This is a genomic window from Arthrobacter sp. T2-23, from assembly GCF_055398325.1.
In genome coordinates, this window is sequence record NZ_AP027917.1 from 1,245,430 (window position 1) to 1,302,054 (window position 56,625).

Sequence of the window (56,625 nt, forward strand, 5' to 3'; positions counted from 1 at the left end):
ACGGACCGTGCTCGTTCCGGTAGGCCACGATGTTCTCGCTCAGCAGCGGCCCGACGCCGGCCACCCGGCTCAGCAGCGCGGGCGAGGCGGTGTTGACGTCCACCCCGACGGCGTTGACGCAGTCCTCGACGACGGCGTCGAGGCTCCGGTCCAACTTCGCCGCCGTCACGTCGTGCTGGTACTGCCCGACGCCGATCGACTTCGGCTCGATCTTGACCAGTTCCGCGAGCGGATCCTGCAGCCGACGGGCGATCGACACCGCGCCGCGCAAGGAGACGTCCATGCCGGGCAACTCGGCGGCGGCGAGCGCCGACGCCGAGTACACTGACGCGCCCGCCTCGGAGACCACCAGCTTCTGCGGTGCAATTTTTTGCGGCCCACGGCCGGCTTCCGAGCCGAGCTGTTTGATCAGCTCGGCCGCGAGCTTGTCCGTCTCCCTCGAAGCCGTACCGTTGCCAATCGCGACAAGCTCAACGCCATGCTTGCGCGCCAGTCCCTGCAACGTTCGCAGCGCCTCATCCCACTTCCGGGCCGGGGCGTGCGGGTAGACCGTGTCGGTCGCGACCACCTTGCCCGTGCCGTCCACCACGGCCACCTTCACCCCGGTCCGCAGCCCCGGGTCCAGGCCCAGGGTGGCCCGGTTGCCTGCCGGCGCCGCGAGCAGCACGTCACGAAGGTTGGCGGCGAACACCCGGACGGCCTCGTCCTCGGCCGCCGCGAACATCCGGCTGCGCAGGTCGCCGCTGAGCCGACTGAGCAGCCGGGAGCGCCACGCCTGCTGCGCGGTCTGCAGCAGCCACGCGTCGGCGGGCCGGCCGCGGTCGGAGACCCCAAGGAACCTGGCCACGGCGGCTTCATACCGTCCGCGCGCGGCCGCCAGGGCGGCGTCGTCGTCCGGTTCCGCCTCGCTGAGATCCAGCTCCAGCACGCCGTCCTTTTCGCCGCGCAGCAGCGCAAGGACCCGGTGCGAGGGCATCCCGGACGGCGCCTGGGAGAACTCGAAGTAGTCCTTGAACTTCTGCCCCTCGGCTTCCTTGCCCTTCTTGACGCGAGAGACCATCCGGCCCTGGGTCCAGAGCCGCTCCCGCAATGTGGCAGCCAGGTCGGCGTCTTGGGCTACCCGCTCGACCAGGATGGAGCGCGCTCCGGTCAGCGCCGCGGCGGCGTCCCCGATCGAGTGCTCGGGGTTCAGGTATTTGGCGGCTTCACGCTCCGGATCCAATTCGGGCCGCTTGAGCAGGGCGTCGGCGAGCGGCTCCAGGCCGGCCTCGCGCGCGATCTGCGCCTTGGTGCGTCGCTTGGTCTTGAACGGGAGGTAGATGTCTTCCAACCGCGACTTCGTGTCGGCAGCCATGATGGCCGCCTGCAGCTCCGGGGTCAGTGCACCCTGGGCGGTAATCGCCTCCAGCACGGTCCGACGCCGGTCTTCCAGCTCGCGCAGGTAGCGCAGCCGTTCCTCCAGTTCGCGGAGCTGGGTGTCGTCCAGGGTACCGGTGGCTTCCTTGCGGTAGCGGGCGATGAACGGCACCGTGGACCCGGCGTCGAGCAGATCCACGGCGGCCTTCACCTGCCAGGGCTGCACCCCGAGCTCTGCGGCGATCTGGGTCTCAATGGGGGCTGTTTTGGCGGGGTGCTGCGGGAGTTGGCTCACCCAGCCCATTTTGCCTTACCCGGCTTCTGCCCCCGGATTTCGCATGGCGGTCTCGGGTTCCAGCACGTCCTGGACCACCTCGTTGTGGCGCAGGAACCACGGCTTGAACGGCGGGTCAAAGCGGGCGAACCGTGGCGGCCCGACGGCGGTCAGCCCCGCGAGGGCGAGCGCCGCCTGCAGCCCGTCGTTCCGCTGTTTGAAGGCAGATTTCGAGCCGCTGCCCGAAAAGCGAACGGCCGCGGCCAGGGACCCCGGGACCGCCCGGATTTTCACGTCGGGGTTGGAGGGGACCGGAGCGGTGTCTGCGGTCAGGCCCGCGGGCAGCACAAAGGCCACCGCAAAGTCAGCGGGAGCGTCGTTTCCCGGCAGCGATCCGCTTTGAAGTACCGGGGCGGTCATCGCGATTTTCTGCGCGGATCCGCCCTGGGTTCCGCTCCCCTGGATGACCGGAGCGGTCATCGCCAGCTTCTGTCGTGCGGTGTTGCTGCCGGCGATGTAGTTGAAGAGGTGCCGGAAGGCGGCGTTTCCGGCACGGTCAAAGGTCGCGTGGACGCGTACCTCGGCCACCACGTGCGCGGGATAGCGGCGCAGCTCGAAGTGCGGGTAGCGCCGGACCAGCTCGTAGGGTTGCTGTTCAGTCATAGTCTTATCGACCATACGCCGGTCCGGTGACAGCGGCCAGAGTCTTCAGTGTCGGGGGGCTTTGATAGCTTGGCAGAAGAAGCACCAACGGCAGCGGACTCACCCAGCGGGACCTCCCGCTGTACGAATCACCAGAGTCAATCACACGGGGGCACAGTGTTTTTTCTCGAACCGGAAGTACCGGGCGCGGCCCCGGACCTGGTCTACTCCGCGAGCGACCTCGTGGTGGCCGTTGACTGCGAGTACCAGCTGCTCCGAAAGCTCGATGAGAAGCTCGGCCGCGCCCCCAAGGCTGACTTCGGCACCGACGAGATGCTCAAGCACGCTGCGGACCTGGGCGACCTTCACGAGCGCAAGGTCCTGAACGGGTTCATCCGCGACTTCGGAACGTGGGATCCGGACCGCCGGCGCGGCGTGTACGACGTCATTCCAGCCAAGGCCATGGACCGCGCCACCCTGCTGGCCAAGCACCACGAATCGATCGAGGCACTGCGCGCCGGCGCCGACGTCGTCTTCCAGGCCGCCTTCTTCGACGGGCAGTTCCACGGCCGTTCCGACTTCCTAGTGCGGCAGCCCGACGGCGGCTACGCCGTGTTCGACACCAAACTCGCCCGCCACGCCAAGGTGACCGCCCTGCTCCAGCTCGCAGCGTACGGTGACCAGCTCCTGAAGGCCGGCATCCCGGTGGACCCTGCAGTGACTCTGGTACTGGGCGCCACCGTACAGCTGGCCGACGGCGGCTTTGACTACGTCCGGAGCCACCACAAACTCGCCGAGATCCTGCCGGTGTTCCGGGAACGGCGCGAACGCTTCCTGGCCTTGACCTCCGCCCACATTGCCGGGGCCGGCACTGTCCGCTGGGGCGCGGAGGGCCTCACCGCCTCCGGCCGCTGCGACTACTGCCAGGAGCAGGTCAAAGCCACCGACGACCTGCTCCTCGTGGCCCGGATGAACTCGGTGCAGCGCAAGAACCTGCACGAACTCGGCATCCACACCGTGAAGGCACTCGCGCAGGCCAAACTCGCCAACCCCACCCCCGTGCTCCTGCGGCTACAGGAACAGGCCCGGATCCAGAGCGGTGTCGGCCCGGCCGACGGGGAGGTGCAGTACGTCAAGGACGGCGAGCAGCACACCCTGCGCTACGCGGTTCTGCCGCACAACACCCTGGCGGAGCTGCCCCCGCCGAGTCCCGGCGACATCTTCTTCGACTTCGAAGGCGATCCGCTGTGGCAGGAGGGCGCCACCGGGGTGTGGGGGCTCGAGTATCTGTTCGGTGTCATCGAGGCGCCGGCCGGCCCGGGCGTTCCGGGGGTCTTCCGGCCGTTCTGGGCACACAGCCGGGCGGCGGAAAAGCAGGCCTTCCTGGACTTCCTGGACTACGTGGAGAAGCGCCGGCGGGACTACCCGGACATGCACGTCTACCACTACGCCGCGTACGAGAAGACGGCGCTGCGCAAGCTCTCGGTGCTGCACGTCGCGGGTGAAGACACCGTGGATGCGTGGCTCCGCGAGGGACTGCTGGTGGACCTCTACCAGACGGTCCGCAACAGCATCCGCATCTCGGAGAACTCCTACAGCATCAAGAAGCTCGAGCCGCTGTACATGGGGACCAACCTCCGCTCCGGCGAGGTGAAGGACGCCGGCGCCTCGGTGGTGGCATACGCCCACTACTGCGAGGCTCGCGATGCCGGCCGGGCCGAGGATGCCGCGGAGATCCTCGCGGGCATCTCGGACTACAACGAATATGATTGTCTCTCCACCCTGGAGCTGCGGGACTGGCTCCTGCGACGTGCCGGGGAACGCGCGATCGAGCCGCGCGGCGGAGGGTCCGGGCCGCTGGGTTCCGTCGGCACCGGCGCATCGGAAGCAGCCGACGACGGCGGTCCCTCCGACGCGGCGGCTGCGGTGGGCCCGGCGGAACTGGCGCTCATGGCGTTTGCCGAGCCCGGAAGCGGCCTGCCCGAGGAGGACCGCAAGGCCGTCGCGATGCTGGCTGCAGCCGTGAGCTACCACCGCCGGGAGCGCAAGTCCTTCTGGTGGGCCCACTTCGACCGATGCGAGCAGGGGCCTGACACGCATCTCCGGGATCGGAACGTCTTCCTCGTCGAGTCCGCCGAGGCCCTGGACGACTGGCAGCAGGACGGCAGGAAGCTCCCGGAGCGTCGGGTCAAGCTGACCGGAACGGTGACCCCGGGCTCGGACCTGCGCGAAGGCAGCAAATGGTTCCGCATGTACGACGTTCCGCTTCCGGCCGGGCTGGAGGGCACCGGCAAGAACGGGATCGGCCGAAACGGTTGGTTCGGCACGGAGGTCCTGGAACTCGGGCACGAGGACGGCAAGGACACCGTCATCATCCGGGACCGCCTGCATCGGAAAATCCCGCCCCACAATGATCTGCCCATCGCGCTGACCGAGGACCAACCGCTCGCCACCAAGAGCCTGGAGCAGGCCCTGGAGTCCTTTGCCGCTACGGTAGCCGACGGTTTGCGGTCCGGGTCCATCCCCCGCCACCCGGCGCTTGACCTGGTCCGGCGGCTGCCGCCTCGGCTGGCCGGAGGCACGGCCCTGCCCCAGCCCGGCGACGGAAAGGACCGTTTCATCGACGCCATCACGGCGGCGGTGCTGGACCTCGATCACTCCTACCTGGCCGTGCAGGGTCCCCCGGGAACGGGCAAGACACACGTGGGCTCCCACGTCATCGCCCGGCTGGTAGACCGCGGCTGGAAGGTCGGCGTCGTAGGCCAGTCCCACGCCGTGGTCGAGAACCTGCTGACCACTGCCGTCGCGAAGGCTGGAGTTGATCCGGCCCTGGTTGCCAAAGACGTCAAGCACAGCAATCCGCTGCCGTGGGCGTCGCGGACCGCCAATGATGTGTCGGCATTGTTGGCAACACCGGGCGGCGCGCTGATCGGCGGCACGGCCTGGACCATGACCGGCGCCGGAGTCCCTGCCGGTTCGTTGGACCTGCTGGTGATCGACGAGGCTGGCCAGTTCTCTTTGGCCAACACGCTCGCGGTGGCCCAGTCCAGCAACCGGTTGCTCCTGCTCGGCGATCCGCAGCAGCTGCCGCAGGTGAGCCAGGGCAGGCACCCGGAGCCGGTCGACGAGTCGGCCCTGGGCTGGATTTCCGCCGGGCACGCCACCCTCCCGCCGGAGATTGGCTACTTCCTGGCCGACTCCTGGCGAATGAATTCCGAGCTGTGCCTGGCCGTCTCCGAGCTTTCCTACGAGGGCCGGTTGCATTCCGCCCCATCCGCGGACCTGCGGCGCCTGGACGGAGTCTCCGCCGGAATCGAGACGGTGATGGTGCCACACAGCGGCAACACGACGTCGTCCCCCGAGGAGGCGGCCGAGGTCGTCCGGCAGGTGCGGCGCCACCTAGGACTGGCGTGGCACACCCCGGAGGGATCGCGGCCGCTGGAGGCGGGTGACGTCCTTGTGGTGGCTGCCTACAACGCCCAGGTGAACCTCATTCGCGAGGCGCTGGACCGGGCCGGCCTGTCCGGGGTCCGGGTGGGCACCGTGGACAAGTTCCAAGGCCAGGAAGCTGCGGTGGTGATCGTCTCGATGGCGTGTTCCGCCGTGGCCGAGGCGCCTCGGGGCATGGAATTCCTGCTCTCGCGCAACCGGATCAACGTTGCGGTCTCGCGCGGGCAGTGGCGCGCCGTCATCGTCAGGGCACCCGAGCTGACGAACTATCTGCCGCTTCACCCGGATGGCCTGGAGCAGCTGGGCGGTTTCATCGGCCTCTGCCAGCGGTCGGTGTCAGTCGCCCGCTAGGGACATGCCCATTCTTAAACGCGAACAGTGGACAGAATGGGATCCTGTCCACTGTTCGCGGCCAACGCTGGGCATGTCCCGGCCAGCACCGGGCCGAGACGACGTTGCTAGTTTTGGTAGGCCGGGTAGTCGGTGTAGCCCTCGGCGCCGTCGGTGTAGAAGGTGGCCTGGTCGGGCTCGTTGACGGGGAGTCCTTCGCGCCAGCGTCGCACCAGATCCGGGTTGGCGATGGCGGGGCGTCCGACGACCACACCGTCGGTGTGGCCGTCCGAGACGAGCGACTTGGCCTCCTCCGCGGTGGTGATGACGCCGAACCCGGTGTTCACGAGAAAGGTGCCAGCGAAACGCGTGCGCAGGTCCTGAACCAGTGCGCTCGTCGGCTCCTTGTGAAGGACGCTGAGGTACGCCAGCTTGAGCGGCGCCAGGGCATCCACCAGGTAACCGTACGTTTCGCGGACGTCGGCGGCGTCCAGTTCCAGGGCCCCCTGGACGTTGTGCTCGGGCGAGATGCGAATGCCGACGCGGTCCGCGCCAATGGCATCGACGACGGCCTGAGCAACTTCGATGACAAAACGCGCACGGTTTTCGGGTGAGCCGCCGTAGTTGTCGTCGCGCTGGTTCGCAGCCGGCGTCAAGAACTCGTGCAGCAGGTAGCCGTTCGCAGAGTGGAGTTCGACGCCGTCGAACCCGGCCTCGATCGCGTTGCGGGAGGCCCGTACGAACTCCTCACGGATGCCGGGCAGCTCGTCTGCCTTAAGGGCGCGCGGAACGGGGAACGCCTGCTTGCCTTTGTAGGTGCGGGTCACGCCGTCGATGGCGATGGCGCTAGGGGCGACAACCTCATGGCCACCGGTGGTGTCCTCGTGCGTGACGCGGCCTGCGTGCATCACTTGGGCGAAGATCCGGCCGCCCTCTTCGTGCACCGCGGCGGTGACGTCGGCCCAGCCCTTGAGCTGCTCTTCGGTGACCAGGCCGGGCTGGCCCGGGAAACCGCGTCCGGCAGGGCTGGGGTAGGTGCCTTCGCTGACAATCAGGCCGAGCGAGGCGCGCTGCCGGTAATGCTCCACTACCAGCGGCCCCGGGATCCCTTCCCTGCCCGAGCGGAGGCGGGTCAGTGGCGCCATGACGAGTCGGTTCGGTGCTTCCAGTTGTCCGATGGTCAAGGGGGAAAACAGCATGCGCAGTTCCTTTCACAGTGGATTGTGTCCAGTAGCGGAAACTTCGCGGCGCCTGCAACTATTCCGATTGAGACTCGGATCACGCCTCGATCAGCGTGTCGGTTGCGGCACGCCCGGGCACCCTTGGCCCTGCGGATTCTTGAGGCAGTCGTCGGCGTAATTACGGGTGATGGACCGCCAGACGCTGACAGTCTGGGGCGGCGAATTGAACTGGCCTTGGCCCGGGATGGGCAGCGGCGGGCCACCGTTGACGGAGTACGTTCCCTGGAAATGGGTGGTCAGCACCACGGAGAAGTCGCCGGTTTGCGAATAGATATGGCTGGTTGCCGTCTTCTCGCCCCACCGGTCCTGCGGCAGCGGACCACCCGGCGTTGTCGTTGGTCCCAGCGAGGTACCGTCGCCGTAGTTCCAGGTGTACTGGACGGGTTTAGCGACGATTGCCACCCGTTGGCCCAGCATGTCGACATTGAACGACTGCTCCACCGCCGCGGCATAGAAATTGGTCTCGGCCCCCTTGAGTGTGTGAGGGCTGGGCTGGATCGCCGAGATCCCGGCATCGATCGGGAGTTGCTCGAATTTGGTCTGGATTTGCCCGGCGATCTTGCCCAAGACGTCATCAGGTTTCTCAAGGTAGACGCAACGATCGGGCGACATCCGAGTCCAATCGTTGGGGCCAGCCACAACGAGCTTCCACCACCATCGAACTGGTCGGCCGTTTTCGCCTTCATCGCATTGAATCGCTCCGCCGAGGCAGGCGATGTCGAAATCGTTGCTATCGACCAGGCACAGGTATTCGAATTTAAACTCAAAGGGGCTCTGCGGAACTGCCGCGGGCGCGTCCACCCATACCCGGTTAACGGAGTCGAAGCGCCACACTCCCAAACCATCAGTATTCCAGAACACATCGGAGGAATCAGCGGCGGCGGTGGAAACCGACGAGATCAAGACAAAGATCAGTGCCACGAGGCTCCCGAGGCGCCTCCCGAGTCGTACGGGAAGACTCTTGGGAGGTTTCATGTGTTGATCCGGTCGACGTCAACAGCGATCCATTGGCCCTCCGTGAAACGAATCGTCATGACATCGGCAAGTACTTGGGCTGCCGGAACCGATTTCTCAACACTCGAGTCGGCTCGATAGAGAAAGCCCGGTGACTGTTCGAGTTGAGTCGTAACTTGGTAGTTGCCTTCGCCCGTCCGGACAAATTCGGTAAAAGCTCCTTTAGCCGTGACGAGACCTCCTGCTATCCAGCGACCGTCCAGATTCCATTTCTGAATTCCTGGGCGGACTTTTTGGCACAATCTACAAGTCGCTTCGGTAACGGCATCCATAGGCCGAAAATCACCGGTCTCGTAGGCGTAGTTAAGAAGCGTGTACCAGTGCTTTGCGAAAGCGATGGCGCCTTCCTTCGTTTCTGCTTTCGCCGCCTCCGGGAGCACGGGGACGGGGACGTTCTGCGCCCTGCCCGAGGCATCGGCCGGCTTGTAGCTCGCGGTCGACGTCGGCATCGGCATCGGCATCGGGGTGGCGGAAGTCGAGGAGGCTGGCGGTCCGTTACTGGGTGTTGCGGCCGGCGAAGCCTGGCCGCTTGTGCAGGCCGTTCCGGTCAGAACGGCGGCGGTGAGCAGGGCGGCAGCGGCAATATGCCTGCGGCTGGAGATTGGAGTGCGAGATGTCATGTTCAGCTAATCCCCCGATAGAAATCAAGACGCCTGAATCCAAACAATGCCTAAGGGTAACTGAGATCACATTCCGGCCGTAAGAGTTATCCACAGTCGGCCTTGTCCGGCACCGTGTTTCCAGCTATCCGGTCCTGGGGCCGGTGCTCAAGCTCCTAGCGCCGCCGGGGACCTTGGAGGCAGCGATATTCCAGTTCCCCTCGCCTCTGGCATTTCTCTACGCCGGATAGAACAATGAGCCCATGATGTTCGAACACGCAGACGGCAGCCCGATCCTGAACCTGACCGAGGATCAAACCTGGAAACTCATCGAAGGGACAAAACACGGCCGCCTCGTGGTCACCGTGGCCGGCGAGCCGGACATTTTTCCGGTGAATTACGTGGTCAACAACCGGAAGCTCTACCTGCGTACGGCGCCCGGCAACAAGCTGGCCGAATTGACCATCAATTCCAAGGTGCTGTTCGAAACTGACGGCATCCTCTCCGAGGAAGCATGGTCCGTGGTGCTCCGTGGCACCGCCCGAGCCCTCGAGCAGTCGTCCGAGATTGCGGCGGCGGAGGCCCTGGGGCTCAAGCCGTGGGTGCCGACACTCAAGGACTTCTACGTCGAAATCGAGCCGACGTCGGTCAGCGGCCGCCACTTCCAGTTCGGCGAACACCCCGAGCGGGAGATCTAGGCAAAAAGCTGCCAGACCGCGGCCCGGATCCGCCGCCGAACCAGCGCCAAACCGCCGCCTAGACTTTAACCATGGCGGACAGTCTGACCCCGGAGCGGCGCAGCTGGAACATGTCCCGCATCCGGGGGAAGAACACCAAGCCCGAACTGCTGGTCCGCCGGATGCTGCACGCCAAGGGCTACCGCTACCGGCTGCACGGAACGGCCGGCGGCGGCAGGCTCCCCGGGAACCCCGACCTGGTGTTCGCTTCCCGTCACAAGGTCATCTTCGTCAACGGCTGTTTTTGGCACTTCCACGGCTGCAGGGTCGGACAGCACGCACCCAAATCCAACGCCGAGTTCTGGGAAACCAAGCGGACCCGCACCCGGAACCGCGACGCCGAACAGCGCCGACTGCTCGAGGGCTCGGGTTGGGAGGTACTCACCGTCTGGGAGTGTGAACTCAAAGACCTCTCGGCCCTTGAGCAGCAGCTCGATACGTTCCTTCGCCGCTAAGCCCGGCGCTGGTCCCGTCAGTTCCGCCACGAGGCGCACATCCCGCACCCCGTCCCGTCCGCAGCGCCGCGCGACGCGACGCGAAAATAATTCCGTCGCGACATCCAAACTGTGATCAGGTCATCCCGGTAATCTCAGCACCGGCGAGACAGCTGAGAATTGGTTGAAACAGTCATCAAAATTGCCTTGCCGCTGACCCGAGACAGAGTGGTCCACCTGGGCTAAACTCGAAACTCGGGGACTAGGACTCTATTGGTCAGTACGTGGGGATACTACGAACTCCGCAGGAGAAGCACGATGCCACACTTGTTGTTGTCCACCGAGACCCGCACACGGCACGCCGTCCGGAGCCCCGAGCCATCAGAGGATCTGGAGCCCCTGCGCAGGCAGGTGTCCGCCATCATCGACGCAATTCTGTCGGAGACCAAGCCGGAGGAGGCCCCTGTCCGGGAACAGCTCCGCTGGCACGTTGCCAGCAATCCCGGCCAGCCGGAGAAGGCGCTGCTGAACCACCTGCTGTCCGTCTCCACGAGCGTGCAGGACGACACCGCCTAGACTCTCCCGCAGGAAGACCGCCGCACTCAGCGGCTGATCGAAGCCTGCCGCACGACTTCGCCCCACGACTGCTGCGCCAGATCCGCCACGGACGCCAGGATCTCCGCTGGCGGCAGGGACAGATCCAGCGGGAATTCCACCACGTCGATGTCCGTGTTGAGGATCCGTCGGAGCTTGATCTCCCCCGCTCCCGCGTAGACCAGCCACGCCGTCGGAACCCGCAGCGAGGTGCAGTACGCCAGCATCCGGTAGTGGTCGCCCGAGAGTGAGGCGCCGACGTCGGACGCCGCCTTGTACTTCGCGTCGTACACCATCACGGGCCGGCCGCCGAGCAGGTGCACCGCGCCCGGCTGCACCATGATCCGGTCGGAATCCCGCACCGCCTCGTTGAGCATCGAGTTGTAGCGCAGCCGCATCTCCCCCGGATAGGCGGCCATGGCCTCCCGCAGTGCGGTGCCGACGAAGTCCTCGAACACCTTGGACATGTCCACCACAAACGACGCCGAGTGCTGCTTGCCGTCCCCGGCCTCGGCCGAGGCGTTGCGCAGGATCACCTCGGACAGGCGCAGGGCCGCGTGGTAGCGGGTATTCATCCGGCCGGCACGCCACTGCGGCAGCGGGGCGCCGGACTGCAGGCGCGTCACGGCGTCGAGCTTTCCCTTCAACCGCCGCAGCCTGCTGAGCACATCGGCCCGCACCCCCGGCACCTGCGACATCCGCTCGAGGGCCGCGCGCAGGATGCGGTTCTCCGGGATATCCTCGGTGAACTCGTCGTAGGAGACCTCCAGCGGCACCAGCATGCCGGGGCGGCGCGAGATCTGGTCCGAAATCCGGATCCGGCCCTTGACGGTGCGGAGCGACTCATCAACGTTCAGGTACCCCTGCAGCACCCCGCGGCTGAGGGCACGGTCCGCGAGCTGGGCCAGCGACTCGGCCAAGGCGCTCCAGAGATCAGTGTCCTCGACGGCGGCAACGGCGTCATCCCGGAAGCCCTGGTTCTCCGTATAGCCCAGCAGGAACAGCAGACGGCCGAGGCCCAGCCGCTCCTTGGGCCGGACCTCCAGCTGTACCGAGGGGGTCCGCACGGAGCCGACCTTGCCGACCGGTTCGATCCGGAACAAGCCCATGCCCAACGGCGAGGCCTTGGCCAGGCCGCTGCCGTTGATGTAGGCGGCGCTGCCGGCGTCGATCCGTTCCACCACTCCCCCGGACAGCTCGTCCAGGACGATGTGCCGGACGGCGCGGTCCAGGGCGGGACTAGACGCGCGCAAGGCGGCCCAACAGCTGCTCCAGACCGAACCGCTCCTCCAGCTGCGCCCGGTTGAGCTGGCCGTGGTAGTGCTCCTCCAGCAGCGGCATCAACTCGTACTTCCAGATCCGGCGCAGCCCGGTGGGGGTCTGGGCCGCCTTCTTCATGAAGTACGACGGCCCGATCATGAGGTCGCGGTCCCACTCGTCGATGGCGTTGTTGAGCTCATCGAGCAGCAACGCCGGGGTGGTGTCCAGGTCGCGGGCCTGCAGGAAGCGCAGCAGCGTTCCCTTGACGGGCTCGGTCTTGGGGTGGAGCTCGATGAACGAGAACCGGCGGCGGATGGCCGCGTCCATCATCGCGATGGAGCGGTCGGCGGTGTTCATGGTGCCGATGATGTACAGGTTGTCCGGCAGCGAGAACGGCTCGGTGGGGCTGTACTGCAGATAGATCCTGTCGTCGCGGTATTCCAGCAGGAAGTACAGCTCGCCGAAGACCTTCGCCAGGTTGGCCCGGTTCATCTCGTCGATGATCAGAAAGTACGGTTTGCTCTCGTTGCCCGGTTTCGCGGCCTCCTCGGCGAGCCGGCGCAACGGTCCGGCGACCAGTTTGAAGGAGACCTGGCCTTCGTCGGTCTTGTCCGGACGGTACCCCTCGAAGAAGTCCTCGTAGGCGTAGGAGGGGTGGAACTGCACCAGCTTCACCCGTTCGTCGCCGGTGTCGCCGGCCAGCTCGGCCGCGAGGTGCTTGGCCAGGTAGGTCTTTCCGGTGCCGGGAGGACCGTAGAGGACCAGCTGGCGGTTTTCCTCCAGGAGTTCGGCGATCTCCTGCAAAGGCTCGAGGTCCATATGCAGCGACGCGGCGAATTCGGCCGTCAGCGGGCGGAATCCTTCACACGGAGGTTCGACGACGGCGTCCGGCTCGGCGCCGTCGTCCGGCTCCGCCTCGGCTTCGGCCGGGAGCAGCGTGTCGAGCGCCTGGATCACCCGGGTGACGTCGACGATCAGGCCGGAGCTGGCTAGCTGGCGCTGCACGTGGCGAGGCAGGTCCGCCGTTGAGTGGACCTCGTCGAACCAGCGGACCTTGCGGCGCAGCCGGCGGTTGTCCTCGTGGTGCTCGGGCTCGCCCAGCACCACCCCTACCCGGACGTGGCCGGAGCTCTGGTACAGCGTGAGGTCGCCCGGTTTCATCACGGTCAGGAACGCGAAGACGGCAGTCTTGGTGTCCTCGCGCTCCACGTAGCTCAGGTGTTTGTAGTCCTCGTCCACGGCGTGCTGCACCAGCCCGGCGGTCACGCCGGGGTCCAGCAGGCGGAGGTGCTCGACGTCGAGCGTCACCGCTTCCTCGTCCTGCCACGCGGCCAGCAGCTCCGTATTGTCGTGGTGGCTGCGCAGCAGCCAGGCACGCCGGCCGGGGTCGCCCACCTTCCGCCACTGGCTGACGAGCTGCCGGGAGTACCAGTCGATCCGCTGGCCTGCCTGCTCGTCGAGGTGCAGCCGGATGCGGTGGATGTCGGCGGAGACTTCCTCGTCCGAGTCGCCCCGGGCGCCTCCGACCAGGGACGCGAAGGCATCCCGGATTTCCTGGCGTTCGACGTCGGCCACTACGGGCTCGAAGTAGCTGGGCCAGACCAGGAATTCGATGCTTCGCCGGATCGCCGGCTGATCCTCGGGCGTGCCTGCGGTGAGTTCGTGGAAGGCCAGCGGGTCCTTGATAGCTGCTTGGACGACGCCGGCCGGCCGCTGGGCGACGTGCTGGACGAACCGGCAAAGCCACTTGAGATGGTCCCAGATGGTCCAGTTGAATTCCGCAGTGCGGTCCCGGATCACACCGTGGTCCGTCATGCCTGCGTACAGTTCGTCGGGGAGCTCCAGCGGCGGCTCCAGCCAGGACGCAGCTTCGGCGACGCGGGCGCGCTTGACCTTAAGTGACTTCACCTCGTGCGCGAGCGGCAGCGACTGCAGGAACAGGAGTTCCACGGCCAGCTGCTTTGCCCCGCGCGTGGCGCCTTCGAGGTTCTCCCGGAGGTTGGTCATCATTGGCGCTTTGGGGTCCGGGACTCCGCGTTCGAGGCGCTCCAGCAATTCCGCGGCCGCCGGCACTGACCACGTCCGGGTGCGGCCGTCCAGCGGTGAGGCCTTCCCCAGCAGCCCAGGACCCAGCACGAACCAGGCCGCGTCTTCGATCTCTTTGGAGATGCCGAGGGCACGGTGCATGGCAGGTTTTTTGGTTGGGGTCATACCCCCAATTTACAGGCTTAAGCTGAACGCCCGCATCATGCAGAGCCCTTAAGCTACCGGAGAGTAGCTCCCGGCCGGAGGAGCCGTCCGCCGCAGCGGGGGCACGGCTGGTTCTACTTGCCGGCCGGACGGCGCTTGACGCCGAAGGTGAAGTACGAGCCCGGGCCGACGAAGTTGATGAGCGTGGCCGCCCGCCACAGCGCCTTGCTACCGCGGATTTCCTCCGCCGGACGGCGGGAAATGTCGCGCTGGGCGGCGACCAGGAGGGATAGCTGGACGACGGCCGCCGTGATAGTGCCGAACTTCGCCATGGGCGAGAGCTCTTTCCAGGTCTTCTTCCGTGCCTTCGTTTTGCTTCGCTTGGCCATGATCCGTGCTCCTTGCTTCCCGAATTCCGGCTTCCCATGCAGGCAGCCCAGTGCCGGCATCCCCAGGCCGGCATCCCCGGGCCAGTTCAGTCTAGGACCGATGCCGGCGGCGAGGTAGGGCCTAGTGGGTCTGGCGGGCCGCCGTAAATGGGGCCAGCTTGGCCTTTTGCTCGGGGGTCAGCCGCAGCACTCGCCCCGTGGCCTCATCGACGAACGCCAGGTGGCTGCTCGCCCTAACGCAGTCTTCGCCGGTGACCGGGTCCTGGACCAGGTAGTGGATGTCGAAGCTGGCGCCCTTGACCGCGCCGATCCAGAGTTGAACGACGGCCGGAACGTTGCGGTATTCCAGTGTCCGGACATAGCGGATCTTGTGCTCCACGACCAGCGCCAGCGTGCCCTCCGGGACCTCGTTGAATAAGGGAACCTGGGGTTCTATCCCGGGCAGGCCGGCCCCCCGCGGCGGTCCGAAAGCGGCGATGCGGGCCTCCTCGAGGATCCGGACGAGCTGGACGTTGTTGATGTGGCCGTAGGCATCCATGTCGCCCCAGCGCATTGGGACTTTCACCTCGAGGCGCCGCGGTTCCGTCGCGCCGTCGGGCTGCCCTGCCGCCGGGACGGACCCGGCTGCCCCGGCGCTCAGCTGTGCACCGCCGTCGGCTCCCCGGCCGTGTTTCCCGACAACGCCGCCTCGGCGTCTTCCCCGGCAAACTGGGACATATACAGGCGGTAGTAGGCGCCTCGGAGTTCGAGCAGCTCCGCGTGCCGGCCCTGCTCGACAATCCGTCCGGCCTCCATCACCAGGATGGTGTCGGCGTCCCGGATGGTCGAGAGTCGGTGGGCGATCACAAAGCTGGTGCGCTCGGTGCGCAGCGCGGCCATGGCCTTCTGGACCAGGACCTCGGTGCGGGTGTCCACCGAGCTGGTGGCTTCGTCCAGGATCAGCAGCGAGGGGTTGGCCACGAAGGCCCTGGCGATGGTGATCAGCTGCTTCTCGCCCGCGCTGACGTTGTTGCCTTCCTCGTCGATGACCGTGTCGTAGCCCTCCGGCAGCGCCCGTACGAAGCGGTCCACGAAGGTGGCCTTCGCGGCCGCCATGATCTGCTCCTCGGTGGCGTCCAGCTTGCCGTAGCGGATGTTCTCGTAGATGGTGCCGCCGAACAGCCAGGCATCCTGCAGGACCATACCGACCTTCGACCGGAGTTCCGCGCGGCTGAGCCGGGTGATGTCGACGCCGTCGAGGGTGATGTTCCCGGCGTTGAGTTCATAGAAGCGCATCACGAGGTTTACCAGGGTGGTCTTGCCGGCCCCGGTCGGTCCGACGATCGCCACGGTGTGCCCGGGCTCGGCGGTGAAGGACAGGTCCTCGATCAGCGGCTTGTCGGCGGAATAGCTGAAAGTGACGTGATTGAACTCGACGTGCCCGTCGGTCTTGGCCGGGAGGTGCTCGGTGGCAGTCTCGGCGTCCTGTTCGTCGGCGTCGAGGAACTCGAAGACCCGCTCGGCGGAGGCCACCCCGGACTGCAGCATGTTGGCCATGCCGGCCATCTGCCCCAGCGGCTGGGTGAACTCGCGCGAGTACTGGATGAACGCCGTCGCGTCGCCCAGGCTCATCCCGCCCGAGGCCACCCGCAGGCCGCCGACGACGGCGATCCCCACGTAGCTGAGGTAGGAGACGAACTGCATGACCGGCATGATCATGCCGGAGACGAACTGGGCGCCGAAGCTGGCCTTGTAGAGTTCCTCGTTCCGCTCGTCGAAGCGGGCCAGCATGTCGGCGTCGCGGCCAAAGACACGGACCAGGTCGTGGCCGGAGAACGACTCCTCGATCTGGCCGTTGAGCTCGCCGGTGTTCTTCCACTGGGCGGCGAAGAGCTTCTGGCTGCGCGCGCCGATGATGCCGGCGGCAACGCCCGACAGCGGCAGCGCAATCAAGGCGATCAGGGCCAGCTGCCAGGAGACGATGAACATCATTATCACGATGCCGACGACCGTCAGGGCGGAGTTCACCAGCTGCGCGAATGCCTGCTGCAGCGCCTGCTGGATGTTGTCGACGTCGTTCGTGACGCGGGAGAGGATGTCACCGCGCTGGCGGGTGTCGAAGTAGCCCAGCGGGAGCTTGTTGAGCTTCTTCTCCGTGTCGTCACGCAGCCGGCGGACCACCCGCATGACGAGTACGTTCAGGACGTAGCCCTGCAGCCACAGGAAGATGTTGGCGACGAAGTACATCACCAGCACCACGCTGATCAGGAAGGCGAGCTTCTGGAAGTCGATGCCTACCCCGGGGACGACGTCCATCCGGGCCAGCATGTCAGCGAAGTTGTCCTGGCCCTGGGAGCGCAGCCCGGCGATGAACTGGTCCTTGGTGGCGCCGGCCGGCAGTTGCTTGCCCACGACGCCGCCGAAGATCACGTCCATGGCCTGGCCCAGAATGCGGGGGGCGATGACGTTGAGGACGACGGCGACCGTCACCATGGCGAGCACGGCAATGATGCCGGTGCGCTCGGGTTTCAGCAGGCCCATCAGCCGTTTAGCCGAGGGCCAGAAATGCTGGGCCTTCTTGGCCGGGACCGCGCCGAACATGCCGCCGTCGGCTTCGCCGGGGGTGAATTCCTCTTCGTAGAACTCGTCGTCCGTTGTTTGCGCGACGTCGGTGGCCTCGTTGGGAGCCTCGTTGGGGGCCTTGCTGAGCTTTTCGTTGGTGCTCATGCGATTGCCTCCGCGGTCAGCTGGGATTCGACGATTTCCTGGTACGTGCTGGAGCTCGCCAAGAGCTCCTCGTGGGTGCCGCGGTCCACAATCCGGCCGTTGTCGAGCACAAGGATCTGGTCCGCGTCGGCGATGGTGGAGACCCGCTGGCCCACGATGATCACCGTCGCGTCGGCGGTTTTGGCCTTGAGCGCTTTTCGCAGCCGGGCGTCGGTGGCGACGTCCAGCGCCGAGAAGGAGTCGTCGAACAGGAAGACCCTTGGTTCGGTGACGAGGGCCCGGGCAATGCAGAGCCGCTGCCGCTGGCCGCCGGAGACGTTGGTGCCGCCCTGGGCGATGCGGGCGCCGAGCGCGTTCTTCTTCTCGCGGACAAAGTCGGCGGCCTGGGCGACGGTGAGGGCGTCCCAGAGTTCCTCGTCCGTTGCTTCGGGTTTGCCGAAGCGCAGGTTGTGCTCGATGGTGCCGGAGAACAGGTAGGGCCGCTGCGGGACCATCGCGACGCGTCCGGTGATCTCGGCGCGGTCCAGCTTGGTGACCGGGACGCCGTCGAGCAGCACCTCGCCCGAGGCGGCGTCGAAGAGCCGCGGCAGCAGGGCCAGCAGGGTGGTCTTGCCGGAGCCGGTGGAGCCGATGATCGCCACGGTCTGGCCCGGTTCAGCAGTGAAGCTGATGTCGCTGAGCACCGGCGCCTCGGCGCCCGGATAGGCGAAGGAGACGTTGCGGAATTCCACCCGGCCGGCCTTGGCAGCGGGGGCCACCGGGGCGGCGGGTTCGTGGATGGAGGGTTCGACGTCGAGCACCTCGCCGATGCGGTCCGCGCAGACCGAGGCGCGCGGGATCATCATCGCCATGAAGGTGCCCATCATGACGGCCATCAGGATCTGCAGCAGGTACTGCAGGAACGCAGTCAGCGACCCGACTTGCATCTCCCCCGCGTCGACCCGCTGGCCGCCGAACCACAGCACCGCGGCGGTGGAGACGTGCAGGATCATGCCGATGGCCGGGAACATCAGCACGAACAGGGAGCCGATCTTCAGCGACACGTCGGTGAGTTCCTGGTTGGCTGCGCCGAAGCGCTGCGCCTCATGCGGCTCACGCACGAAAGCGCGGACCACGCGGATGCCGATGATCTGCTCGCGCAGGATGCCGTTAAGCCGGTCGATCTTCGCCTGCATGGAGCGGAACAGCGGCATCAGGCGGACCACGAGGTAGCCGACCACGACCACCAGCAGCGGGACGGAGACCCAGACAAGCCAGGACAGGTTGAGGTCCTCGCGGAGGGCCATGACGATGCCGCCGATGCACATGATGGGTGTGGCCACCATAAAGTTCAGCGCCATCAGCATCAGCATCTGGACCTGCTGGACGTCGTTGGTGCCGCGCGTGATCAGCGTCGGGGCGCCGAAGACGTTCACGTCCCTGGCGGAGAAGCTGCTGACCTTGCGGAAGACGCCCCGGCGCAGATCCCGGCCGAACGCCATCGCGGCCTTGGACCCAAAGTAGACGCCGGCGATCGCGGTGACCACCTGGACCAGCGCGACGCCGAGCATCAGCGCGCCGGTGCGCCAGATGTAGTCGGTGTCTCCGCGGGAGACGCCCTCATCGATGATTTGGGCGTTGAGGCTGGGCAGGTACAGGGCCGCAATGGTGGAGGCCAGTTGGAAGACGATGACGGCCGCGATATACGGCAGATACGGCTTGGAGTAGCGCCGTATGAGGGTGACAAGCATGCCCGGGGGTCCTTTGGAACGGTTCAGGAAAACGCAGAAGAAGAATAAGAAAAGTATTGGCAGCTGGGGCCGACAGCCTTAGCTGTCCCACTCTACGAAATCCAGTGCCCCGGTGAAACCTCCGACATCCAACGTTCTCGCTCTGTTGGTGAAGAAAAGAGCCTGCGGCCCCCGGTTCGGGGCCGCAGGGCTGATTCCGGGCCGGCTACTCGCCGCGATGCCGGCCGTGCGTGGCGATGTAGTCGGCCGCGGCACGCTGCAGCTTGCGTTCCTTGGCGAGCTGGCGCTTGAGCGTGGTCAACTGCTCGGCAACCCGGACCTGTTCGGCGGCAATCGCGCGCTGCCCGGCGGCCTGCTCGTGGACGGCCCGCAGGGCCTCGGCCAGCTGCACCTGCTGCTCGGCGAGCAGCCGCTGGGTCTCGAGCAGCAGCGGCACGACGTCGGCATGGTCGGCGCGTGCCTCGGCCACCATGGTCCGGGCACGGAGCCGGGCTCCTTCACGCTCAGACCGGGCCTCATTGTCGCGCTGTCGGCTCAGGACCTCGATAAATTCGCGGTCAAGGTCGACGATGCCGGAGGCTGGCGCGGGTGCGGCAGCGAGATCCGCGGCGCGTCCCGTAGCCGCGGCGGCGGCGGCGGTAGCTCCGGCGGCAGCTTCGGCGTCGGCGGCAGCTCCGGTAACGGCGGCGGAGGCCGAAGCTTCCGGACGAATGTCGACGGTGCGGCGCAGCGGCTTTTCCTTGATGAACAGGATGGCTACCAGCGCCACAAGGCCGATGATTGCGGAGATCAGGAAGACCTCTGCGATCGCGTCACCATAGGCGGCCCGCATGATGTCGCGGATCGGTGCGGGCATGTCCTTGAGGTCCATGCTGGCCCCCGTGGATCCTGCCGGGACCTTGATTCCTGCCGCAGCGAGGCCTTCCACGGCGAGATCCTTGACCCGGTTGCCCAGCACGGCGCCGAGGACCGAGACGCCGATGGCGCCGCCGACGGACCGGAAGAAGGCTACCGAGGCGCTGGCCGTGCCAATGTCCTTGGCCTGTACCGTGTTCTGGACGGCGAGGACGAGGTTTTGCATCAGCAAGCCCAGACCGATGCCGAGGATGGCCGTGTAAATCCCGGTCAGCCACAGCTCCGTGGTGTGGTCCATGGTGCCGGCCAGGCCGAGGCCGCCGATCAGCGCGATGGCACCCGCAATCAGGTAGCGCTTCCATTTGCCGGTTCGGGTGATCAGCTGGCCGGAGAGCACCGAGCCGATCAGGTTGCCCGCGATCATGGGCAGCGTGAGCAGGCCTGCTTCGGTGGGGGTGGCACCGCGGGCGACCTGGAAGTACTGGCCAAGGAACGTGGAGGAGCCGAACATTCCGACGCCGACAGCCACGGAGGCGAGGATCGCCAGGGCCGTGGTGCGCTCGGAGATGATCTTGAGCGGAATGATCGGCTGGGCAACCTTGGATTCCACCAGCACCAGCAGGCCCAGAAGCACGATGCCGCCGCCCACCATGGCGACAGTCTGCCATGACCACCAGTCGTAGTAGTCGGGGTTTCCGGCGAAGGAGACCCAGATCAGTAGCAGGCTGACGCCGGAGGTCAGCAGGATGGAGCCGAGCCAGTCGATCTTGGCCGGGCGCTTGACGTGCTGGATCTTCAACGTGACCTGCAGCAGGATCAGGGCGACGACAGCGAGCGGGACGCAGACGAAGAAGGTCCAGCGCCAGCCGAGCGGGCTGTCGACGATGAAGCCGCCGAGCAGCGGGCCGCCCGCGGTACCGACGGCCATGACACCGCCCATGTAGCCGGAGTACTTGCCGCGGTCGCGCGGCGGGATCATCGAGCCAATGATGGCCTGGGCCAGGGCGGTGAGGCCGCCCATCGCGATGCCCTGGATGACGCGGGCGGTCAGCAGCAGCGGGATGGTCTCGGAGAGGCCGGCCATGACGGAGCCGGCGACGAAGATCACGATGCTGAGCTGGACGAGGACCTTCTTGTTGAAGAGGTCCGCCAGCTTGCCCCAGATCGGGGTGGTGGCCGCGTTGGCCAGCAGTGCCGCCGTGATGACCCAGGCGAAGTCCGTCTGGGTGCCCTTGAGCTCGGACATGATGGTAGGCAGGGCATTTGCCACGATGGTGCTGCTCAGGATGGCAGTGAAGAACGCCGCCAGCAGGCCGGTCAGCGCTTCCATGATCTGGCGGTGGCTCATGGCCGCTTGGGGTGCGGGGTGCGAGTATGGGGTCGAAGCCGGGGCGGGCCCGGCGGCGGCAGCGTGGCTAGCCATAGATTTACTCCTCAACAAAGTTGGTCGTGTCGGTGGATCCGGCCGTCTTTGCCCGGGCTGAATTCCTGAGGGATTCAGCTAGTTTTTTCAGGGTGCGCGAGGTCTCTTCGACGTCGTCCTCGCTCCAGTCCTGCAGGAAGCCCTGCAAGGTGGCGGCGCGCTGCGCCTCAATGGAGCGCAGCTTCTCGACCCCGGCCGGCGAGAGCGCAATCAGCTGCGCCCGGCCATCCTCGGGATCCGGCCGGCGGACCACGTAGCCCTGCTCGAGGAGTTCGGCGAGGTGCCGGCTTAGCACGGGAGCGCTGACGCCCAGCCGTTCCGCCAGTTGCGTGGCACGGGTTTCGCCCTCCCCCACAAAGCGGAGGACGCCTTGCAGCGCCACCCCGGTATCGTCGCCGCGGAGGTTGGCCGCGGCCACACACCGGACGGCGCGCTGGAGATCGAAGATCTGGTGGACCAGCTTGGCTGCAGTGGTCGATGCAACTGACATGTTTGGAAGCCCCTTACTTACTTGCCCGAAGCAACAATACTGCAAATTGATTGCTTTGGGAAACTAAGAACTCCGTAGGGTTGGCGCTAATGTACACAACAGGGCCCCTAAACCGTGTGGTTTAGGGGCCCTGTGTACGTTCGCGCTTTCTGGGGGTGGGGCTTAGGTGTCCAGGTGGGTCGGGGCGAACATCTTGAGCAGGGTTTCGACCACGACGACGTTCGGCCCGTCGGCCTCGAAGCCCGCCCTCAGCGCGTCCCCGACGTCCTCCGGGGCCACCCGGACCGCGGGGACGCCGAAGGCTTCGGCCAGTTTCACGAAATCGGGCCGGGCCAGCTCGGTGGCCGTGGCCTTGCCGAAGGCGCCCACCATGTATTCGCGCAGGATGCCGTAGCCGCCGTCGTCGACGATCAGCCAGGTGACCGGGACGTTGTGCTGCTTCGCCGTGGCCAATTCCGAGATCGAGTACATTGCCGAGCCATCGCCGGAGACGGCAAGCACGCGGGCGGAACCGCCGGGCGCGCCGGTGGTTTCCAACCCCACGGCGCCGCCGATCGCCGCCGGGAAGCCGAAGCCGAGGCCGCCTGCGCCCTGGGCCGAGTGGAACTGGCCCTCGCGCGCGTCCCAGCAGCTCCATGCCCAGTAGGCCGAGATGGTCATGTCCCAGAACGTCTGCATCTGCGCCGGGACGGCTTCGCGGATGTCGGCCATGAACTTCAGTTCCTTGGCGAGGTCCTGGGATTCCAGCCGGGCCTTGACCTTGGCCAGGGTCTCCCTGACCAGATCCTCCGGCGAGCTGCCGTGCCAGTCCGCGCGCTCCCCGTGCGGTTCCACCAGAGCCTCATCGAGGGCGGCGAGGGCCTGGCCGGCGTCGGCCCGGATGCCGAGGCCCGGGCGGTTGGATTCGAGGACGCGCGGTTCGGCGTCGATCTGGATGATCCGGCCGCGCGGCTCGAAGGTGAAGTAGTTGGAGGTCACCTCGCCGAGTGACGAGCCGATGACGATCAGCACGTCCGCGTCTTCCAGCAGCTCCGTCATGTACTGGTCCTCGATCCAGGACTGCAGCGAGAGCTCGTGGTTCCACGGGAAGGCGCCGTTGCCGCCGGGCGTGCAGATGACCGGCGCCCGCAGCTTCTCCGCGATGGAGAGCAGGGATTTCTCGGCCCGGCCGCGGCGGGTGCCGCCGCCGGCGATGATGGCGGGACGGCGCGCCTCCGAGAGCCATTCCACGGCTTCGCGAACCAGCTCCACACGCGGCGGATTGTCCGCGGCTTCGGCGAGCGCATCCTCCACCGGCGGGACCATGATCGGGTCCAGCAGCACGTTCTGTGGGATTTCAATCCACACGGGGCCCTGCGGCGAGGAAATCGCCTCGGTCCAGGCATCCTGGATGGCCGAGGGGATGCCGGAGGCGTGCTGGATCAGCCGCTGGCTCTTGGTCACGTTGGCGGCCGAGGCCTTCTGGTCATCGAGCTGGTGCAGCATGCCCTTGCGTCGGGCGCCGAGGCCCTCGAGCGGGATCTGGCTGGCCACGACCACCATGGGCACGCCGGTGGCGTAGGCCTCCTGCAGCCCGGCCAGGGACGTCAGCGCGCCGGGGCCGGTGGAGAGGAAGAGGACGCCGACCTCGCCGGTGGCGCGGGAGTAGCCGTCGGCGGCGAAGGCCGAGTTGTTTTCCACCCGCGACGAGACAAAGTGCAACTTGCCGCGGCCCATCGCGTCGAACAGGCCAAGGGCGTGCTGGCCGGGGATGCCGAAGACGGTCTTGGCGCCGAGCGCTTCGAGGGTTTCGACGACGAGATCGCCGCCGTTGCGCACCCCGGTCACCGGGAGACTCCGGTCTCGACGGGCTGGGACGCCGAGAATCCGGCCGGCCGCCGGGCCTCCCGGCCGAGGGCCTGGGCGGCATAGCCGGTGGGCGCACCGGTCCGGTCGCCGTCGACGGCGCGGTCTGCCAGCAGGGTGACGAGTTCGTAGGCGACGTGGCTCGCCGCCACGCCGGTAATCTCGGCGTGGTCGTACGCCGGGGCGACCTCGACGACGTCGGCCCCCACCAGGTTCATGCCGCGGAGGCCGCGGATGATTTCCAGCAGCTCGCGGCTGGTGATGCCACCGGCTTCCGGGGTGCCGGTGCCGGGCGCGTGGGCCGGGTCAAGGACGTCGATGTCCACCGAGATGTACAGCGGGCGGTTGCCGATCCGGTCACGGACCTTGGCGACGGTTTCCAGCACGCCCTGGTAGTAGACATCGGCGGAGGTGACGATGCCGAACCCGAAGCGGTGGTCGTCGTCGAGGTCCTTCTTGCCGTAGAGCGGGCCGCGGGTGCCGATGTGGCTGATCGCCTCGATGTCGAGAACGCCTTCCTCGACGGCGCGGCGGAAGGGGGTGCCGTGGGTGTATTCGGCACCGAAGTAGGTGTCCCAGGTGTCCAGGTGCGCGTCGAAGTGCAGCATGGCGACCGGCTGTCCGGCGCGTTCCGCGGCAGCGCGCAGCAGCGGCAGGGCGATGGTGTGGTCCCCGCCCAGGGTGACCAGCTTGCTGCCGGCGGCGGTCAGATCCAGCGCGTTCTGCTGGATGGTTTCAATCGCCTCGTGGATGTTGAACGGGTTGACCGCCATGTCCCCGGCGTCGGCCACCTGGATGGTCTCGAAGGGGCTGACGTCCCAGGCCGGGTTGTAGGGGCGGAGCAGTCGGCTGGCCTCGCGGACGTGGTTGGCGCCGAAGCGCGCGCCGGGGCGGTAGGAGACCCCGGAGTCGAAGGGCACGCCGACCACCGTGACGTCCGCCTTCGCGACCTGGTCCAGCCGCGGCAGGCGGGCAAAGGTGGCCGCGCCGGCGTAGCGCGGGATGCGGGAGGAATCGATGGGGCCAACGTTGCCATTGGCCTCGATGCGCAGCTCTTCCAAGAGAGGCGCCTCCTTCGAGGATTGTCCGACGGGTGTGACTGCCATCATACACTCGAAAGTTGCCTGTGGCGCATCAGATGTTTACTTTCTCACCCTGTGCGGGGGGCTGAATCTGCCCTCCCGCCCAGTTAATGTCCACCGGAGCCGACCGGCACTGCGAAGGACCCCGAGAATCCGGGGATCCGGGCCGACGTCGGACGCCGCCGAGTCCGGTAACCGGGCAGGAACGCTGGACCGACTCACCGCGGGGCCTCCCGGGCGCCCCTACAGCTATCCAGATAGCCCAAGTGACTGGTTTCCCCACCGCTCAACAGCCCGTGTACTGGCCTGATGGACCCCTTGGACTATCTCCGGCGGGTGGGCGGCGTCGCACGGACCGGCCAGCTCCTGTCCGTCGGCTTTTCCCGCACGGACGTTGCCCGCCTGCCCGACGCCGGAGTGCAGCAGCTTCGGCGTGGCGTGTTTGTCCTGCCCGGGTGCCCGCCCGAGTTCGAGGCCGCACTCCGGCATAATGCCCGGATTAGCTGTGCCAGCGCCGCCGGACACTACGGACTGTGGCTGCGGGAGCCGCCGGCGCAACACCATCTGGCCTGCAACCATGGCCACGGGGGCGGCTTCATCCGGCACCGGACAATCCGGTTTGGTGGTCACGGGTCCCTGCCCCTGGCGGCGGTCGAGGACGTGGTCCTGCACGCCATGAGCTGCCTCGCTCCCCCGGCGTCGACGGCGATAGCGACTTCGGCCATCCGGCTGCACGGTGTGCCCTTGGAGTTGTTGAAGGGCGAACTCCGCGGCAAGAGGTCCGGGCCGGTGCGCACTGCACTCCACCTCTTGGACCTAAGAGCCGAATCCATTGTTGAGGTCGACGCGCAGCACCTCTTCAAAACCAACGGAATCGGCTTCGACGCCCAGGTCTATCTTCCCGGGATCGGCCGGGTGGACTTCCTGATCGACGGTTTCCTGATCGTGGAAGTGGACGGCTACGCATTCCACTCCAGCCGCGAGTCGCTCCGCCGGGACCTGGGCCGGAATAATGCCTCGACCCTGGGCGGTTTTGCCGTACTCCGGTACATGCCCGAACACATCTGGTACGAACCGGAGCGTGTTGTGGCCGAGATCCGGGCCGTGCTGGCCTCGGGTCCGCGTCCTGCCTGCTGACGTTCCCGCCCAGTTCTACGTCGACGGTCTCCCCCGCTGCCGCGTCGGCCCGCGGAATTCCGGGCTTGGGGGCGGACAGTGGGTGCCTGTGAGCCAAACAACCGGGCCGGAACGCGGCCGGGCCACGGGAACGCAGCCATACCCAGCCAATACGGCCGGGCCCACGCCAAGGGGAAGCTACCGGCTGGCGGCGGGAACCAGTACCCAGAGCACCTCGACCGGGTCGTCGGTGGGATTGATCCAGGTGTGCGGCTCACGGCCGGGGAAGGTCACGGTGTCGCCGGTTCCCAGCTCGAACTCCTCGTTCGTGAGGATGAGCCTGATCCTGCCCTTGACCACATGGAGCACATCCACGTCGCAGTCCACCGCGTACAGCTCGGATTCGCCACGGCCGCGGGGGGCGATCACGGCCTGGATGATTTGGACCCGTCGCTCGGAGCGGGCGGTCAGCAGGCGCTCGACGATCCCTTCCCCGCCGAGCGAGATCCGGGGGCCCTGGCCGGCTTTGGTGAGGTGGGTTTCCGGCGCGGCAAACAGTTCGCCAATCGAGATGGAGAGGACCTGGCAGAGCGTGACCAGCGAGGCGACGGAGGGCGAGGTGAGATCACGTTCAACCCTGCTGAGGAACCCCTTGGTCAGTCCGGTGGCGTCCGCGACCTGTTCGATGGTGAGCCGCTGGGACTGCCGGGCGGCACGGATCCTGGAACCGATGGCAACCGGGACGTTGCTCGGTTCAACGGGTAGAGCCTTCATAAGGGAACCTTTCACGGCCGGCCGCGCGGCCCCATCGTTGGAGCCAATCCTAGCTGGAGGCGGCCCCTAGGGCGCCCAGAAGGACACGCCGGGCGGCCTGTTTCGGTCTCCAGATTCTCAATGGCAGCACGACGGCGGCGCCTCCCGCGCGGGAGGACCGCCGCCGTCGTGCTTTCCGGCGCTGTTGCTGGAGCGGAGCGCCTACTCCTCTTCCTCCTCCGGCGCGCGGAACTCATCCGCGTCGACGGGTTCTATTGGCTGCTCATCGCCAAGGAAATCCTCCGTGTCCAGGGGAACGAGCCGGTCGGCTTCCTCGAGCAACTCCTCGTCCACGGTTTCCGCAGCCCCCACCGGGGCATCCTCGGCGAAATCATAGGCGGGGTCCGACTCCACGGAGTCCCTGGCCGGCTGGCCGGCTTTCGATCCGGTGTTGTCCATGGTGCAACCTCCGTGCGCTCGGGCTGCGGCAGTACTTGCGAGCCGTCCGGACCCGTCGTCGGCGCCCGGGACACTGCGGGGCAGGCCTGCCGGAGAACCCGCCCTGGCCTTTATTCGAACACCGCGCGGGGTGGGGGTCAAGGGCCGTCCTGCCCGCCCTACGGCGGCCCGCGCCGGCCACTTCTTTACGGCCAGCCTAAACTTCGCACTGAGGATTACCGGCCGAAAATCCGCGAAAATACGGGGTACGCTGGATTCGCAATGGGGCCGAACCATGCCCCGTCAAGCCCAGGAGTTTCCGTGTCTCAGCACGCCCCATCTGACCCAAACCATTCCGTTCACGGCCCCGCCGCCGGCTCCCGCATGACCCCCGTGAACCCCGAAGTGCGCCCCGACGTGAGCCCGGCGGCGCGTCCCGCCGATATCAAGCGCTGGCGGCAGTACCTCGCCGACGAACGCGCCGAGGCCCGCGTCTACCGCGAGCTGGCCCAGAACCGCAGCGGCGAGGAACGTGACATCCTGCTGGCCCTGGCCGAAGCGGAGGGACGCCACGAGGCGCACTGGCTGCAACTGCTCGGCGAACATGCGGGCCGGCCGCGGGCCGCCTCGCTCCGCAGCCAGTTCCTCGGCTTCCTGGCCCGGCATTTCGGCTCCGTCTTTGTCCTGGCCCTGGCCCAGCGGGCCGAGAGCCGCTCGCCCTACGCCAACGACCCCGCCGCCACCCCCGCCATGGTCGCCGACGAGCAGATCCACGAGGAAGTCGTCCGCGGGCTGGCGACGCGAGGCCGCAACCGCCTGGCAGGGACGTTCCGCGCCGCCGTGTTCGGCGCCAACGACGGGCTGGTCAGCAACCTCTCGCTCGTGATGGGCATGGCCGCCTCCGGTGTGGCAAGCTCCGTGGTCCTCCTCAGCGGCGTTGCCGGCCTGTTGGCCGGAGCGCTCTCGATGGGTGCCGGCGAGTTCATCTCCGTGCGCTCCCAGCGGGAACTGCTGGCCGCGACCCGCCCCACCCAGATCACGCTCTCGGCCGCGCCGTCACTGGACATCGAACACAACGAACTTCTTCTTGTCTATCTGGCCCGCGGCATGTCCCGCGAGGCCGCCGAGCACCGCGTCGCCGAGCGGATGGGCTTGCTGGACTGCGACTGCGATCCGAGCCTGTCCCTGCGGCCGGAGCTTCCCGAAACGGAGGACCAGCACGAGGCCGTGGGCACCGCGTGGGGCGCCGCGGCGTCGAGTTTCTGCTTCTTCGCCTCCGGCGCGATCGTGCCGATCGTTCCCTTCCTCTTCGGGTTGACCGGGATCCTCGCGCTTGTGGTGTCCGCCGCCCTGGTGGGAATCGCGCTGCTGCTGACCGGCGGCGTCGTCGGGCTGCTCTCCGGCACCTCCCCCGTCACCCGCGGGCTCCGCCAGCTCGCCATCGGCCTTGGTGCCGCCGCTGTGACCTACTTGCTCGGCATGGCGTTCGGGGCGGTGGTCGGCTAGTGGATGATCCCGGGTTCCGGGACCGCACTCCACGGCACAGCAGCGCCGGCAGCGCCTTCCGGGCGGTCCGGAACCTTGCCGTAGTGGTCCTGATCGCCGGCGCCGCCTTCCTGACCGCCGGGCTGGTGTACGGGGATCCCCGGTTTGTCGGGCTGTTCGACTTCAACGGCGGAGCGAACCCGCAGTCCCGCGGCACGGCGAACCATCCGACGGCCGTCGCGGGCAGCAGGCAGGCCGGCCTTCCCGGGGACGGATCGCACATGGCCGTGCCCCCGCCGGGCTTCGAGGAACAGGACCAGCCCCTGGGCCAGCCGCGCAAGCCGACGTCGGAGAGCAAGTCGTATAAGTTCCTGGCCACCAATGCCGACGGCAGCCCGGTGGGCTACTCGCCGTGCCGGCCACTGCACTATGTGGTCAACGCCGCGCTGGCTCCCAAGGGTGGGGAACAGCTGGTGGAAAATGCGATCAAAACGGTCTCCGAGGCGACCGGGATCAGGTTCGTCAACGACGGCGCCACCACCGAGGCTCCGTCCCAGTCACGCGCCCCCTACCAAAAAGAAGCGTACGGGGACCGCTGGGCTCCGCTGCTCATCGCCTGGACGACGCCGGAACAGGCACCGCAGCTCCAGGGTCCGGTGATCGGCACCGGCGGCAGCACCCACTTCAGCTTCGGCGACGGCCCGAAGAGCTTCGTCACGGGCAGCCTGGAACTGGACGCACCGCAGATCACCGAAGACCTGGGCCGCGGGGAAGGCACGGGCTACGCCACCGCGGTGGTCCTGCACGAACTGGGCCATGTGATGGGACTGGAGCACGTCGAGGACCCGAAGCAGCTGATGTATCCGGAAATCGGCGCGCCGGATGGGCTGGCCGACGGCGACTTGAACGGCCTGTACGAGTTGGGCCGCGCCCCGTGCCGCAAGGACCTCTAGGGATCCAAACCGGGCCCGCGCGGCGCTAGCGCTCCAGCACGGCGAGGGCTTCCTCGACGCTGTCCACCAGGAAGATCCGGTTCTCCATCCGCCGTCCCGCGGCCAGGCTCTGCAGCAGGGGCCAGGCCGGGAACCGGCGCAGCCAGTGCTCCTTGCCCACCAGCACCATGGGCGTGATGGTCTCCGGGGCTCCGTAGTAGTTTTCGCAGGCGTCCTGGAAAATCTCCTGCACGGTGCCGCCCGAGCCCGGCAGGAAGATGATTCCGCCGTTGCACAGCTCCAGCAGCACCGCCTCGCGGATGGCGTTGGCGAAGTACTTGGCGATGTGGGTGGCGAAGAAATTGGGCGGCTCGTGGCCGTAAAACCAGGTGGGAATGCCCAATGACGGCGTCCCGTCCGGATGGCGTTCCACGACGGCTGCCGCGGTCCGCGCCCACGCCGACACCGAGGGGCGGAAGCCGGGCACGACGGCCAGGTCCGCCAGGGCCTGCTGGAAGTCAGTCTCGTCCGCCGCGCTGAGGTAGGCGCCCAGATTGGCGGCCTCCATGGTCCCTGGGCCGCCACCGGTGGCGACCACCCGGCCGTTGCGGGCCAGCAGGCGGCCCAGCAGCGCCGCCTCGGTGAAGCCTGCCGAGGCGCGGCTCGCGGCGTGCCCGCCCATCACGCCCACCATGGTTCGTCCGAGGCACAGCTCCGAACGGGTCAGCTCCTCGAGCGCGTCGCCAATTGAGTGGTCATGCAGGGCCGCCGCCAGCGTCGCGTCCAGCCGGTGCCGCTGGCCGGGCCGGATGCTCCACTGGTACACCCGAGCGTCCAGGGTGTCCTCGTACCGGGCCTCCCCCACACCCGCGTAAAGCTCCTGCGGGGTGTAGAGCCGTCCGCGGTACGGGTCGAACGGAACCTTTTCCAGCTTGGGGAAGATCAGCGCCCCGCGGCCGCGCAGCGATTCCTCCACACCGTCGTCGAAGCTGCAGCCCAGGAAGATCGCGCCCTGCGGGTCGAGGGACTTCAACGGCTCACGGCGGCCGCGCAGGTCCAGCGATTGGAGGTGCCAGCCGTGCATGGATCGGGCTCCGCCCGCGACGAGCCGGTCGAAACTGTCGAGGCTCTCGACTTCGAGGGTACGCGGGCTCGGGTGCAGGCTGCGGGCAGCGCTCATCCGGACGGTCCTAGTCCCGGGGGTCGGTTGCGGGGCCCGTGGCGGAGCCCGCCGGACGGCCGGCGCTGCCGAGGTAGGCGTCGAGCTTCGCCAGGGTCTGCTCGAGGTTGGCCGGGTGACGGCGGAGATAGCCGGCCAGCCGCAGGAAGATCTTGCCACGGACCTGCCGTGCGTCCCACTGCTCGGTGACCAGCGTGCCAGGCCGGCCGCCGGCGTCGGTGGCCGGCTCCAGCAGGTAGCGCCACACGTGGCCATAGAAGTGGCGCCAGGCGATGCGGCGACCCTCCTCGAACTCGCAGACGGTATTGAGGATCTTGTAGTCCACTTTGACGTTCATTTCCATGCCGAATTTCGCGCCCGGCGCCAGCCGTTCCGGGCCGCGCGGCTGCGCACCCTTGACCGTGTCCGAGCCATCGATCACGCTGTGCAGGGCCGGCGTGGCGAGCACCTCGAAGATGGTTTCCGGGGCGGCCGCGATGAAGCGGCTGCGGGACACGAGATACCTGTTGTTCATCCGGCAATCCTAGCCCTCGGATTCTGTTGCAGAATAAGCCATGCAGACTTCCCGCAACTCCCCCGATGGCCGGCCCCGCATCGGCATTCCCGTCCGGCTCAGCAGTTCCTCGGACCCGGATCCGCGGGTGGGCGAAGCCAACGCACTCTTCGGCTACATCGTTGACTTGGTGCGCGACGGCGGCGGTGAGCCCGTGCTGCTCACCGCGGCTCCCTCGGCCGCAGAGCTCACGGCGCTCGACGGCGTCGTGCTCCCCGGCGGCGGCGACCTCGACCCCCGGCTCTACGGCGAGGAGCCGGACGGCACCTGCTACGACGTCAGTCCGGAGCAGGACGCCCTGGATCTTGCTGTGGCGCGGGAGTCCATCGACGCCGGGCTGCCGGTGCTGGGCATCTGCCGCGGGCATCAACTGCTGAATGTGCTCTACGGCGGAACCCTGATCCAGGACATGGACCCTGGCACGGTGGCGCACCGGGAGCCCACTCCCCTGCACGGCGCCGGTCCCTGGGCCTGGCACGAGGTCGGGATCACCGCCGGTTCGAAGGTCGCCGGGCTGTACGGGGGTTCCGGCGCCACAGCATCCGGCGGTCCCGCCGGGGTAACCGTCAAGATCGCCTCCGGCCACCACCAGGCGGTGGCCCGGGTGGCCGACGGGCTGGTAGTGAGCGCGGTCGCCGACGACGGCACCGTGGAAGCGCTGGAGGATCCTGCCCGCTGGGTGGCCTCCGTCCAGTGGCATCCGGAGGCGCTGGAGCTCCCCGCCGCCGAACGGTTGGCGCCGTTCCGGTCCTTTGTGGAGATCTGCCGGGCCAGCGCAGCCTGGCTTTAGAGCCGCTGCAGCTCGGCGCTTTCCGCTGCGGCGTCGTCCGGTGCTGCGTCGTCGAGTCCGGCGTCGTCCCCGGCAGCGAGGTGCCGGGTTGCCTTCTTGGCGGCGACGGCGGCGAACACCATCACGCCGAGGCCCAGCAGGGTGATTCCGGCGCCGGCCCAGATCGGCGAGGTGTAGCCGAGCCCGGCGGTGATGGTCACGCCGCCCATCCAGGCGCCCAGCGCGTTGCCCACATTGAAGGCGCCGATGTTGGCGCCGGAGGCCAGGGTGGGCGCACTGTCGGCGTATTTCATGACGCGCATCTGCAGTCCGGGCACGGTGGCGAAGCCGAAGCCGCCGAGCAGCACCATGGACGCGATAGTCATCGGCTGGTTGGCCGAGGTGAGGGCGAAGACCACCAGCACCACCACGAGGGCGGCCAGCACCACGAGCAGGGTGCGATCGACGTTCCGGTCCGCGGCCTTGCCGCCAATGCTGTTGCCGATGAAGAGGCCCACACCGAAGATGATCAAGAGCCACGGCACCGTGGCCGCGGAGAAGCCGGTGACCTCGGTCAGGGTGAACGCGATGTAGGTGAAGGCGCCGAACATGCCGCCGTAGCCGAGGATGGTCACGAAGATGGACAGCCAGACCTGGCCGGACCGGAAGGCCCGGAGTTCACCGCGCAGCCCGCCAGAGGCAGAACCGGGTGCCGAGTCGCCTGCACCGTTTTTGGGCACCAGGGCCAAAATGCCGACCAGTGCGAGCACGCCGATGCCGGTGATGGCCCAGAACGTGGAGCGCCACCCGGCGGCCTGGCCGAGCATGGTGCCGAACGGTACGCCCAGGACGTTGGCCGCGGTCAGCCCGGTGAACATGATGGCGATGGCGCCGGCCTTTTTGGTGGGTGCGACCATGCCGGCGGCCACCACGGCGCCGATGCCGAAGAACGCACCGTGGGCCAGGGCGGCGATGATCCTGCCGACCATCATCAGGGCGTAGTCGGGGGCGGTCGCGGAGACGAGGTTGCCGGCGATGAACAGCACCATCAGCACCGCAAGCACCGGCTTGCGCTCAAAACGCGTCACCGCGGCGGTCAGGAGCAGCGCCCCGACGACGACGGCGAGCGCGTAGCCGGAGATCAACCAGCCAGCTGTGGCTTCGGTGACGTGGAAGTCTGCGGCCACCTGGGGCAGCAGGCCCATGATGACGAACTCGGTGAGTCCGATTCCGAACCCGCCGAGGGCGAGTGCTATCAGGCCGATGGGCATGGTGGCTCCTTCAAAATCTGTACGGGAGGATTTGGGAAGCGTAAGCTAGTAGTTGCATACGCGTTATTTATTCTTGCACACGCAACTATAGCGCGCAAGCAACTACTTTTGTGGGCTCACGTCCCCGCTTGCCGGAGCGTGAACTCACCGGCTGGAAGGAGTACAACTGATGGGCATCAAGGACGACGCCGTCGAGGTCCGGGCGCAAGGCTGGCGGACCCTCGCGGCACTGCACGGGCTGATCGAGGCTGAGCTGGAGCGCTCCCTGCAGGCAGAGGCGCAGCTGTCGGTGGTGGAGTACACCGTGCTGGACGCGCTGAGCCGGCAGGACGGCTGGCATATGCGGATGCAGCAGCTTGCCCGGGCCACCGCACTGAGCGCCAGCGCCACCACGCGGCTGGTGAACCGCCTGGAGGAACGCGGGCTGCTGACCCGGATCCTCTGCGCGGATGACCGGCGGGGGATCTACACCGAACTCACGCCCAGCGGCATCGCCTTGCTCGAGCAGGCCCGGCCAGTCCATGACGCCACCCTGGAGCGCGCGCTGGCCCAGGCCCAGGAGGTTCCGGAGTTGGCGCCCCTGGTGGACGCGCTCCCCCGGCTGCACGCAGGCGTCTAAGCCCCGTGCCGGCAGACCCCTTGCCAGGCTGCGGAGATCGGGCGTACCGTTAAACAACCAGCAGGTTGATCAATGCACCGGTTGATTAAGGCATCGATTGATTAACGCGTCGACTGATGCACCGATGCTGGTAACAGCTACACACATCGGGACTTGACCACATGGCTGACGACGACGAACGCCTCGACAACGCCTTCCTGGCGCTTGCCGATCCCGTCCGCCGCCGCATCATCGCCCGGCTCAGCCGGGGACCGGCCACGGTCAACGAATTGGCGGAACCCTTCGCGATCACCAAGCAGGCGGTCTCGAAGCACATCCAGGTCCTCGAGCAGGCAGGACTCGTCACGCGCACGCGGGACGCCCAGCGCCGGCCCGTCCACCTGAACCCCGCACGGCTGGAGGCCCTCACCGCATGGATCGACCAGTACCGGCTGGTCCGCGAAGGGCAGTTCCGCACCCTCGACGCCGTGCTCCAATCCCAGGCCGCTGCGCGCGGCACCCAGGCAAAGGACTCATCATGAGCAACGCCCTGAAACTCACGGTTCCGGAAGGCCTGCCCTTCATCGACTTCGAGCGGGAGTTTGACTTCCCCGTGGCCGAAGTCTTCCGGGCCCACAAGGAACCCGAACTCGTCGCCCGGTGGCTCGGCCCGCGGCGGCTCACCATGGATGTGGACCACTACGACTTCCGTACCGGCGGCAGCTACCGCTACACGCACACCGGGCCCGACGGCGTCGCCCACCTGTTCAGCGGCGTCTTCCACACCGTCCGGGAGAACGACTTCGCCATCCAGACTTTCGAATACGGCGGCTACCCGGACGTGGTCAGCATCGAGTCCATGACCTTCGTGGACCTCGGCGGGGGCCGCACCCGGCTGATCGCGCACTCTGTCTACCCCAGCATGGAGGCGCGCGACGGCATGGCCCAGTCCGGCATGGAAGGCGGATTGACCGAAGCCTACGAACGGCTCGAGGAACTGCTGGCCGGCGCGACGGTCTGACACGCCGTCGGAAGCTTAAAGAAACAACGCGGGGTCACTTCGAGCCCATCCCAGGGTTGGGACGGGCCGGAAGTGACCCCGCGTTGCTTGTAGCGGTTAAGCCTAGAGCGCCGCGTAGACTTCGCGCAGCAGCTTGGCGGTCTCGGACGGCGTCTTGCCGACCTTGACGCCGGCAGCCTCGAGGGCTTCTTTCTTGGCCTGGGCGGTGCCCGCGGAACCGGAGACGATGGCACCGGCGTGGCCCATGGTCTTGCCTTCCGGGGCGGTGAAGCCGGCGACGTAGCCGACGACCGGCTTGGTGACGTGGGCCTGGATGTAGTCGGCCGCGCGCTCTTCGGCGTCGCCGCCGATTTCGCCGATCATCACGATGGCCTTGGTCTCGGGGTCAGCTTCGAAGGCTTCGAGGGCGTCGATGTGGGTGGTGCCGATGACCGGGTCGCCGCCGATGCCGATGGCGGTGGAGAAGCCCAGGTCGCGCAGTTCGTACATCATCTGGTAGGTCAGGGTGCCCGACTTGGAGACCAGGCCGATGGGGCCCTTGCCCGTGATGTTGGCCGGGGTGATGCCCACGAGGGCCTCGCCCGGGGTGATGATGCCGGGGCAGTTCGGCCCGATGATGCGGGTGACCTGCTTGCCGTTGGCGTCAACCTTGGACTGGGCCAGTGCCCAGAACTCGGCGGAATCCTGGACCGGCACGCCTTCGGTGATGACGACGACGAGGCCGATGCCGGCCTCGATGGCTTCGACGACGGCGTCCTTGGTGAAGGCCGGCGGGACGAAGACGATGGAGACGTCGGCGCCGGTTTCGGCCATGGCTTCCTTGACGGTGCCGAAGACGGTGATTTCGTTATCGCCGTGCAGGACGGTGGTGCCGGCCTTGCGGGCGTTGACGCCGCCGACAATGTTGGTGCCGGCCTTGAGCATCAGGGCGGTGTGCTTGGTGCCTTCGCCGCCGGTGATGCCCTGGACGATGACCTTGGAGTCCTTGTTCAGATAAATAGACATAGTCGGGTCCCTTTACTTCGCTGCGTTGGCGAGCTCGGCAGCCTTGTCGGCGCCCTCGTCCATGGTGGCGGCCAGGGTAACCAGCGGGTGGTTGGCCTCGGCCAGGATGCGGCGGCCTTCCTCGACGTTGTTGCCGTCGAGGCGGACGACCAGCGGCTTGTTCGCGGAGTGGCCCAGCTCGGCCAGTGCGCCGACGATGCCCTTGGCGACAGCGTCACAGGCGGTGATGCCGCCGAAGACGTTGACGAAGACGGACTTGACCTGCTCGTCGCCAAGGATGACGTCGAGGCCTGCTGCCATGACCTCCGCGGAAGCTCCACCGCCGATGTCCAGGAAGTTGGCGGGCTTGACGTTGCCGTGGTTCTCGCCGGCGTAGGCGACGACGTCGAGCGTGGACATGACCAGGCCGGCGCCGTTACCGATGATGCCCACGGAGCCGTCGAGCTTGACGTAGTTGAGGTCCTGCGCCTTGGCCTTGGCCTCGAGCGGGTCCGCAGCGTCCTTGTCTTCAAGGGCGGAGTGCTTCGGGTGGCGGAAGTCGGCGTTCTCGTCGAGCGAGACCTTGCCGTCCAGGGCGACGATGTCGCCGGCGCCGGTCTTGACCAGCGGGTTGACCTCCACGAGGGTGGCGTCTTCCTTCTTGAAAACGTCCCAGAGCTTGAGGATGACGGCGGCGACCTTGCCGCGCAGTTCCTCAGCGAAGCCTGCGGCGGCGACGATCTCGTCAGCCTTGGCCTGGTCGATGCCGACGGCGGGGTCGATCGCGATCTTGGCGAGGGCTTCCGGACGTTCGACGGCGAGCTGCTCGATTTCCATGCCGCCTTCAACCGAGCACATGGCCAGGTAGTTGCGGTTGGCCCGGTCCAGCAGGACGGAGAAGTAGTATTCCTCGGCGATGTCGGCACCCTGGGCAATCATCACCTTGTTGACGGTGTGGCCCTTGATGTCCATGCCGAGGATGTTGGTCGCGTGCTCGAGTGCCTCATCGGCAGTCTTGGCGACCTTAACGCCGCCGGCCTTGCCGCGGCCACCGACCTTAACCTGTGCCTTGACGACAGTTACGCCGCCGATCTTCTCGGCAGCTGCCTTTGCTTCTTCAGGGGTGTGCGCCACGATGCCAGCAAGCACGGGTACACCGTGCGCCTCGAACATATCGCGCGCCTGATATTCAAACAGGTCCACGGTTTAGTGTCCTTCTACGTCGAAGTAGTTTCTGTACAGCCGGACCCCACGTACTCGCGGTTACCGGGCTGCGGAATAAACGCACCCTGCGACAAGCTTGGAAACGAGCCACACGGCGCAATGCTCCTCTTTCGAACTCTAGTCCTTCGTTTGGACCAGCCCGACCCAGACTACCGGTTATGTGAGTAAGGACACTATTCTATTGAGCGTAGAAAAACCGCTAGATTACGGGGTTTTTGAGGCCTCTGAGGGTGCCGGGGAAGCCGTCTTGGCGGCTGGCAAGATCAGCTCGTAACGGTCGCGCGCAATGAAGAAGGCGACGTCGGCAGAGATGTTTCCGCAGGCTACCCCGCGGTTATATGCGGAGCCGGCGCCAGCCCGGTCACGCGTCGATCTTGGTGAGCGGGGCGTACCGCAGCAGGAGCCGCTTCTCGCCGACGCCGAACTTCACCTTGGCTACGGTCTTGTCCCCCGCCCCCTCGACGGCCAGCACGGTGCCGTTGCCGAAGCTGGTGTGGTTGACCTTGTCTCCGACGCTGACCGCGACGATTTCCTTCTGCGGCTGGACCCGGTTCTTGGCGATCGCGGCAGGGACGTCGGCGTTGAAGCCCGCCGAGGAGTCCGCCCCGGTGCCGCGGGCGGCGCCCGCCCCCCAGAAGGATCCGCCGTAGCGGCTGGAACCGATCGATCCGCCGCTCCCCCAGCTGCTGGCCTGACGCGTGGATCCTTCGCGCTTCCACTCCACCAGCTCGGCCGGGATTTCCTCGATGAACTGGCTCGCCGGGTTGTACTGGCTCTGACCCCACATGCTGCGGACCTCGGACCGGGTCAGGTACAGCCGTTTCCGGGCCCGGGTGAGTCCCACGTAGGCCAGCCTGCGTTCCTCCGCCAGTTCCTTCGGGTCGGTGGCCGAACGCTGGTGCGGGAACAGCCCGTGCTCCATGCCGGTCAGGAACACCACAGGGAACTCGAGGCCCTTGGCGGTGTGCAGCGTCATCAGGGTGACGACGCCGAGCCGCTTGGCTTCGGCGACGGCGGCGTCGATATCTGCCCCGGGGGCGTCCGGGATCTGGTCGGCGTCGGCCACCAGCGAGACCTGCTCCAGGAAGGCGCCGAGCGAGCCCTCCGGGTTGTCCCGTTCGTATTCACGGACGACGGCGACGAGTTCGGCGAGGTTTTCGACCCGGGATTCGTCCTGTGGGTCGGTGCTGGAGCGCAGGGTGGCGAGGTAGCCGGTCTGTTCCAGGACGGCTTCCAGGGCCGCTGCCGCGCCGGAGCCGGCGGCCACCTCGGCCAGGTCGTCGAGGAGCTTCACGAAGCCCAGCACGGCGTTCACGGAGCGGGTGGCCATGCCGGGCGCTTCGTCGGCGCGGCGGGCAGCGGCCATGAAGGAGATCCGATCGCGCTGTGCCAAGGACGCCACGGCCCCCTCGGCCCGGTCGCCGATGCCGCGCTTGGGTTCGTTGAGGATGCGGCGCAGGTTGACGTCGTCGTCCGGGTTGACCAGGACGCGCAGGTAGGCGAGGGCGTCCTTGATTTCCTTGCGCTCGTAGAAGCGGGTGCCGCCCACCACCTTGTAGGGCAGCCCGACACGGACCAGGACGTCCTCGATGGACCGGGACTGGGCGTTAGTGCGGTAGAAGATCGCGACGTCGCCGGGACGGAGGTTGCCCTCGTCCTGCAGCCGGTCGATTTCCTTGGCGATGAACTGCGCCTCGTCGTGCTCGTTCTCGCCGACGTAGCCAACGATTTTCTCGCCGTCGCCCTCGGCGGTCCAGAGCCGCTTCTCCGGCCGGTTGGGGTTCCGGGAGATTACCGAGTTGGCGGCGCTGAGGATGGTCTGGGTTGACCGGTAGTTCTGCTCGAGCTTGATGGTCCGGGCGTCCGGGTAGTCCTTCTCGAACTCCACAATGTTGCGGATGTCGGCGCCGCGGAACGCGTAGATGGACTGGTCCGAGTCGCCGACGACCGTGAGTTCGGCGGCGCCGGGACCCTCGCCCACGATTTCCCGGACCAGGGCGTACTGGGCGTGGTTGGTGTCCTGGTACTCGTCCACGAGCACGTGCCGGAAGCGCCGACGGTACGAGTCGGCGAGCGCCGGGAACGCCCGGAACATGTAGACGGTTTCGGCGATCAGGTCATCGAAGTCCATCGCGTTGGCCTGCCGCAGGCGCTGGGTGTAGCCCTTGAAGACTTCGGCGACGGCCTGTTCAAAGGGGTCGGTGTTGTTGGCGCTGGAGGCGTAGCTGTCGGCGTCGATGAGCTCATTCTTCAGGGCCGAGATCTTGTGCTGGATGGCCTTGGGGGCGAAGCGCTTGGGGTCCAGGTCCAGGTTCTTGGCCACCAGCGTGATGAGCCGGAGCGAATCGGCGGAGTCGTAGATCGAGAAGTTGGAGTTCAGGCCGACGTTGGCCGCCTCGCGCCGCAGAATGCGGACGCAGGAGGAGTGGAAGGTGGAGATCCACATGGTCTTGGCGCGGCCGCCGACCAGGAGTTCGATCCGCTCGCGCATTTCCGCCGCGGCCTTGTTGGTGAAGGTGATGGCCAGGATCTCCCCGTGGTGTGCCCGGCGGGTGGCGATCAGGTAGGCGATGCGGTTGCTGAGCACCCGGGTCTTGCCGGAGCCGGCGCCAGCCACAATCAGCAGGGCACCGCCGGCGTGCTTGACGGCTTCTTCCTGCTGCGGGTTGAGCCCCTGCAGCAGCTCGTCCGCGTTCGGGAGGCGGGGGCGGTCCCCGTCGTCGTCGTGACCTCCGCCGTTTCCACCGTGGGGCCCGAACATGGGCGCGGCCGCCAGGCCCGGCATGCCGCTGCCAGCCCCCGGGTTTCCGGACGCTTTGGCGGCCGCGGCCGCCTTCGGTGCAGCTTGGAAGGGTCCGTCGGCATAGGGGTCAAACAACATATCCATGGTGTTAACAAGTCTAGGTGGTGCCACTGACAGCACGATCCGCGGCGGCCCCACCCCGACGGACATGCCCATCCTCTGGGCGCAGGCGTGGACATATTGCCATTGTGTCCACGCTTAGGGCCGACGGATGAGCATGTCCATCCGTGCCAGGCTCGGGGAATGGGCATGTCCATCCGTACTGCTCCTGGGGAATGGGCATGTCCCCAAGTTGACTGCTGGCGGCCCGGTGACTTCCTACCCGACGGAGCCTGACTCCAGCGCAGCGCGGAGCTGCCGCACCGCCGTCGTACCTCCGGCGACAAACCACTCGAGGCCGTTGACGCGGACGACGTCGGTGGCGCCCCCGGCGGCGTGCACGATCGCCTGGCCTGGCAGCCAGTCCCACTCCGGGGAGCTGTGCTGGAACCAGCAGTCCAGCTCGCCGTCGGCCACCCTGCCGAGGTCGCACGAGCCCGAACCAAACATGCGCAGCGCCGCCGCCGCGGTCGCCGCGGCATGCCACGGCATGGCGCACATCGGGTCGGAAAGCCACGTTGGATGGATGTACGTGGCGGCTCCCAGCTCCGCCAGCTGCGCCTCGGCCCGGCCGCGGCCGCCGGCGTCGAGGGGCCGGAAACTCGTCAGCGGCTCACCGTTGAGCGTGGCAGCCCGCGTGGTGCCGCCGAGCCAGAGCTTGTCCTCCTCTGGCTGGAAGACGGCCCCGAGCAGCGCTCCGGACGAATCCTTGAGTGCGATCGCCGAGCACCAGTAACTGGAGCCGTGCAGGAAGTTATAAGTGCCGTCCACCGGGTCGATCACCCAGGTGCGGCCGCTGCTGCCCTGCCGAGAGGCCCCCTCTTCGCCGAGGATGCCGTCGTCTGGCCGGCAACGCTGGAGCTGTTCGAGCACATAGGCCTCGGCGGCGTGGTCCGCGGCGGTCACGACGTCGGAGACGGAGGTCTTCTGCTGCCCCTCCAGGCCGCCCTGCCGCATCAGCAGCGCCAGGTTGCCGGCCTCCCGCACCAGGGCCTCGGCCAGCTGGTAGTTGTCCAGTTCGGGGCTGAGTTCCGCCGTGCTGTGCCGGCCCATCCGGTGTCTGCCAAGATCGTTGCTGCCTAGTTCGCTCACGCGTTCAGCCTATCGGGCGCCGTGCGGGGCTGAACAGGCGCCCGGACTCGACGCGGCTCCGGCCCTAGACCGGCCGGCGAGGCTGCGAGGAAGGGCGATAATGGTGCCATGGCCAAGACACCCGCCCAGCGGATCAAGAAGCACGGCGCGAGCGCGGCCGTCCCCCAGCACCACCTGCCCGCGGTGATTAATCCCAGCACCACGCGGTCCCCGCAGAAGGCGCAGGGCAACAGCAACCTGATCCTGATCGCGGGCGTCGTGGCGAGCCTGTTCCTGTTCTGGTACGTCCACCTGCTGACCCTGAACCAGCTCACACAACTCAGCGGCGGGCTCCCGATGCCCGATTCGCTGCTCGGCGGCTTCGACCAGGGCTTTGTGGAGCAGCTGCGCACGGCCATGGACGGCGACGCCCGCGGACAGCTCAACTACGTGCACAAGACTGCCGGGACGCTGTTCCCGCTCATCTTCGGTTTCACCTGGTTGCTGCTGATCGGGACGAATGCGGCCCGGAAGGGACTCCGCTGGGCCCTGTGGGCCGTGCCGCTGATGTTCGCCGTGGTGCGGCTGTGGGGGAACGCGGCGATCGACGCCATGATGTCCGCCGAGACGCTCGACGGCGGCCAGGTCGCCTTGGCGTCCGGGCTCACGCTGGCCGGCTGGATCCTCCTGATCCTGAGCCTCGTGGTCGGCGGCGCGGCTGTGTTCCTGGGCCGGAGGTCTGCTTCGGCGCGGACTGACGCTGCGGGTTCCGCCCGGGCCTAGCGGATCGGGATTCTGCGGGCACGCAGCCCCGAGACTCGCGGCCCGATGGACATGCCCACTCCTGGCCGCGGCCAATGAGCACATGCCCTATATGTCCACTGCACGCCGCGCGCGGAGGGCATGCTCAGTGTGCATGCTGGACGAGGAACAACAGCGCTGATGGACATGCCCACTCTTGGCCGCGGCCAATGGGCACCTTCCCTATATGCCCACTCCACGCCGCGGGCGGAGGGCATGCTCAGGACACGATGTCAGTTGCGGTCGAAGCCAGTGACGCGGACCAGCCAGGACCAGAAGGAAGCCCTGCCCAGTTCGGCTCTAAGGAAGTCACGGGTCTGCTGGGCGCGGTCGGGAGCGCCGGATGCATCAAAGTTTTTGGCTGAGTTGAGGAGGCATTCTCGGGCTTCGGAGTTCTCCCCTATCGCAGCGTATGCCCTGCCCAGGAGCAGGAACGCTTCGCCGGCTCGCTGAGGCATCAGCAGATCTTCAAGACGTCGGACGTCTTGCAAGAGTTCAATCGCTGCCAGCGGCTCTCCTGCCAATAGACTCCAATGCGCCCGGTTCAACTTGAGCAACATGTAGTCATTGGCGCTTCCGCCAATGACATCGGTGGCCAGTTCGGCGCGCTCGATGCAACGAAGTGTGTCGGCGTCTGCGACATTTGCCGCGAGCCGCATTGCCGCTGATGCCTTGTTGAATTTGGCCCAGACATCTAGGTTCTTGGTCGGCGAAAAAGTGGCGGCCGCTAGTTCGTGGTAGCGCAGGCCGTCCTGGACTCTGTCAGAAAGAAACGCAACGTTTCCAATGACCCAATACGCTTTGCCAGCAAGCTGATCCTCAACATCGTCAGAAATCACCGCGGCTAGAAGCTTGCTCTCCTCCCAAGCCTCGGTGAGTTTTCCCCCATCGGCCAGTGCAGCGATCAATGCCTGCCGAGCCTTAATGTTGATTTCGAGGTCCAATTCATCGGCCGTAAGTTCCACAGCTACGAGAGCCGAATCGGCAGCTTCCTCCAGCAGCCCTGCTCCCTGGCGCGCCTTGGCCAACAAGATGAAGCTGCGTGCCCGATCGTGGGAATTCGAGTTGGGCCCCAGAGCCGAAATTAGTTCATCGGCAAGATTCGCGCACGCTTCAAAGCGTTCTGCATCCAAGAGATTCTCGGCTTGTAGAAAGGTCATGTTCCACCACGATGTTGGATCGCCGTCACGCAATGCGATTTCGGCCGCTTGTCGTGCGCTGCCAGCCGCCTCGGCAAAGGCATGGTTACTTCGGTGCTCGCGTGCCTTGAGCTCAGCTTCTGCGTACAACGGCGAGACAAAGTTCATGAACCAATTATCTGTTGCTTCGCCAGTCAATATGACCACGGCGCGCACAGGAGCTTTCGGGATGGCGCAGGACCGGCGCGCGAATAGCACAATGTTCAAACCTACTGGCCGAACTGTTATATTTCGGCGTGGCGATAACCCCTATACTGATCCTGCATCACCTAAGTCACACTAGCCCCTCACGTAACAGGAGTTACACATGAGAAAACCCTCGCAGCACTCCTCGTCGCTGGCGCCTTGGCCGCGGCTGGCCTGTCCGCCGCATCCGTCGTATCCGCCAGTGCGGGAAACTCGGGCCAAAGTTCGGTCGTGGCTGTTGACTGGTGGCCGAACTCCATCACCAAGTAACTGACAGTAGCCGCAAAGGGCGGGGACCGGATTTACGTCCAGTTCCCGCCCTTTGTTATGTCCGGCCCCCAAACCCGCAGGCGGCAAACCCACCGGCCGCACCGCGGTCGTTCTTTCCGTCAGGGCCTTACTCCGAAACCGAGCTCCACTGCGAAAGGGTTTCTTCCACGGCTTCCGCCGGTGCCGGGCGCCCAAAGTAATACCCTTGGCCGCTGCCGCAACCCAACCGGACCAGTTCCTCGGCCTGTTCGGCAGTCTCGATACCCTCGGCCACCGCTTTGAGCCCGCAGGCGTGGATCAGGTGCAGCACAGCCTCGACAAAACCGCCCTGCTCCTCATCCGTCCCCAGCCCCGCAATCAGGCTCCGGTCGATCTTGACCACGTTCACGGGGAGCCGGCGCAGGTAACTGATCGAGGAGTAGCCCGTGCCGAAGTCGTCGATTTCGAGCTGCACGCCGAGCTGGCGCAGCCCGCTGAGCGAGTACTTGTCCACATCGCCGCCGGTGACGGCCATGGATTCCGTCAGCTCGATGATGAGGTTCGACGCATCCACACCGGTCTCGCGGAGGACGTCCTGGACGTGCTCGATAAGTTCGAGGTTTTGCAGCTCGGTGGTGGAGATATTGACCCGCACGGAGAATTCGCTGTCCAGCGGCAGCCGGTCCTGCCAGTCGCGCAGCTGCCGAACCGCGGTGCGCAGGACCCAGTGCCCCAGCTCCACGATCATCCCGGTCTCTTCTGCCAGCGGAATGAACTGGTCCGGCATCAGGAGCCCGCGCTCGGGGTGGTTCCAGCGCACGAGCGCCTCGACGCCCTCGATCCGGCCGGTGGCGAGCTCCACCACCGGCTGGTAGTGCAGGGTCAGCTGGTCCTGGAGGATCGCTTCACGCATCTCGGTGACCATAAGGCTCTGCAACCGCCGGGCGTAGAGCAGCGCCGGTTCGAAGACCTTGATCCCGCTGTGCGGCTGGGCCTTGGCGGCGTACATGGCCGTGTCGGCTTCCATCACCAGGTCATCCACGGACTGCCCGGGCTCGGCCACGCGCACGCCGATGCTCGTGCCGCAGGTGATCCGGAGGTCGCCGATGTCCAGGCTCTCGCTGAGCGCCTTGAGAATCCTGTTGGCGACGCGACGGGCACGCACCAAGTTGGATTTTGGCAGCATGACGGCAAATTCGTCGCCGCCCAGCCTCGCCACGGTATCCGTGGCCCGGACCGCATCCTGGAGACGCCGGGCAATCACACGCAGGACATCGTCGCCCGCGCTGTGGCCCAGCGTGTCGTTGATGCCCTTGAAGGAGTCGAGGTCGAGAATCAGCAGGGCCGGCGGCTGCTCACCGCGGGATGTCTCGGCCAGCGCGTGGCTGAGCACCGAGTTCAGGGCAGTCCGGTTGGCCAACTGGGTTAACGGATCCGTCAGCGCCATCCGTTCGAGCTCCACCTGCGCCTGGCGCAGCATGGCGGTCCGGCTCTCGACGCGCTCCTCGAGCTCCTGGTAAATGGTCTGCAGATCGTCGGCCATCAGGTTGATTCCGGCAATCACCGCCGCGACGTCGTCGCGCGCCCCGGAGTGGGGAATCCTGGTGCTTAGATCACCGCTGGCGATCCGGACAATGCCCTCCACTAGGGTATGGAGACGGGGGTCTGGAACATCACTTTTCACTCGTATAGTGCCTTAACCACTCAAGGGCTTCCGTGCGCGAAAGGAAGAACTCCGCCGGGATTGTTTCGGTTCTTGAGCGCAGCAGGTAGTGCGCGATCACGCGGTCCACGGGGCTTTCCCCCACCAGCGCGAATGCCGAAGCGGCAATCGAACCGGCATAGACCTGGCGGGCTTCCACGCTGACGCCGACGACGCCGGAGATGTTCAGCAGGACGGGCACGCGCAGGCCGTCGGCGAGCGTCCGGACCGCAGCCCCGGCCACTCGGGCTTCGGGGCCCTCGATCTCACGGTTCGGCGGCAACGCGACTTCGATGATGCCGCCCTGGAGTTGACGGACGCCGATGATCGGCTCCGGGGTCGGCTCCGCGGTCAACAATGACTGAGCCGCTGCGGCGGGCGCTGCCGCAAGTGTTCGGGGGTCTTCCGGGATTTTCTCGTCCGGGGCGTCCGGAGCGACCGGCGCTTCAACCGTCATCGGACCACGACCCGGCAGGCCACGAGCCGTCGCAGACGAACATTTGCCGGATCTCCGAAAACCGTTGTCGCTGCCGTGCGCGGCACAACTAGCTGATCAGACATTCGTCCCCAAAGGCTAAAAGTCGGCATTTCGGCGTGCGCTGGAGCCAGCTCCTGCACGAGGCACCGGAAGGTTCCGGCGAATGCCCTCATAATAGTGCAAGCCGGCCCGTGGATGAGACATAAGACACCACCGCGACACGCATTCGCCAAAAGTGGCGGCGGAAAGCCTGCCGGGCAAATTCCACATGACCGGGCGAGGTATTCGAGGCTTGTTAGTTCGATCCCGCGAACGCCCGCTTTCTGGCAACGAGTTCCTGCCGGACGCGTTGCGCCACGACCAGCCCAGCACCGCCATGCCGATGGTGATGGGGTACCCCATCAGCCGTTCCAGCGTGCCCGGTTCCGGCACCTGCATCCCCGTCAGCCCGCCCGTGGCCAGCGCGGCCAGGGAAACGGCGCCGCAGCCAAGGATGAACCAGCCCAGGGGTGTCTGGTGGCGCCACAGCCAGCCGACCAGCAACAAGGCCACCCCGCCGGCGGCGAAATACATCAGCGCGCCCACCAGATGCCAGCCGGAGCCGGCGTCCTCCGGCACCAGTCCCACCACTACGGTGCCCGCGCCGGCGGTCACGCTCAGCGAGCGCACGGCAAAGGCAGCGCGCGACGGCGAGCGCCGCCCGGGGGCAACGGCCAGGCGTGCCCCGGCCCGGGCCGCCACGCCGAGGACGGCGGAGCTGAGCAGCAGCGCGCCGACCATCATTCCGATCCCCTGGACCACGAACGAGGCGTTCATCAGCAGGTGTGCTGGCGAGCAGACGTCCCGGCCGGAAAACTCGCCGCACCGCAGGGCACCGAGGTCGCTGATGTACCCGGTGCGCCGGCTGTACCGCTGCGGGCCCGCCCACGCGCCGATGACCGCGGCCTCGGCGACGAAGTACTGCAGCACGCTTAGCTTGGCGAGCGCTCCGAGGTAGAACCTGGTGGTGCCCACGTCGGGGATGTAGATGAGTTCTCGCGAGGCGGTGGCGGCAGAGGCTGTCATGCGAAGAGCGTAGTACGTGCCCTCACCTTGTATGCTGGTATCCGTGTCCGGACGGGCGGGCCAACCGCCGCCCATCCCGTACGCCCGCCCTCGTAGCTCAGTGGATAGAGCACGGCTCTCCTAAAGCCGGTGTCGTTGGTTCGATTCCAATCGAGGGCACTTGAACTCCCAGCTGCCAGCCGCCGGTGAAGAAGAGGAACGGCCCTTTGATCTGCGCGCCTACCTCTTAGGCGACTGGAGCGTGGACCGAACCCTGCTGGACCGGGCCACCGGCAGCCGCGGAACCTTCACCGGCGTCGTCCGCTTCACAGAAACCAACGACGGCGGCCTCCGCTTCCGCGAAGAAGGCACCGTGCACTGGAACCCGGCCGGCGGCACGCCCTTTGCCGGGCCGGCCAGCCGAGAATACCTGCTCCGGGCGTCGGCGCAACCGGATTCCATGGACATGTTCTTCCCCGACGGCCGCCCGTTCCACCGCATCGGCTTCGGCGGGCAGGACCACCGGGATACACACTGGTGCGACCCCGACACCTACCGGGTCGAGTACACGAAGCTCGGGCCGGACGAGTTCCGCTACCGCTGGGACGTCACCGGTCCGGCCAAGGACCTGCTGCTCGAGTCCGCGCTGCACAGGACGGCCGTGAATCCCCGCATCGTCGTCTCTGCCGTCTGCGTCTTCGACGACGCCGGCCGCCTCCTGACCGTCCGCAAGCGGGGGACGGACAAGTTCATGCACCCGGGGGGCAAGCCCGAACCCGGCGAAACCGCCGCCCAGGCCGCTTCCCGCGAGCTCGAGGAGGAAGTGGGAATCAGCGTGGCCCCCGGGGACCTGGTGCCCTTCGGCAGCTGGCTGGCCGACGCCGCGAATGAGGCCGCCACGCAGATCGAGGCCACCGTTTTCACCGCGCCCACCTTGATCAACGCAGCCGGCAGCTGGACCGCGCACCCGTCGGCGGAGATCGCCGAAATCCGCTGGCTGGACCTGGCCGGAGAGTTGCCCGACGATCTGGCGCCGTTGCTCACGGACCACGTGCTGCCACTCCTGGCGGCCCAGGCGGACCACCGGAGCTAGAGCTCCGGCACCGCCTCCGCGGCAACCGCGGTAGCCTCGGCAAACTGCGTCCGGTACAGCTCGGCGTAGCGGCCCTCGGCGGCGAGCAACTCGTTGTGCGTCCCCCGCTCCACAATCTGGCCGTCCTCGACCACCAGGATGGCGTCGGCGGCGCGGATGGTGGAGAGCCGGTGGGCGATTACGACGGCGGTGCGGCCCTCGAGCGCGGCGCCGAGCGCTTCCTGCACCGCGGCCTCGTTGGTCGAGTCCAGCGCGGCCGTGGCCTCGTCGAGGATCACGACCCGCGGCTGGGCGATCAGCAGCCGGGCGATGGTGAGCCTTTGCCGTTCGCCGCCGGAAAGCCGGTAGCCGCGCTCCCCCACCACGGTGTCCAGGCCGTCCGGCAGGGACCGGATCATGTCCTCGAGCCGGGCCTGGCGCAGCACGTCCCACATCAGTTCCTCGCTCGCGCCGGGCCTGGCCAGACGGAGGTTGGAGGCGATGCTCTCGTGGAAGAGGTGGCCGTCCTGGGTAACCATGCCCAGGGTTTCCCGCATCGAATCGAAGGTCAGGTCGCGGACGTCCACGCCTGCGCCGGATCCCGAACCGCCGAAGCGGACGGCGCCCGAATCGACGTCGTAGAGCCGGGAGAGCAACTGGGCGATGGTGGACTTCCCGGCGCCCGAGGAACCCACCAAGGCCACGGTCTGGCCCGGTTCCACCCGGAAGCTGATGCCGTGCAGGACTTCCTCGCCGCCGCGGGTATCCAGGGTGGAGACGTCCTCGAGGGAGGCCAGCGAGACCTTGTCCGCCGAGGGGTAGGAGAAGCGGACGTCGTCGAACTCCACGGACAGCGGGCCGCGCGGCGATTCCACCGCGTCCGGCTTCTGCTGGATGAGCGGCTTGAGATCCAGGATCTCGAAGACACGCTCGAAGCTGACCAGGGCGCTCATAATTTCCACCCGGGCATTGGACAAGGCTGTGAGCGGCGCATAGAGGCGGGTCAGCAGCAGCGCCAGCACGACGACGTCGCCCGCGGCGAGCTGCCCGCCGAGGGCGAGCCAGCCGCCCAGGCCGTAGACCAGGGCCAGGGCCAGGGCGGAGACGAGGGTCAGGGCCGTGACGAAGGTGAACTGCAGCATCGCGGTGCGGACGCCAATGTCCCGGACCCGGCCGGCCCGGAGCGCGAACTCGCGGGATTCCTCGTCCGGACGGCCAAAAAGCTTGACCAGGGTGGCACCGGGGGCCGAGAAGCGTTCGGTCATCTGGGTGCCCATGGCGGCGTTGTGCTCCGCGGCTTCGCGGCGCAGTTCGGCCAGTTTGGAGCCCATCCGGCGGGCCGGGATGAGGAAGATCGGCAGCAGGATCATCGCCAGCACGGTCACCAGCCAGGACTTGTTCAGCATCACCACGAGGGTGAGGGCCAGCGCCACCACATTGCTGACAACGCCGGAGAGCGTGCCCGCGAAGGCCGACTGGGCGCCGATCACGTCGTTGTTGAGCCGGCTGACCAGCGCCCCGGTGCGGGTCCGGGTGAAGAACGCAATCGGCATCTTCTGTACGTGGTCGAAGACCTTGGTGCGCAGGTCCACGATGACGCCCTCGCCGATGGTCGAGGACAGCCAGCGCGTCACCAGCCCGATGCCGGCCTCAGCGACGGCGACGATCGCGATCAGCACGGCGAGCCAGATCACCGTGCCGACCTCGGCGCGCGCGATGATTGCGTCAACCACCTGGCCGGCGAGGACCGGCGTCGCGACCGCCAGCACGGCCATCACGATCGACAGCAGCACGAAGGCGATCAGCCTGCCGCGGTGCGGCCGCGCGAAGCCGAAGACGCGCTTGAGGAGTTCCTTGGAGAACGGTTTGGAGCCGCTCGAGGCGCGGGTGATGTTGTAGAGGGAGCTCCAGGCAACCCGGTCCATGCTCATGTGTTCGTGCCTTTCGGGGCGCTCGCGCCCTGCAGTTCGGTAACGGCGCCGTCGACGACGTGCCAGCGCACGTCCAGGCGCACGTTTTCCAGCAGCCTGCGGTCGTGCGTGACGAGCAGCAGGGCGCCGTCGTAGCTTTCGAGGGCTTCCTCGAGTTGTTCGATCGCGGGGAGGTCAAGGTGGTTGGTCGGCTCGTCCAGGACCAGCAGGTTCACCCCGCGGGCCTGCAGCAGCGCCAGCGCGGCCCGGGTCCGTTCGCCCGGTGAGAGCGAGTCCACAGGCCGGGAGGTATGGTCGGCCTTGAGGCCGAATTTGGCCAGCAGGGTGCGGACCTCGGCCGGGGTTTGGTCCGTCAGGACGGCTTCGACGGCGTCGGCAAGTTTGAGGTGGCCGGCGAGCATGCCGCGGGCCTGGTCGATTTCGCCCACGGCCACCGAGGCGCCCATTGAGGCGTCGCCGGCGTCGGGCCGTGTCACCCCGAGCAAGAGGCGCAGCAGGGTGGACTTGCCCGCGCCGTTCGGCCCGGTGATGCCGATCCGCTCGCCGGCGTTGAGCTGCAGGTTCACCGGGCCCAGGGTGAAATCCCCCTGGCGAACGACGGCGTCGCGCAGGGTCGCGACGACGGCGCTGGAACGCGGCGCGGCCCCGATGCTGAACTGCAGCTGCCATTCCTTGCGCGGTTCCTCGACTTCCTCCAGCCGGGCGATCCGGGATTCCATCTGCCGGACCTTCTGGCCCTGCTTTTCGGAGGACTCCGTGCTGGCCGCCCGGCGGATCTTGTCATTGTCCGGGTTCTTCTTCATGGCGTTACGGACGCCCTGGGAGCTCCATTCGCGCTGGGTGCGGGCCCGCGAGACCAGATCCGCCTTCGTGGAGGCGAACTCTTCGTACCGTTCCCGGGCGTGGCGGCGGGCGACGGCGCGTTCCTCCAGGTAGGCCTCGTAGCCGCCGTCGTAGACTGCGACGGCGTTTTGCGCGCGGTCCAGTTCCACCACCGTGGTGACGCAGCGGGCCAGGAACTCCCGGTCATGCGAGACCAGCACGACGCCGCCGCGGAGTCCCTGGACAAAGGACTCCAGCTTGGCCAGGCCGCCCAGGTCCAGGTCGTTGGTGGGCTCGTCAAGCAGCACGATGTCGAAGCGGCTCAGCAGCAGTGCGGCGAGCGCCACCCGGGCGGCCTGGCCGCCGGAGAGCCCGGTCATTGCCGCGTCGGGTCCCACCTCGAGGCCCAGGTCCGCCAGCACCGGCGGAATCCGGTCTTCCAGGTCCGCGGCGCCGGAGGCCATCCAGCGGTCGAACGCCACCGAGTACGCGTCCTCCGAGCCCGGGGCGCCGGTTCCCAGCGCCTCGGCGGTGGATTCCATCTCCGCCGTCGCCTGCCCGCAGCCGGTGCGCCGGGCGATGTAGCCGGCCACGGTTTCGCCGTCGATCCGTTCGTGTTCCTGCGGCAGCCAGCCGACAAAAGCGTCTGCCGGCGCCAGGCTGACGGTTCCCTCCTGCGGCTGGTCGACGCCGGCGAGCAGCCGCAGCAGCGTGGACTTGCCGGCGCCGTTAGCGCCCACGACGCCGACGACGTCCCCGGGTGCGACCGTGAGGGAGAGTTTGGAGAAGAGGGTGCGGTGGTCGTGACCACCGGAAAGGTCCTTGGCAACAAGGGTTGCAGTCATTAGTCCATTCTCTCACCGAGGGCCAAAACGGACGGCTGCGGTGCGGCAGGCCGGGACTGAAATCCGGCGAAAATCCGCGCACCTGCCGCCCGACATAGAAGAACCCGCTGGTCCGGACTTGGGGGGTGTACGGACCAGCGGGTTCGAGCATCTAGCATAGTTGAATCGTCGCCACCGGTAAAATCGCGGCGGACCCGGCCTTCACGGTCGGTCCGAATGAAACGGGACCGCGCCCGAACGAACTAAGGGAAACCATCAATGATTTCTGCCCTGCAATGGTCCACCCTGCTCGTCTGCGCCCTCGTTGCGGTGTTCCGCATCCCGGCTGCCTTACGCGGCGAAAACCGCTCCCTCTTCGGCATTTTTGTGCTCGCCACCGTCGCCATGCTGCTTAGCATCGAATCCAGCTATACGGTCGTTGATTCCTGGCTCGGTTCGCACAACTATGCGAACCTCGCGCTGCGCTTTGTGATTTACGCGACGGTCCTGCTGGCCGGGTACAAGATTGCCAAGGGCTTTGAGAACACCCACAGCCTCCGCCTGCTCCTCGGCCCCGTTGGGCTGGCGGCGCTGGCAACTATCTGCCTCGCCACCGCAGTGCCGTTCTTGATGGCGGATACCGCCGGCACCTCAGTGGGATTGGCCACGCTGCCGGACCAGAGCGGCCCTAACCGCCAGCTGATCGCCCTCTATACGACGGCCGGCCGGCTCTACCCGGCTTACGTGGCAGCCTGCCTCCTGCCCGGGACCATCAAGGCCCTTCGATCCCGCCTGCCGGGGCTCGTTCGTGGCGGAGCAGCACTCCTGACGGCCGGATCCGCCGCCATGATCCTTCTGGCCATCAGCGACCTCCTGCCCCAGCGTCTGGCCTTCATCCAATACATCATCAGCTCGGCCGCCGTACTCGGCCTCGTTCTGGGTCTGGCCCTCATCTGGTTGGGGAAGGTGGCTGCGGTGCGCGCCGCACGAAAGAATTCCGCCGCAACCGGTCCCCACCGCGCGTCCAGTCAAGAAGTTATTGGGGCAGAAGAATTATGATAGTGGTGACGTCGAGCTTGTACGGCCGCGGCCCGGGGGCCGTGCGGCAGCAAAGTCCGCCAAATCCCGCACTTCAGCGACCCTGCAGGAAGGCATAGATGCCCGTACCGGCCAAGGCGTTTCAACTCTGGCTCCATGGCGTTGCACCATCAGCGACTACTGCTGACATATGCCGAATTTCCGGCGTCAAGCGCACCACCTTGGCCCAGCAGTTGGTGCGCGGCAAAGTCGCAGAAGCCACTGTAGTTAGCATTAGCCGCGCGTTGGACATCAATCCCGTGGAAGCCCTGGCCTCGTTTGTTAACTACTCAGAGCTCACCCAGCTGGCCCAGCCGCCAACAGCAGCGGAGCTCGTCAGTCAGGTCGCCACCATGGATCTGCTTAGGGCGGTCATCTCCCGCTCCGCAGCTGATCCCGGGACATCCCGGGTACTCAGCCCAGCCCCGCACGCCACCTCGGTGCGGAACTGGGTTGATGCCATCGACGACGGGGAACTCCGCCACCGAGTTTCCGCTGCCACCGGCATCGCTCCGCAGAATTATTCGGCCCAGTTGACTGCCAACCGGCTCTCACCGGAGCTCGCCGTTGCGACCTCGCGCGCCGCGGGCGTGGGCTTCACGGGTGGACTAGTGGCGACAGGGCTTATCACCGAGGCCGAAGCCGGCTGGCCGCCCGGCGCCCGGCAAGCTGCTCTGGAAGCGCTCTCAGACGGCGAACTCACGGTGCTGGCAGGCGATCGACTGCAGGCTCTGGGAAAAACTCTCCGCCGACAGGAACAGGAACAGGCGCAGGCTGAAAAGATCTGGGAGAGCCTCGGATGACTCCGGCTGGTGCCGCGTCCGGGGCGGGGATTGGCCGAATGGCGGCTCCCAAGCGGAGGGACTCTTGCGCATCTGCATCCAGTCCTCAGTTACATCATGAGGGACAACGGCACGTTAGGAGTGCAGAAACATGGCAGTCCTTCAGTGGGGGACGCTGATCGTTTGCGGCATCGCCACGCTCGTCCGGGTTCCCGATGCCCTGCGCGGGCGCAACCGGGCTGTTTTCGGGATCCTCTTCCTCGCCACGCTGTGCAGCCTGCTCAGCATCCCCGAGCCCTACTCGGCGATCGACAGGGCGCTGGGAGGCTGGAACCTGACCAACCTGATCCTGCGCTTCATCGTTTTCGGAATGGTCTTCCTGGTCGGCGTGCGGCTGGCCAAGGGGCTCGGTGCCGCCCCCGCTCGGCGCCTGATCACCGGCGGCCCGGGACGCTGGGGGCTGGCTGCGGCGTGCCTCGCGGTGACCGTGACGTTCCTGCTGATGGACACCGGGGGTTCCTCGGCCGGGCTTGAGGCCCGCTCGGACGACGGCGGCCTGAATGCTGTCCTTGCCCCGTTCTACGCGGCGGCGGGGCGCAGCTATCCGGCCTTCGTCTCACTCATCCTGCTGTCGCCGCTGGCGGCCGCGGTCAGGACACGGCTGCCGTGGCTCGTGCGGGCCGGAGCGGCGGCGACACTGGTGGGGGCCGCCGCGGCCATCGCGAGCGTGCCGGCGTCTTTCGCGCCGGACCCGTGGGACCAGGCCCGGATGCTCGTCAACTATGTGGCGGTGCTCGGCTACGTGCTGGGACTGCTTATCTTTTGGTTTTCCGGGCAGATCGCAGGGCCGCCACATAACGCTCCCGCAACGTTCCGTAAAAAGTAGGCCCGGGCGTTCACAAAATCATTAGACCGTGAGAGAATCATGAATGTGTGAAAACGCTAGCCGGCTTCGTGAATGGGGATTCAGTCTTACGGGCCAGGCGAAACGTGCAAGCGCCATTGGGGGGATGAGTGGTAGCGGTCCGGAAGGACCGCTCCCACTCAGCCTGTTTAAGCGGCAGGTGACTTTATTTACATACCCAACTGGCTCGCAATAGTTCGGCGTCGGCGCCCGAACCGGAGGGTCAGCAGCTGGAAGGGGCGCAGCTCAAGCGCCGCGGACCCAGCCCGGGTCGTCACCCCCGGTGCATCCACGGGCCGCTCCAGGAGATCCACGGTGAGCACTCCCGTGGCGTCGAAATTGGCGGAAACCGTGCCGGATGAGCGCTCCCCGAGGGATTCGTAGAGCCTCACGATTACGTCGCCCGAGCCGTCCTCCGCGAGTTTGACCGCCTCGACCACGAGGGCGGGATTGGAGACCGTGAACAGCGGCTCCACCCCGCGGGCACCCCTGACGACGCGCGGTGCGAGGTTGGTGCGGTAGCCCTCCTCGACGGCGTCGGCAATCCCGGCGCCGGGCCGGACGGTGACCGTCAGCTCGTGCGGACCACGGTCGGCGTTCGGGTCTGGGAACTTGGGTCCCCGCAGCAGCGAGACCCGGACCGTTGTGGTGGTGCCGCCGTCGTCCTCTCGGACGGCGCGGGTGACATCGTGGCCGTAGCTGGCGGCGTTGGAAACCGCGACGCCGTAGCCGGGCTCTGCCACGTGGATCCAGCGGTGCGCACAGATCTCGAATTTGGCCGCCTCCCACGAGGTGTTGAGGTGGGTGGGCCGGAAGACGTGGCCGAACTGCGTTTCCGAGGCGGAGCGGTCGGCCCGGAGGTCGAACGCGAAACCAAGCTTGAGCAGTTTCTCGCGTTCCTGCCAGTCCACCGCGGTGGTGATAGCCAGCGAGGACGCACCGGGCTCCAGCAGGATCCGCTGGGTCACGGCGGAGGCGCCGGCCAGCCGCTCCACCACGACGGCGGCGGCGTCGCCAAGGTGTTCCAGGGTCACGGAGCGTGCCTCGGTCAGCGCTGTGACGTTGCGGCGGTAGAACGCGTCAATGTCCCAGGCGTCCCATTCGTTGGGCGTGTCCCGGTGCAGTTCGAGGAGGTTGCCGAACTGGCCCGGGGCGATCGCTTCGCGTCCGCTGCCGTAGTCCTTGAGCGACACCAGGAGGCCGTCGGCGTTCACCTCGGCGCGGATAATCCCGTTATCCAGCACATAGCCGCCGCCGGCCGCCGCGGACCGAACGGGCGCGGCCGTGCTGACGGGGACGCCGGCGGCGAGGGCCGCCACACCGTGACGGGCGTGCGGGGCGGCGTTGAGCAGGAACTCCTGTCCTCCCTCCCCCAGGATGGCGCGGGCGGCCCCGGCGATGATCGCCTCCAGGTCGCGGGCGACGGCGTCGTAGTTCCGCTCGGCGTCCTGGTGCACCCAGGCAATCGAGCTGCCCGGCAGGATGTCATGGAATTGCTGCAGCAGCACCAGCCGCCAGAGCCGCTTGAGCTCTCCCGCCGGGTAGCGGGTGCCGGCACGGACGGCAGCCGTGGCGCACCACAGCTCGGCTTCCCGCAGCAGGTGCTCGCTGCGCCGGTTGCCCCGTTTGGTGTTGGCCTGGCTGGTGTACGTGCCGCGGTGCAGTTCGAGGTACATTTCGCCCACCCAGACGGGAAGACCCGGATATTCCGCTTCGGCGGCGGCGAAGAAGTCCGCGGCCGCGCCGAGCCGAACCCGCGGGGAGCCCTCCAGGTCCGCGGTGCGCCGTGCCGCAGCCAGCATTTCACGGGTGGGTCCGCCGCCGCCGTCGCCGTAGCCGAAGGGCAGCAGGGACATGGTGCCGCGTCCGTGGTCCCGGTAGTTGCGCTCCGCGTGGGCGAGCTCGCGGCCGCTGATTTCGGCGCTGTAGGTGTCCACCGGGGGGAAGTGGGTGAAGATCCGGGTGCCGTCGATCCCTTCCCAGTTGAAGGTGTGGTGCGGCATCCGGTTGACCTGGTTCCAGGAGATCTTTTGGGTCAGGAACCAGCGGCTCCCGGCGGCCTTGACGATCTGTGGCAGCGCGGCTGAGTAGCCGAAGGTGTCCGGCAGCCAGGCCTCCCTGCACTCGACGCCGAACTCGGCAAGGAAGAAGCTCTTTCCCTCCACGAACTGGCGGGCCATGGCTTCGCCGCCGGGCATGTTGCTGTCCGACTCGACCCACATGCCGCCCACCGGGACGAACTGGCCGGTCTTGGTCTTTTCCCGGATGCGCTCGAAGAGCTCCGGGTAGAACTCCTTGATCCAGGCGAGCTGCTGCGCCGAGGAGCAGGAGAACACGAACCCGGGGTCCTCGTCCATCAGCGCCACCACATTGGAGAAGGTCCGCGCGCATTTCCGGATGGTTTCCCGGACCGGCCACAGCCACGCGGAGTCGATGTGCGCGTGGCCGGTGGCGAGGAGGTGGTGGGCCGAGGCGTAGGCCGGCCGGGCCAGCACGTCGGCGAGCGCGGCCCGGCCGACGGCAGCCGTGCCCGCCACGTCGTCCGGGTCCATGACGTCCAGCATCCGTTCAAGGGCGCGGAGGATCTCGTGCCGGCGCGGCAACTCCATCGGCAGT

Annotated in this window: 47 protein-coding genes, 1 tRNA gene and 1 pseudogene (2 of these 49 cut by a window edge); 18 read left to right on the forward strand and 31 right to left on the reverse strand. The window is 67.1% G+C overall.

The window, feature by feature from the left end; genetic code table 11:
* A protein-coding gene (locus tag ACZ5Z0_RS05690) for a Tex family protein (RefSeq protein ID WP_464110257.1) crosses the window boundary here: on the reverse strand, positions 1 to 1,660 show its 5' portion. Its footprint begins 755 nt before the window's first position; only the first 1,660 of its 2,415 coding nucleotides appear in the window; its start codon is at positions 1,658 to 1,660; the stop codon falls past the left edge of the window.
* 6 nt (positions 1,661 to 1,666) lie between these two features.
* Positions 1,667 to 2,293 (reverse strand): SOUL family heme-binding protein, encoded by a 627-nt coding sequence (locus ACZ5Z0_RS05695; RefSeq protein ID WP_464110258.1) that lies wholly within the window; start codon positions 2,291 to 2,293, stop codon positions 1,667 to 1,669.
* A gap of 156 nt (positions 2,294 to 2,449) precedes the next feature.
* Here ACZ5Z0_RS05695 and ACZ5Z0_RS05700 point away from each other — a divergent pair, with 156 nt between their 5' ends.
* Positions 2,450 to 6,073: a TM0106 family RecB-like putative nuclease gene (locus ACZ5Z0_RS05700; protein WP_464110259.1), complete on the forward strand. Its 3,624-nt coding sequence runs from the start codon at positions 2,450 to 2,452 to the stop codon at positions 6,071 to 6,073.
* Positions 6,074 to 6,180: 107 nt separating this feature from the next.
* Here ACZ5Z0_RS05700 and ACZ5Z0_RS05705 read toward each other — a convergent pair whose 3' ends face one another.
* From ACZ5Z0_RS05705 to ACZ5Z0_RS05715, 3 genes are all read right to left on the reverse strand, one after another.
* The gene (locus ACZ5Z0_RS05705; protein WP_464110260.1) at positions 6,181 to 7,251 is read right to left on the reverse strand and encodes an alkene reductase; all 1,071 of its coding nucleotides are present in this window, start codon (positions 7,249 to 7,251) and stop codon (positions 6,181 to 6,183) included.
* A 90-nt stretch (positions 7,252 to 7,341) separates the two neighbouring features.
* Positions 7,342 to 8,214, reverse strand: a complete 873-nt coding sequence (locus ACZ5Z0_RS05710) for a PKD domain-containing protein (RefSeq protein WP_464110261.1) — start codon at positions 8,212 to 8,214, stop codon at positions 7,342 to 7,344.
* A 50-nt stretch (positions 8,215 to 8,264) separates the two neighbouring features.
* Positions 8,265 to 8,927 (reverse strand): DUF6318 family protein, encoded by a 663-nt coding sequence (locus tag ACZ5Z0_RS05715; protein WP_464110262.1) that lies wholly within the window; start codon positions 8,925 to 8,927, stop codon positions 8,265 to 8,267.
* Between the two features lie 242 nt (positions 8,928 to 9,169).
* Here ACZ5Z0_RS05715 and ACZ5Z0_RS05720 point away from each other — a divergent pair, with 242 nt between their 5' ends.
* The 3 genes from ACZ5Z0_RS05720 to ACZ5Z0_RS05730 all read left to right on the forward strand — a co-directional run bounded on the left by ACZ5Z0_RS05720 (position 9,170) and on the right by ACZ5Z0_RS05730 (position 10,653).
* Positions 9,170 to 9,604, forward strand: coding sequence for a pyridoxamine 5'-phosphate oxidase family protein (locus tag ACZ5Z0_RS05720; protein WP_464110263.1), 435 nt, complete (start codon positions 9,170 to 9,172; stop codon positions 9,602 to 9,604).
* Positions 9,605 to 9,675: 71 nt separating this feature from the next.
* Positions 9,676 to 10,098: a very short patch repair endonuclease gene (locus tag ACZ5Z0_RS05725; RefSeq protein WP_464110264.1), complete on the forward strand. Its 423-nt coding sequence runs from the start codon at positions 9,676 to 9,678 to the stop codon at positions 10,096 to 10,098.
* Between the two features lie 297 nt (positions 10,099 to 10,395).
* Positions 10,396 to 10,653 (forward strand): hypothetical protein, encoded by a 258-nt coding sequence (locus tag ACZ5Z0_RS05730; protein WP_464110265.1) that lies wholly within the window; start codon positions 10,396 to 10,398, stop codon positions 10,651 to 10,653.
* 26 nt (positions 10,654 to 10,679) lie between these two features.
* On the opposite strand, the gene ACZ5Z0_RS05735 is transcribed toward ACZ5Z0_RS05730, so the two are convergent.
* From ACZ5Z0_RS05735 to speB, 10 genes are all read right to left on the reverse strand, one after another.
* Positions 10,680 to 11,924, reverse strand: coding sequence for a 5-methylcytosine restriction system specificity protein McrC (locus tag ACZ5Z0_RS05735; RefSeq protein ID WP_464110266.1), 1,245 nt, complete (start codon positions 11,922 to 11,924; stop codon positions 10,680 to 10,682).
* Positions 11,911 to 14,142, reverse strand: a complete 2,232-nt coding sequence (locus ACZ5Z0_RS05740; RefSeq protein ID WP_464110267.1) for an McrB family protein — start codon at positions 14,140 to 14,142, stop codon at positions 11,911 to 11,913. The genes ACZ5Z0_RS05735 and ACZ5Z0_RS05740 overlap by 14 nt, the downstream gene beginning before the upstream one ends.
* Before the next feature lie 113 nt (positions 14,143 to 14,255).
* On the reverse strand, positions 14,256 to 14,510 hold the full coding sequence (locus ACZ5Z0_RS05745; protein WP_464110268.1) for a hypothetical protein: 255 nt from the start codon (positions 14,508 to 14,510) through the stop codon (positions 14,256 to 14,258).
* Between the two features lie 121 nt (positions 14,511 to 14,631).
* Positions 14,632 to 15,063 carry an acyl-CoA thioesterase gene (locus ACZ5Z0_RS05750; RefSeq protein ID WP_464110269.1) on the reverse strand — a complete coding sequence of 144 codons (432 nt, stop codon included), beginning with the start codon at positions 15,061 to 15,063 and terminating at the stop codon, positions 14,632 to 14,634.
* Between the two features lie 83 nt (positions 15,064 to 15,146).
* Complete coding sequence (locus tag ACZ5Z0_RS05755; protein ID WP_464110270.1) at positions 15,147 to 17,216, reverse strand: ABC transporter ATP-binding protein; 2,070 nt, start codon at positions 17,214 to 17,216, stop codon at positions 15,147 to 15,149.
* Positions 17,213 to 18,946: an ABC transporter ATP-binding protein gene (locus ACZ5Z0_RS05760; protein WP_464110271.1), complete on the reverse strand. Its 1,734-nt coding sequence runs from the start codon at positions 18,944 to 18,946 to the stop codon at positions 17,213 to 17,215. Before ACZ5Z0_RS05760 ends, ACZ5Z0_RS05755 begins: the two co-directional genes overlap by 4 nt.
* A 205-nt stretch (positions 18,947 to 19,151) precedes the next feature.
* A complete protein-coding gene (locus tag ACZ5Z0_RS05765) occupies positions 19,152 to 21,149 on the reverse strand; it encodes an MDR family MFS transporter (RefSeq protein ID WP_464110733.1) in 1,998 nt (665 codons plus the stop codon).
* Positions 21,150 to 21,228: 79 nt separating this feature from the next.
* Positions 21,229 to 21,714 carry a MarR family winged helix-turn-helix transcriptional regulator gene (locus ACZ5Z0_RS05770; RefSeq protein WP_464110272.1) on the reverse strand — a complete coding sequence of 162 codons (486 nt, stop codon included), beginning with the start codon at positions 21,712 to 21,714 and terminating at the stop codon, positions 21,229 to 21,231.
* A gap of 162 nt (positions 21,715 to 21,876) precedes the next feature.
* Positions 21,877 to 23,541, reverse strand: coding sequence for a thiamine pyrophosphate-binding protein (locus ACZ5Z0_RS05775; protein WP_464110273.1), 1,665 nt, complete (start codon positions 23,539 to 23,541; stop codon positions 21,877 to 21,879).
* A complete protein-coding gene (speB, locus tag ACZ5Z0_RS05780; protein ID WP_464110274.1) occupies positions 23,538 to 24,620 on the reverse strand; it encodes an agmatinase in 1,083 nt (360 codons plus the stop codon). The genes ACZ5Z0_RS05775 and speB overlap by 4 nt, the downstream gene beginning before the upstream one ends.
* A 330-nt stretch (positions 24,621 to 24,950) precedes the next feature.
* Between speB and ACZ5Z0_RS05785 the strand changes: the two genes are divergently transcribed.
* Complete coding sequence (locus ACZ5Z0_RS05785) at positions 24,951 to 25,778, forward strand: DUF559 domain-containing protein (RefSeq protein ID WP_464110275.1); 828 nt, start codon at positions 24,951 to 24,953, stop codon at positions 25,776 to 25,778.
* 177 nt (positions 25,779 to 25,955) lie between these two features.
* On the opposite strand, the gene ACZ5Z0_RS05790 is transcribed toward ACZ5Z0_RS05785, so the two are convergent.
* Complete coding sequence (locus tag ACZ5Z0_RS05790; protein WP_464110276.1) at positions 25,956 to 26,531, reverse strand: helix-turn-helix domain-containing protein; 576 nt, start codon at positions 26,529 to 26,531, stop codon at positions 25,956 to 25,958.
* 201 nt (positions 26,532 to 26,732) lie between these two features.
* Positions 26,733 to 26,969, reverse strand: a complete 237-nt coding sequence (locus ACZ5Z0_RS05795) for a hypothetical protein (protein WP_464110277.1) — start codon at positions 26,967 to 26,969, stop codon at positions 26,733 to 26,735.
* A gap of 363 nt (positions 26,970 to 27,332) precedes the next feature.
* Here ACZ5Z0_RS05795 and ACZ5Z0_RS05800 point away from each other — a divergent pair, with 363 nt between their 5' ends.
* Both ACZ5Z0_RS05800 and ACZ5Z0_RS05805 read left to right on the forward strand, forming a co-directional pair.
* The gene (locus ACZ5Z0_RS05800) at positions 27,333 to 28,454 is read left to right on the forward strand and encodes a VIT1/CCC1 transporter family protein (protein WP_464110278.1); all 1,122 of its coding nucleotides are present in this window, start codon (positions 27,333 to 27,335) and stop codon (positions 28,452 to 28,454) included.
* Positions 28,454 to 29,386 (forward strand): matrixin family metalloprotease, encoded by a 933-nt coding sequence (locus tag ACZ5Z0_RS05805; RefSeq protein WP_464110279.1) that lies wholly within the window; start codon positions 28,454 to 28,456, stop codon positions 29,384 to 29,386. The genes ACZ5Z0_RS05800 and ACZ5Z0_RS05805 overlap by 1 nt, the downstream gene beginning before the upstream one ends.
* 25 nt (positions 29,387 to 29,411) lie before the next feature.
* Here the strand turns inward: ACZ5Z0_RS05805 and ACZ5Z0_RS05810 are convergent, their stop codons facing one another.
* Positions 29,412 to 30,545, reverse strand: coding sequence for an LOG family protein (locus tag ACZ5Z0_RS05810; protein WP_464110280.1), 1,134 nt, complete (start codon positions 30,543 to 30,545; stop codon positions 29,412 to 29,414).
* A gap of 10 nt (positions 30,546 to 30,555) precedes the next feature.
* Positions 30,556 to 31,059, reverse strand: a complete 504-nt coding sequence (locus tag ACZ5Z0_RS05815; RefSeq protein ID WP_464110281.1) for an SRPBCC family protein — start codon at positions 31,057 to 31,059, stop codon at positions 30,556 to 30,558.
* Between the two features lie 40 nt (positions 31,060 to 31,099).
* On the opposite strand from ACZ5Z0_RS05815, the gene ACZ5Z0_RS05820 reads away from it, so the two are divergent.
* Positions 31,100 to 31,888: a gamma-glutamyl-gamma-aminobutyrate hydrolase family protein gene (locus ACZ5Z0_RS05820; RefSeq protein WP_464110282.1), complete on the forward strand. Its 789-nt coding sequence runs from the start codon at positions 31,100 to 31,102 to the stop codon at positions 31,886 to 31,888.
* Here the strand turns inward: ACZ5Z0_RS05820 and ACZ5Z0_RS05825 are convergent.
* The gene (locus ACZ5Z0_RS05825; RefSeq protein WP_464110283.1) at positions 31,885 to 33,138 is read right to left on the reverse strand and encodes an MFS transporter; all 1,254 of its coding nucleotides are present in this window, start codon (positions 33,136 to 33,138) and stop codon (positions 31,885 to 31,887) included. The genes ACZ5Z0_RS05820 and ACZ5Z0_RS05825 overlap by 4 nt on opposite strands.
* A 169-nt stretch (positions 33,139 to 33,307) precedes the next feature.
* Between ACZ5Z0_RS05825 and ACZ5Z0_RS05830 the strand changes: the two genes are divergently transcribed.
* The 3 genes from ACZ5Z0_RS05830 to ACZ5Z0_RS05840 all read left to right on the forward strand — a co-directional run bounded on the left by ACZ5Z0_RS05830 (position 33,308) and on the right by ACZ5Z0_RS05840 (position 34,757).
* On the forward strand, positions 33,308 to 33,757 hold the full coding sequence (locus tag ACZ5Z0_RS05830) for a MarR family winged helix-turn-helix transcriptional regulator (RefSeq protein WP_464110284.1): 450 nt from the start codon (positions 33,308 to 33,310) through the stop codon (positions 33,755 to 33,757).
* A 161-nt stretch (positions 33,758 to 33,918) separates the two neighbouring features.
* A complete protein-coding gene (locus tag ACZ5Z0_RS05835) occupies positions 33,919 to 34,278 on the forward strand; it encodes an ArsR/SmtB family transcription factor (RefSeq protein ID WP_464110285.1) in 360 nt (119 codons plus the stop codon).
* A complete protein-coding gene (locus tag ACZ5Z0_RS05840) occupies positions 34,275 to 34,757 on the forward strand; it encodes an SRPBCC family protein (protein ID WP_464110286.1) in 483 nt (160 codons plus the stop codon). The genes ACZ5Z0_RS05835 and ACZ5Z0_RS05840 overlap by 4 nt, the downstream gene beginning before the upstream one ends.
* 102 nt (positions 34,758 to 34,859) lie before the next feature.
* On the opposite strand, the gene sucD is transcribed toward ACZ5Z0_RS05840, so the two are convergent.
* The 4 genes from sucD to ACZ5Z0_RS05860 all read right to left on the reverse strand — a co-directional run bounded on the left by sucD (position 34,860) and on the right by ACZ5Z0_RS05860 (position 40,920).
* Complete coding sequence (gene sucD / locus ACZ5Z0_RS05845; RefSeq protein WP_464110287.1) at positions 34,860 to 35,762, reverse strand: succinate--CoA ligase subunit alpha; 903 nt, start codon at positions 35,760 to 35,762, stop codon at positions 34,860 to 34,862.
* A 12-nt stretch (positions 35,763 to 35,774) separates the two neighbouring features.
* Positions 35,775 to 36,944 (reverse strand): ADP-forming succinate--CoA ligase subunit beta, encoded by a 1,170-nt coding sequence (gene sucC, locus ACZ5Z0_RS05850; protein WP_138770141.1) that lies wholly within the window; start codon positions 36,942 to 36,944, stop codon positions 35,775 to 35,777.
* Between the two features lie 382 nt (positions 36,945 to 37,326).
* Positions 37,327 to 39,846, reverse strand: coding sequence for a DNA helicase PcrA (gene pcrA, locus ACZ5Z0_RS05855; protein ID WP_464110734.1), 2,520 nt, complete (start codon positions 39,844 to 39,846; stop codon positions 37,327 to 37,329).
* A gap of 240 nt (positions 39,847 to 40,086) precedes the next feature.
* Positions 40,087 to 40,920: an inositol monophosphatase family protein gene (locus tag ACZ5Z0_RS05860; RefSeq protein ID WP_464110735.1), complete on the reverse strand. Its 834-nt coding sequence runs from the start codon at positions 40,918 to 40,920 to the stop codon at positions 40,087 to 40,089.
* A gap of 147 nt (positions 40,921 to 41,067) precedes the next feature.
* Here ACZ5Z0_RS05860 and ACZ5Z0_RS05865 point away from each other — a divergent pair, with 147 nt between their 5' ends.
* On the forward strand, positions 41,068 to 41,721 hold the full coding sequence (locus ACZ5Z0_RS05865) for a hypothetical protein (protein ID WP_464110288.1): 654 nt from the start codon (positions 41,068 to 41,070) through the stop codon (positions 41,719 to 41,721).
* Between the two features lie 251 nt (positions 41,722 to 41,972).
* Here the strand turns inward: ACZ5Z0_RS05865 and ACZ5Z0_RS05870 are convergent, their stop codons facing one another.
* The 4 genes from ACZ5Z0_RS05870 to ACZ5Z0_RS05885 form a co-directional block, all read right to left on the reverse strand.
* Positions 41,973 to 43,046: a hypothetical protein gene (locus tag ACZ5Z0_RS05870; RefSeq protein ID WP_464110289.1), complete on the reverse strand. Its 1,074-nt coding sequence runs from the start codon at positions 43,044 to 43,046 to the stop codon at positions 41,973 to 41,975.
* 475 nt (positions 43,047 to 43,521) lie between these two features.
* Positions 43,522 to 45,018 carry a putative bifunctional diguanylate cyclase/phosphodiesterase gene (locus ACZ5Z0_RS05875; protein ID WP_464110290.1) on the reverse strand — a complete coding sequence of 499 codons (1,497 nt, stop codon included), beginning with the start codon at positions 45,016 to 45,018 and terminating at the stop codon, positions 43,522 to 43,524.
* A 28-nt stretch (positions 45,019 to 45,046) separates the two neighbouring features.
* Positions 45,047 to 45,532 (reverse strand): DUF7793 family protein, encoded by a 486-nt coding sequence (locus tag ACZ5Z0_RS05880; RefSeq protein WP_464110291.1) that lies wholly within the window; start codon positions 45,530 to 45,532, stop codon positions 45,047 to 45,049.
* Positions 45,533 to 45,649: 117 nt separating this feature from the next.
* Positions 45,650 to 46,618: a DUF998 domain-containing protein gene (locus ACZ5Z0_RS05885; RefSeq protein WP_464110292.1), complete on the reverse strand. Its 969-nt coding sequence runs from the start codon at positions 46,616 to 46,618 to the stop codon at positions 45,650 to 45,652.
* Between the two features lie 86 nt (positions 46,619 to 46,704).
* Between ACZ5Z0_RS05885 and ACZ5Z0_RS05890 the strand changes: the two genes are divergently transcribed.
* From ACZ5Z0_RS05890 to ACZ5Z0_RS05900, 3 genes and pseudogenes are all read left to right on the forward strand, one after another.
* Positions 46,705 to 46,777 (forward strand) — tRNA-Arg (locus tag ACZ5Z0_RS05890).
* Between the two features lie 82 nt (positions 46,778 to 46,859).
* Positions 46,860 to 47,192: pseudogene (locus ACZ5Z0_RS05895) on the forward strand (DUF6314 family protein); the annotation flags it as partial.
* A 66-nt stretch (positions 47,193 to 47,258) separates the two neighbouring features.
* Positions 47,259 to 47,690: an NUDIX hydrolase gene (locus ACZ5Z0_RS05900; protein WP_464110736.1), complete on the forward strand. Its 432-nt coding sequence runs from the start codon at positions 47,259 to 47,261 to the stop codon at positions 47,688 to 47,690.
* On the opposite strand, the gene ACZ5Z0_RS05905 is transcribed toward ACZ5Z0_RS05900, so the two are convergent.
* Together ACZ5Z0_RS05905 and ACZ5Z0_RS05910 are read right to left on the reverse strand one after the other, a co-directional pair.
* Positions 47,687 to 49,600 (reverse strand): ABC transporter ATP-binding protein, encoded by a 1,914-nt coding sequence (locus ACZ5Z0_RS05905; RefSeq protein ID WP_464110293.1) that lies wholly within the window; start codon positions 49,598 to 49,600, stop codon positions 47,687 to 47,689. The two genes, ACZ5Z0_RS05900 and ACZ5Z0_RS05905, sit on opposite strands and share 4 nt — an antisense overlap.
* Entirely contained in the window at positions 49,597 to 51,267 is a 1,671-nt protein-coding gene (locus ACZ5Z0_RS05910; RefSeq protein ID WP_464110294.1) for an ABC-F family ATP-binding cassette domain-containing protein, read from the reverse strand. The genes ACZ5Z0_RS05905 and ACZ5Z0_RS05910 overlap by 4 nt, the downstream gene beginning before the upstream one ends.
* Before the next feature lie 258 nt (positions 51,268 to 51,525).
* Here ACZ5Z0_RS05910 and ACZ5Z0_RS05915 point away from each other — a divergent pair, with 258 nt between their 5' ends.
* From ACZ5Z0_RS05915 to ACZ5Z0_RS05925, 3 genes are all read left to right on the forward strand, one after another.
* Positions 51,526 to 52,305: a hypothetical protein gene (locus tag ACZ5Z0_RS05915; protein ID WP_464110295.1), complete on the forward strand. Its 780-nt coding sequence runs from the start codon at positions 51,526 to 51,528 to the stop codon at positions 52,303 to 52,305.
* 98 nt (positions 52,306 to 52,403) lie between these two features.
* Positions 52,404 to 53,126, forward strand: a complete 723-nt coding sequence (locus tag ACZ5Z0_RS05920) for a hypothetical protein (RefSeq protein ID WP_464110296.1) — start codon at positions 52,404 to 52,406, stop codon at positions 53,124 to 53,126.
* Positions 53,127 to 53,256: 130 nt separating this feature from the next.
* Positions 53,257 to 53,991 carry a hypothetical protein gene (locus ACZ5Z0_RS05925; protein WP_464110297.1) on the forward strand — a complete coding sequence of 245 codons (735 nt, stop codon included), beginning with the start codon at positions 53,257 to 53,259 and terminating at the stop codon, positions 53,989 to 53,991.
* 188 nt (positions 53,992 to 54,179) lie between these two features.
* Here ACZ5Z0_RS05925 and ACZ5Z0_RS05930 read toward each other — a convergent pair whose 3' ends face one another.
* Positions 54,180 to 56,625: the 3' portion of an alpha-mannosidase gene (locus ACZ5Z0_RS05930; RefSeq protein WP_464110298.1), read on the reverse strand. Its footprint extends 611 nt past the window's final position; only the last 2,446 of its 3,057 coding nucleotides appear in the window; its start codon lies off the right edge, out of view; the stop codon is at positions 54,180 to 54,182.

Coding starts and splice junctions, on each gene's coding strand:
- ACZ5Z0_RS05860 (WP_464110735.1), bottom strand. CDS start 40,920: ATGGGCCGGCACAGCACGGCGGAACTCAGCCCCGAACTGGACAACTAC.
- ACZ5Z0_RS05760 (WP_464110271.1), bottom strand. CDS start 18,946: ATGCTTGTCACCCTCATACGGCGCTACTCCAAGCCGTATCTGCCGTAT.
- ACZ5Z0_RS05785 (WP_464110275.1), top strand. CDS start 24,951: ATGGACCCCTTGGACTATCTCCGGCGGGTGGGCGGCGTCGCACGGACC.
- ACZ5Z0_RS05750 (WP_464110269.1), bottom strand. CDS start 15,063: ATGCGCTGGGGCGACATGGATGCCTACGGCCACATCAACAACGTCCAG.
- ACZ5Z0_RS05835 (WP_464110285.1), top strand. CDS start 33,919: ATGGCTGACGACGACGAACGCCTCGACAACGCCTTCCTGGCGCTTGCC.
- ACZ5Z0_RS05795 (WP_464110277.1), bottom strand. CDS start 26,969: ATGGACAACACCGGATCGAAAGCCGGCCAGCCGGCCAGGGACTCCGTG.
- ACZ5Z0_RS05825 (WP_464110283.1), bottom strand. CDS start 33,138: ATGCCCATCGGCCTGATAGCACTCGCCCTCGGCGGGTTCGGAATCGGA.
- sucD (WP_464110287.1), bottom strand. CDS start 35,762: ATGTCTATTTATCTGAACAAGGACTCCAAGGTCATCGTCCAGGGCATC.
- pcrA (WP_464110734.1), bottom strand. CDS start 39,846: ATGTTGTTTGACCCCTATGCCGACGGACCCTTCCAAGCTGCACCGAAG.
- ACZ5Z0_RS05720 (WP_464110263.1), top strand. CDS start 9,170: ATGATGTTCGAACACGCAGACGGCAGCCCGATCCTGAACCTGACCGAG.
- ACZ5Z0_RS05755 (WP_464110270.1), bottom strand. CDS start 17,216: ATGAGCACCAACGAAAAGCTCAGCAAGGCCCCCAACGAGGCTCCCAAC.
- ACZ5Z0_RS05910 (WP_464110294.1), bottom strand. CDS start 51,267: ATGACTGCAACCCTTGTTGCCAAGGACCTTTCCGGTGGTCACGACCAC.
- ACZ5Z0_RS05730 (WP_464110265.1), top strand. CDS start 10,396: ATGCCACACTTGTTGTTGTCCACCGAGACCCGCACACGGCACGCCGTC.
- ACZ5Z0_RS05820 (WP_464110282.1), top strand. CDS start 31,100: ATGCAGACTTCCCGCAACTCCCCCGATGGCCGGCCCCGCATCGGCATT.
- ACZ5Z0_RS05885 (WP_464110292.1), bottom strand. CDS start 46,618: ATGACAGCCTCTGCCGCCACCGCCTCGCGAGAACTCATCTACATCCCC.
- ACZ5Z0_RS05840 (WP_464110286.1), top strand. CDS start 34,275: ATGAGCAACGCCCTGAAACTCACGGTTCCGGAAGGCCTGCCCTTCATC.
- ACZ5Z0_RS05740 (WP_464110267.1), bottom strand. CDS start 14,142: ATGACCCCAACCAAAAAACCTGCCATGCACCGTGCCCTCGGCATCTCC.
- ACZ5Z0_RS05830 (WP_464110284.1), top strand. CDS start 33,308: ATGGGCATCAAGGACGACGCCGTCGAGGTCCGGGCGCAAGGCTGGCGG.
- ACZ5Z0_RS05715 (WP_464110262.1), bottom strand. CDS start 8,927: ATGACATCTCGCACTCCAATCTCCAGCCGCAGGCATATTGCCGCTGCC.
- ACZ5Z0_RS05745 (WP_464110268.1), bottom strand. CDS start 14,510: ATGGCCAAGCGAAGCAAAACGAAGGCACGGAAGAAGACCTGGAAAGAG.
- ACZ5Z0_RS05790 (WP_464110276.1), bottom strand. CDS start 26,531: ATGAAGGCTCTACCCGTTGAACCGAGCAACGTCCCGGTTGCCATCGGT.
- ACZ5Z0_RS05870 (WP_464110289.1), bottom strand. CDS start 43,046: ATGAACTTTGTCTCGCCGTTGTACGCAGAAGCTGAGCTCAAGGCACGC.
- ACZ5Z0_RS05880 (WP_464110291.1), bottom strand. CDS start 45,532: ATGACGGTTGAAGCGCCGGTCGCTCCGGACGCCCCGGACGAGAAAATC.
- ACZ5Z0_RS05920 (WP_464110296.1), top strand. CDS start 52,404: ATGCCCGTACCGGCCAAGGCGTTTCAACTCTGGCTCCATGGCGTTGCA.
- ACZ5Z0_RS05770 (WP_464110272.1), bottom strand. CDS start 21,714: ATGTCAGTTGCATCGACCACTGCAGCCAAGCTGGTCCACCAGATCTTC.
- ACZ5Z0_RS05695 (WP_464110258.1), bottom strand. CDS start 2,293: ATGACTGAACAGCAACCCTACGAGCTGGTCCGGCGCTACCCGCACTTC.
- ACZ5Z0_RS05800 (WP_464110278.1), top strand. CDS start 27,333: ATGACCCCCGTGAACCCCGAAGTGCGCCCCGACGTGAGCCCGGCGGCG.
- ACZ5Z0_RS05905 (WP_464110293.1), bottom strand. CDS start 49,600: ATGAGCATGGACCGGGTTGCCTGGAGCTCCCTCTACAACATCACCCGC.
- ACZ5Z0_RS05705 (WP_464110260.1), bottom strand. CDS start 7,251: ATGCTGTTTTCCCCCTTGACCATCGGACAACTGGAAGCACCGAACCGA.
- ACZ5Z0_RS05810 (WP_464110280.1), bottom strand. CDS start 30,545: ATGAGCGCTGCCCGCAGCCTGCACCCGAGCCCGCGTACCCTCGAAGTC.
- ACZ5Z0_RS05915 (WP_464110295.1), top strand. CDS start 51,526: ATGATTTCTGCCCTGCAATGGTCCACCCTGCTCGTCTGCGCCCTCGTT.
- ACZ5Z0_RS05815 (WP_464110281.1), bottom strand. CDS start 31,059: ATGAACAACAGGTATCTCGTGTCCCGCAGCCGCTTCATCGCGGCCGCC.
- ACZ5Z0_RS05725 (WP_464110264.1), top strand. CDS start 9,676: ATGGCGGACAGTCTGACCCCGGAGCGGCGCAGCTGGAACATGTCCCGC.
- ACZ5Z0_RS05925 (WP_464110297.1), top strand. CDS start 53,257: ATGGCAGTCCTTCAGTGGGGGACGCTGATCGTTTGCGGCATCGCCACG.
- ACZ5Z0_RS05865 (WP_464110288.1), top strand. CDS start 41,068: ATGGCCAAGACACCCGCCCAGCGGATCAAGAAGCACGGCGCGAGCGCG.
- ACZ5Z0_RS05765 (WP_464110733.1), bottom strand. CDS start 21,149: ATGAGCCACCGCCAGATCATGGAAGCGCTGACCGGCCTGCTGGCGGCG.